The 56,598-nt window shown below is 61.4% G+C and carries 58 protein-coding genes and 1 other RNA gene (1 of these 59 only partly in view); 36 read left to right on the top strand and 23 right to left on the bottom strand.

Translation table 11 applies throughout. The annotated features are described in order from the left end of the window. Both BANT918_RS14985 and BANT918_RS14980 read left to right on the top strand, forming a co-directional pair. Positions 1–212 carry the end of a single-stranded DNA-binding protein gene (locus tag BANT918_RS14985; protein WP_009881989.1) on the top strand. The gene continues 253 nt to the left of window position 1, outside the view, so 212 of the gene's 465 nt are visible here — the last part of the coding sequence; its start codon lies off the left edge, out of view; its stop codon occupies positions 210–212. Positions 213–223: 11 nt separating this feature from the next. After that, positions 224–820 carry a hypothetical protein gene (locus BANT918_RS14980; RefSeq protein ID WP_009881988.1) on the top strand — a complete coding sequence of 199 codons (597 nt, stop codon included), beginning with the start codon at positions 224–226 and terminating at the stop codon, positions 818–820. A 65-nt stretch (positions 821–885) separates the two neighbouring features. Here the strand turns inward: BANT918_RS14980 and BANT918_RS17480 are convergent, their stop codons facing one another. Continuing rightward, positions 886–1,620 carry a DUF6349 family protein gene (locus tag BANT918_RS17480; RefSeq protein ID WP_009881987.1) on the bottom strand — a complete coding sequence of 245 codons (735 nt, stop codon included), beginning with the start codon at positions 1,618–1,620 and terminating at the stop codon, positions 886–888. Between the two features lie 231 nt (positions 1,621–1,851). On the opposite strand from BANT918_RS17480, the gene BANT918_RS14965 reads away from it, so the two are divergent. Both BANT918_RS14965 and BANT918_RS14960 read left to right on the top strand, forming a co-directional pair. Continuing rightward, on the top strand, positions 1,852–2,244 hold the full coding sequence (locus BANT918_RS14965) for a hypothetical protein (RefSeq protein ID WP_009881986.1): 393 nt from the start codon (positions 1,852–1,854) through the stop codon (positions 2,242–2,244). 10 nt (positions 2,245–2,254) lie between these two features. Beyond that, on the top strand, positions 2,255–2,605 hold the full coding sequence (locus BANT918_RS14960) for a hypothetical protein (protein ID WP_009881985.1): 351 nt from the start codon (positions 2,255–2,257) through the stop codon (positions 2,603–2,605). Positions 2,606–2,661: 56 nt separating this feature from the next. Here the strand turns inward: BANT918_RS14960 and BANT918_RS14955 are convergent, their stop codons facing one another. From BANT918_RS14955 to nrdH, 6 genes are all read right to left on the bottom strand, one after another. Further along, positions 2,662–2,868, bottom strand: a complete 207-nt coding sequence (locus BANT918_RS14955) for a helix-turn-helix domain-containing protein (RefSeq protein ID WP_009881983.1) — start codon at positions 2,866–2,868, stop codon at positions 2,662–2,664. A gap of 34 nt (positions 2,869–2,902) precedes the next feature. Further along, positions 2,903–4,219, bottom strand: coding sequence for a tyrosine-type recombinase/integrase (locus tag BANT918_RS14950; protein WP_009881981.1), 1,317 nt, complete (start codon positions 4,217–4,219; stop codon positions 2,903–2,905). Between the two features lie 365 nt (positions 4,220–4,584). Next, positions 4,585–5,565 (bottom strand): class 1b ribonucleoside-diphosphate reductase subunit beta, encoded by a 981-nt coding sequence (gene nrdF / locus BANT918_RS14945; RefSeq protein WP_101621004.1) that lies wholly within the window; start codon positions 5,563–5,565, stop codon positions 4,585–4,587. Positions 5,566–5,711: 146 nt separating this feature from the next. After that, positions 5,712–7,838 carry a class 1b ribonucleoside-diphosphate reductase subunit alpha gene (gene nrdE, locus BANT918_RS14940; protein ID WP_101621011.1) on the bottom strand — a complete coding sequence of 709 codons (2,127 nt, stop codon included), beginning with the start codon at positions 7,836–7,838 and terminating at the stop codon, positions 5,712–5,714. A 5-nt stretch (positions 7,839–7,843) separates the two neighbouring features. Continuing rightward, a complete protein-coding gene (nrdI, locus tag BANT918_RS14935; protein WP_101621003.1) occupies positions 7,844–8,257 on the bottom strand; it encodes a class Ib ribonucleoside-diphosphate reductase assembly flavoprotein NrdI in 414 nt (137 codons plus the stop codon). 1 nt (position 8,258) lies between these two features. Beyond that, positions 8,259–8,507 (bottom strand): glutaredoxin-like protein NrdH, encoded by a 249-nt coding sequence (gene nrdH, locus BANT918_RS14930; RefSeq protein ID WP_092106910.1) that lies wholly within the window; start codon positions 8,505–8,507, stop codon positions 8,259–8,261. Positions 8,508–9,075: 568 nt separating this feature from the next. On the opposite strand from nrdH, the gene BANT918_RS14925 reads away from it, so the two are divergent. From BANT918_RS14925 to BANT918_RS14895, 7 genes are read left to right on the top strand one after another with little or no spacing between them, the layout of a single operon-like run. After that, on the top strand, positions 9,076–10,071 hold the full coding sequence (locus BANT918_RS14925) for an AAA family ATPase (protein ID WP_101621002.1): 996 nt from the start codon (positions 9,076–9,078) through the stop codon (positions 10,069–10,071). Positions 10,072–10,083: 12 nt separating this feature from the next. Next, positions 10,084–10,968 carry a DUF58 domain-containing protein gene (locus BANT918_RS14920; RefSeq protein WP_101621001.1) on the top strand — a complete coding sequence of 295 codons (885 nt, stop codon included), beginning with the start codon at positions 10,084–10,086 and terminating at the stop codon, positions 10,966–10,968. After that, positions 10,955–11,407: a hypothetical protein gene (locus BANT918_RS14915; protein WP_101621000.1), complete on the top strand. Its 453-nt coding sequence runs from the start codon at positions 10,955–10,957 to the stop codon at positions 11,405–11,407. The genes BANT918_RS14920 and BANT918_RS14915 overlap by 14 nt, the downstream gene beginning before the upstream one ends. Next, complete coding sequence (locus BANT918_RS14910) at positions 11,398–12,372, top strand: vWA domain-containing protein (RefSeq protein ID WP_101620999.1); 975 nt, start codon at positions 11,398–11,400, stop codon at positions 12,370–12,372. Before BANT918_RS14915 ends, BANT918_RS14910 begins: the two co-directional genes overlap by 10 nt. Continuing rightward, complete coding sequence (locus BANT918_RS14905) at positions 12,369–13,460, top strand: vWA domain-containing protein (RefSeq protein WP_101620998.1); 1,092 nt, start codon at positions 12,369–12,371, stop codon at positions 13,458–13,460. Before BANT918_RS14910 ends, BANT918_RS14905 begins: the two co-directional genes overlap by 4 nt. Continuing rightward, a complete protein-coding gene (locus tag BANT918_RS14900; protein WP_101620997.1) occupies positions 13,457–14,236 on the top strand; it encodes a tetratricopeptide repeat protein in 780 nt (259 codons plus the stop codon). Before BANT918_RS14905 ends, BANT918_RS14900 begins: the two co-directional genes overlap by 4 nt. Before the next feature lie 23 nt (positions 14,237–14,259). After that, a complete protein-coding gene (locus BANT918_RS14895; RefSeq protein ID WP_101620996.1) occupies positions 14,260–15,369 on the top strand; it encodes a histidinol-phosphate transaminase in 1,110 nt (369 codons plus the stop codon). Between the two features lie 121 nt (positions 15,370–15,490). Here BANT918_RS14895 and BANT918_RS14890 read toward each other — a convergent pair whose 3' ends face one another. Continuing rightward, positions 15,491–16,954 (bottom strand): PucR family transcriptional regulator, encoded by a 1,464-nt coding sequence (locus BANT918_RS14890; protein ID WP_101621010.1) that lies wholly within the window; start codon positions 16,952–16,954, stop codon positions 15,491–15,493. A 135-nt stretch (positions 16,955–17,089) separates the two neighbouring features. Here BANT918_RS14890 and speB point away from each other — a divergent pair, with 135 nt between their 5' ends. The 4 genes from speB to BANT918_RS14870 all read left to right on the top strand — a co-directional run bounded on the left by speB (position 17,090) and on the right by BANT918_RS14870 (position 23,421). Continuing rightward, positions 17,090–18,100 (top strand): agmatinase, encoded by a 1,011-nt coding sequence (gene speB / locus BANT918_RS14885; protein ID WP_101620995.1) that lies wholly within the window; start codon positions 17,090–17,092, stop codon positions 18,098–18,100. Positions 18,101–18,102: 2 nt separating this feature from the next. Continuing rightward, positions 18,103–19,824: a thiamine pyrophosphate-binding protein gene (locus BANT918_RS14880; RefSeq protein ID WP_101620994.1), complete on the top strand. Its 1,722-nt coding sequence runs from the start codon at positions 18,103–18,105 to the stop codon at positions 19,822–19,824. Positions 19,825–19,873: 49 nt separating this feature from the next. Beyond that, positions 19,874–21,415: a sodium:solute symporter gene (locus tag BANT918_RS14875; RefSeq protein WP_101620993.1), complete on the top strand. Its 1,542-nt coding sequence runs from the start codon at positions 19,874–19,876 to the stop codon at positions 21,413–21,415. Positions 21,416–21,768: 353 nt separating this feature from the next. Then, a complete protein-coding gene (locus tag BANT918_RS14870) occupies positions 21,769–23,421 on the top strand; it encodes a thiamine pyrophosphate-binding protein (RefSeq protein ID WP_101620992.1) in 1,653 nt (550 codons plus the stop codon). A 112-nt stretch (positions 23,422–23,533) separates the two neighbouring features. Here BANT918_RS14870 and BANT918_RS14865 read toward each other — a convergent pair whose 3' ends face one another. The 12 genes from BANT918_RS14865 to BANT918_RS14810 all read right to left on the bottom strand — a co-directional run bounded on the left by BANT918_RS14865 (position 23,534) and on the right by BANT918_RS14810 (position 35,994). Then, on the bottom strand, positions 23,534–23,818 hold the full coding sequence (locus tag BANT918_RS14865) for a helix-turn-helix domain-containing protein (RefSeq protein WP_167389494.1): 285 nt from the start codon (positions 23,816–23,818) through the stop codon (positions 23,534–23,536). After that, the gene (locus BANT918_RS14860; RefSeq protein WP_101620990.1) at positions 23,815–24,138 is read right to left on the bottom strand and encodes a type II toxin-antitoxin system RelE/ParE family toxin; all 324 of its coding nucleotides are present in this window, start codon (positions 24,136–24,138) and stop codon (positions 23,815–23,817) included. Before BANT918_RS14860 ends, BANT918_RS14865 begins: the two co-directional genes overlap by 4 nt. Before the next feature lie 74 nt (positions 24,139–24,212). Further along, positions 24,213–24,589: a transfer-messenger RNA gene (gene ssrA / locus BANT918_RS14855) on the bottom strand. A 154-nt stretch (positions 24,590–24,743) separates the two neighbouring features. After that, a complete protein-coding gene (gene smpB, locus BANT918_RS14850) occupies positions 24,744–25,214 on the bottom strand; it encodes an SsrA-binding protein SmpB (protein ID WP_101620989.1) in 471 nt (156 codons plus the stop codon). Between the two features lie 190 nt (positions 25,215–25,404). Continuing rightward, positions 25,405–26,634, bottom strand: coding sequence for a M23 family metallopeptidase (locus tag BANT918_RS14845; protein WP_101620988.1), 1,230 nt, complete (start codon positions 26,632–26,634; stop codon positions 25,405–25,407). 1 nt (position 26,635) lies between these two features. Further along, the gene (ftsX, locus tag BANT918_RS14840) at positions 26,636–27,550 is read right to left on the bottom strand and encodes a permease-like cell division protein FtsX (protein WP_101620987.1); all 915 of its coding nucleotides are present in this window, start codon (positions 27,548–27,550) and stop codon (positions 26,636–26,638) included. After that, positions 27,547–28,236, bottom strand: coding sequence for a cell division ATP-binding protein FtsE (gene ftsE / locus BANT918_RS14835; protein ID WP_096145929.1), 690 nt, complete (start codon positions 28,234–28,236; stop codon positions 27,547–27,549). The genes ftsX and ftsE overlap by 4 nt, the downstream gene beginning before the upstream one ends. A gap of 290 nt (positions 28,237–28,526) precedes the next feature. Beyond that, positions 28,527–29,645 (bottom strand): peptide chain release factor 2, encoded by a 1,119-nt coding sequence (gene prfB / locus BANT918_RS14830; protein WP_096145930.1) that lies wholly within the window; start codon positions 29,643–29,645, stop codon positions 28,527–28,529. A 184-nt stretch (positions 29,646–29,829) separates the two neighbouring features. After that, positions 29,830–31,056, bottom strand: coding sequence for a globin domain-containing protein (locus BANT918_RS14825; protein ID WP_101620986.1), 1,227 nt, complete (start codon positions 31,054–31,056; stop codon positions 29,830–29,832). A 164-nt stretch (positions 31,057–31,220) separates the two neighbouring features. Next, a complete protein-coding gene (locus BANT918_RS14820) occupies positions 31,221–33,989 on the bottom strand; it encodes a multicopper oxidase domain-containing protein (RefSeq protein WP_101620985.1) in 2,769 nt (922 codons plus the stop codon). Then, positions 33,986–35,152, bottom strand: a complete 1,167-nt coding sequence (locus BANT918_RS14815) for a hypothetical protein (RefSeq protein WP_208618138.1) — start codon at positions 35,150–35,152, stop codon at positions 33,986–33,988. The genes BANT918_RS14820 and BANT918_RS14815 overlap by 4 nt, the downstream gene beginning before the upstream one ends. Beyond that, the gene (locus tag BANT918_RS14810; RefSeq protein ID WP_208618137.1) at positions 35,149–35,994 is read right to left on the bottom strand and encodes a helix-turn-helix transcriptional regulator; all 846 of its coding nucleotides are present in this window, start codon (positions 35,992–35,994) and stop codon (positions 35,149–35,151) included. The genes BANT918_RS14815 and BANT918_RS14810 overlap by 4 nt, the downstream gene beginning before the upstream one ends. Before the next feature lie 52 nt (positions 35,995–36,046). Here BANT918_RS14810 and BANT918_RS14805 point away from each other — a divergent pair, with 52 nt between their 5' ends. From BANT918_RS14805 to BANT918_RS14795, 3 genes are all read left to right on the top strand, one after another. Next, entirely contained in the window at positions 36,047–36,844 is a 798-nt protein-coding gene (locus tag BANT918_RS14805) for a DUF2249 domain-containing protein (RefSeq protein ID WP_167389493.1), read from the top strand. Between the two features lie 316 nt (positions 36,845–37,160). Beyond that, positions 37,161–37,469, top strand: a complete 309-nt coding sequence (locus tag BANT918_RS14800) for a hypothetical protein (RefSeq protein WP_208618136.1) — start codon at positions 37,161–37,163, stop codon at positions 37,467–37,469. A gap of 34 nt (positions 37,470–37,503) precedes the next feature. Next, complete coding sequence (locus BANT918_RS14795; protein ID WP_101620983.1) at positions 37,504–38,784, top strand: ISL3 family transposase; 1,281 nt, start codon at positions 37,504–37,506, stop codon at positions 38,782–38,784. Positions 38,785–38,846: 62 nt separating this feature from the next. On the opposite strand, the gene BANT918_RS14790 is transcribed toward BANT918_RS14795, so the two are convergent. Together BANT918_RS14790 and BANT918_RS14785 are read right to left on the bottom strand one after the other, a co-directional pair. After that, the gene (locus BANT918_RS14790; protein WP_233430530.1) at positions 38,847–39,962 is read right to left on the bottom strand and encodes a tyrosine-type recombinase/integrase; all 1,116 of its coding nucleotides are present in this window, start codon (positions 39,960–39,962) and stop codon (positions 38,847–38,849) included. Continuing rightward, complete coding sequence (locus BANT918_RS14785; RefSeq protein WP_145996997.1) at positions 39,937–40,626, bottom strand: hypothetical protein; 690 nt, start codon at positions 40,624–40,626, stop codon at positions 39,937–39,939. The genes BANT918_RS14790 and BANT918_RS14785 overlap by 26 nt, the downstream gene beginning before the upstream one ends. 104 nt (positions 40,627–40,730) lie before the next feature. Between BANT918_RS14785 and BANT918_RS14780 the strand changes: the two genes are divergently transcribed. From BANT918_RS14780 to BANT918_RS14715, 15 genes are all read left to right on the top strand, one after another. After that, positions 40,731–40,937 (top strand): helix-turn-helix transcriptional regulator, encoded by a 207-nt coding sequence (locus BANT918_RS14780; RefSeq protein WP_101620981.1) that lies wholly within the window; start codon positions 40,731–40,733, stop codon positions 40,935–40,937. Next, positions 40,930–41,160 carry a hypothetical protein gene (locus tag BANT918_RS14775; protein WP_101620980.1) on the top strand — a complete coding sequence of 77 codons (231 nt, stop codon included), beginning with the start codon at positions 40,930–40,932 and terminating at the stop codon, positions 41,158–41,160. The genes BANT918_RS14780 and BANT918_RS14775 overlap by 8 nt, the downstream gene beginning before the upstream one ends. Positions 41,161–41,181: 21 nt before the next feature. Beyond that, complete coding sequence (locus BANT918_RS14770; protein WP_101620979.1) at positions 41,182–41,973, top strand: hypothetical protein; 792 nt, start codon at positions 41,182–41,184, stop codon at positions 41,971–41,973. Further along, the gene (locus tag BANT918_RS14765; RefSeq protein WP_101620978.1) at positions 41,970–42,362 is read left to right on the top strand and encodes a hypothetical protein; all 393 of its coding nucleotides are present in this window, start codon (positions 41,970–41,972) and stop codon (positions 42,360–42,362) included. The genes BANT918_RS14770 and BANT918_RS14765 overlap by 4 nt, the downstream gene beginning before the upstream one ends. After that, positions 42,359–42,592 carry a hypothetical protein gene (locus tag BANT918_RS14760; protein WP_101620977.1) on the top strand — a complete coding sequence of 78 codons (234 nt, stop codon included), beginning with the start codon at positions 42,359–42,361 and terminating at the stop codon, positions 42,590–42,592. Before BANT918_RS14765 ends, BANT918_RS14760 begins: the two co-directional genes overlap by 4 nt. Then, positions 42,585–42,923, top strand: a complete 339-nt coding sequence (locus BANT918_RS14755; protein ID WP_101620976.1) for a hypothetical protein — start codon at positions 42,585–42,587, stop codon at positions 42,921–42,923. Before BANT918_RS14760 ends, BANT918_RS14755 begins: the two co-directional genes overlap by 8 nt. Beyond that, positions 42,916–43,266 (top strand): hypothetical protein, encoded by a 351-nt coding sequence (locus tag BANT918_RS17260; RefSeq protein WP_145996996.1) that lies wholly within the window; start codon positions 42,916–42,918, stop codon positions 43,264–43,266. The genes BANT918_RS14755 and BANT918_RS17260 overlap by 8 nt, the downstream gene beginning before the upstream one ends. Beyond that, on the top strand, positions 43,263–44,894 hold the full coding sequence (locus BANT918_RS14745; protein WP_167389492.1) for a YfjI family protein: 1,632 nt from the start codon (positions 43,263–43,265) through the stop codon (positions 44,892–44,894). Before BANT918_RS17260 ends, BANT918_RS14745 begins: the two co-directional genes overlap by 4 nt. Positions 44,895–45,217: 323 nt before the next feature. Continuing rightward, positions 45,218–45,487, top strand: coding sequence for a hypothetical protein (locus BANT918_RS14740; protein WP_009882724.1), 270 nt, complete (start codon positions 45,218–45,220; stop codon positions 45,485–45,487). A gap of 202 nt (positions 45,488–45,689) precedes the next feature. Beyond that, positions 45,690–45,839 (top strand): hypothetical protein, encoded by a 150-nt coding sequence (locus BANT918_RS17475; protein WP_167389491.1) that lies wholly within the window; start codon positions 45,690–45,692, stop codon positions 45,837–45,839. 63 nt (positions 45,840–45,902) lie between these two features. Further along, a complete protein-coding gene (locus BANT918_RS14735; RefSeq protein ID WP_101620972.1) occupies positions 45,903–46,355 on the top strand; it encodes a hypothetical protein in 453 nt (150 codons plus the stop codon). A 6-nt stretch (positions 46,356–46,361) separates the two neighbouring features. Continuing rightward, the gene (locus tag BANT918_RS14730; RefSeq protein ID WP_208618135.1) at positions 46,362–46,712 is read left to right on the top strand and encodes a hypothetical protein; all 351 of its coding nucleotides are present in this window, start codon (positions 46,362–46,364) and stop codon (positions 46,710–46,712) included. A 22-nt stretch (positions 46,713–46,734) separates the two neighbouring features. Continuing rightward, positions 46,735–46,974: a hypothetical protein gene (locus tag BANT918_RS14725; RefSeq protein ID WP_101620971.1), complete on the top strand. Its 240-nt coding sequence runs from the start codon at positions 46,735–46,737 to the stop codon at positions 46,972–46,974. 26 nt (positions 46,975–47,000) lie between these two features. Then, the gene (locus tag BANT918_RS14720) at positions 47,001–47,738 is read left to right on the top strand and encodes a hypothetical protein (RefSeq protein WP_101620970.1); all 738 of its coding nucleotides are present in this window, start codon (positions 47,001–47,003) and stop codon (positions 47,736–47,738) included. 606 nt (positions 47,739–48,344) lie between these two features. Continuing rightward, on the top strand, positions 48,345–50,639 hold the full coding sequence (locus BANT918_RS14715) for a phage tail protein (RefSeq protein ID WP_101620969.1): 2,295 nt from the start codon (positions 48,345–48,347) through the stop codon (positions 50,637–50,639). Positions 50,640–50,750: 111 nt separating this feature from the next. On the opposite strand, the gene BANT918_RS14710 is transcribed toward BANT918_RS14715, so the two are convergent. Then, entirely contained in the window at positions 50,751–51,197 is a 447-nt protein-coding gene (locus BANT918_RS14710) for a hypothetical protein (protein WP_145996995.1), read from the bottom strand. A gap of 279 nt (positions 51,198–51,476) precedes the next feature. Between BANT918_RS14710 and BANT918_RS14705 the strand changes: the two genes are divergently transcribed. The 3 genes from BANT918_RS14705 to BANT918_RS14695 all read left to right on the top strand — a co-directional run bounded on the left by BANT918_RS14705 (position 51,477) and on the right by BANT918_RS14695 (position 56,437). Continuing rightward, a complete protein-coding gene (locus BANT918_RS14705; RefSeq protein ID WP_324761576.1) occupies positions 51,477–53,591 on the top strand; it encodes an N-6 DNA methylase in 2,115 nt (704 codons plus the stop codon). Beyond that, the gene (locus tag BANT918_RS14700; protein WP_101620967.1) at positions 53,588–54,940 is read left to right on the top strand and encodes a hypothetical protein; all 1,353 of its coding nucleotides are present in this window, start codon (positions 53,588–53,590) and stop codon (positions 54,938–54,940) included. The genes BANT918_RS14705 and BANT918_RS14700 overlap by 4 nt, the downstream gene beginning before the upstream one ends. A 1,188-nt stretch (positions 54,941–56,128) precedes the next feature. Then, complete coding sequence (locus tag BANT918_RS14695; RefSeq protein ID WP_101620966.1) at positions 56,129–56,437, top strand: hypothetical protein; 309 nt, start codon at positions 56,129–56,131, stop codon at positions 56,435–56,437. Positions 56,438–56,598: the final 161 nt, after the last annotated feature.

The following is a 56,598-nucleotide window of genomic DNA, read 5'->3' as shown; positions in this document are numbered from 1 at the left end:
ATACCTACGAGCGTGAGGGACGCCAGGTCGGTGGCGAAGAATTCGTCGCCCGCAAGATCGGCCACGACGCCGCCCGCTCGACGTACACCGTCGACCGGACCCCACGGGATGAGGGCCTGACCCAGGAGCAAGTCACCGCCCAGCGGGCGCAGGCCTTCGAGGCCCCCGAGCGCCCAGCCCAGCAGCCCGAGACCGTCGCGATGGGCCAGTAGGAGGAACCCTCATGGATGACGACGACATCACCCCCGGCCCGGAAGAAGTCCCCGAGCTGGACGAGCCCGAACCCGAGGACCTGCCCACCCCGCCCAGTGACGGGCCCGCGGCCCTGGACGAGCCGCCGGGGCCGGTGAACTGGAACCTGCTGACCGCCGAGCAGGCCGAGGAGGCCTGGCTGGAGCTCAACCGGTGGGTGGACTGGCTGCGCCACGCCTTCGGGCTCCCGGCCGCGGTGATCCCGCCGCACTGGCATCGTCACCCCGAGTTGGTCTGGGAGCTGAGCGCCTTGCACATCCACTGGCTCTGCGCCTACGACCCGCAGCAAAACGGATCGGCACCGATCGGCTGGCTACGCGATTTCGCGGACTCCCGGCAGCGGCTGCGCGACTGGGTCGCCGCGTCCGGAACCCGGCTGGATCGAGACCGACCGACCCGGCAGACGATCTGGCCCGGCGAGGAACAGGCCGAGCCGATCGAGGACGCCGCGATCACCGACCGGGACGCCGACTTCGTGGCCTTCGTCGTCTCCGACGTCGCCCGCCGGGAACAGGCTGAGGAGGACTTCTACGCTCGGCTGGACCCCGAGACCGGTGAACTGACCTGACCCACCCGCCGCACAGTCTGGGGGCCGGAACCGATCTCGGTTCCGGCCCTCCTCGTATGCTCGTCTCACTGGGACAGGGCACGGCCTGCCGGGCTGGACTGCCCGGGCTGCGAGGCCGGTACGAACGGCGGCAGCTCACGTCGCGGTGCCCGTGAGGGCACCTGAGGTGCGGCGGGGCGTTCGAGTGCGGTGTGGGAGAGGTCGTAGCCGCCCCACGGCGAGTAATGGTGCACATGCCGGGTGCCGTAGGGCCCGCGCTCGGTGATGATCGGCGCGCCGGGAACCTGCATGTGCTGCGGGTAGCGCTCGGTGATCCACTTCATGGCCAGCTTCGACAGGCTCGAGCCGCCATCTCGGACACGGATCGTCGCCGGTAGAACAGGCAGGTCACGCCAACCGGGCACCGCGTGATCGTGCCACTGCTCGATGACGGAGTTCTCGTCGCCGATCACGTGCCACTCGCACGGCTCGCAGATCATCTGCTCCAGCATTCCGCCGGGGCCTTCGTGACCGTCCTCGGGGCCGAGCTCGGCTTCGAAGATCTCGCCGCGGTGCCCGCCGAACTCGGTGCCGGTCCCGTTCCAGCCTTCCCGGTGCCACATGTGGCTGCGCTTCCACGAGCCCATGGAGCCGTTGAGGAACTTCCAGTGCTCGAACGCCTCATCAAGCTGCGCGGGCGGGAAGTAGTCCCGCGTGAACCCCAGCGGTGCACCGCCCCATTCGTCCAGGCGTGCACGTGCTTCCTCGCGGGCCATCTCGTCGAAGTCGAACGCGAACTGTCCCTCGATGTGTTCTGGCATGATCCTGACCTCCCTCTCGAGGGCAGGTACGCAGCAAGGGGTCGGCGCACCGATAAGCCGGTTGGCCGCAGTCGCACTTCCCTGTGTCAGCCCGGATTGGTAGGATGTGATCTAGGCGATACAAGTTAGCTACGCTGCCGCACCAGCTGGATGCGGTGGTTGACAGTCCAGGGGAACCGGCCCCCGGCACGTCCCTCCCGAAGATGAGTCGCCTCCTGGGAGGACTAAGCCATGCTCCGCGCCATACTCGTCACCAGCATCCGTACCCGCGGCATCCTGCGGGCCTGGTTGCCCAGCAACATCGTGCTCGACCTGATCCGCACCCGTGCGGGTTTGAAGTGGGGCGTGCCGGCCATGCTCATCGCAGCTCCCTATCTCGCCATCGCGCAGTGGGCCACCACCACCATCGAGCACGGCGGCCCCGGCTTCCTGCACCTGGTCTTCCTCGTGTACGTGTGGTCGGCGTTGAAGTTCCTCATCATGGGACCGATCAGCCTGGTCACGCTGATCGTGGTGCGAGCAAAGGAACGCGCCCGTGGTCGGCGCGACGATGTAGAACGCTCAGCCCCTCGCGCTGCCGGGGATCGGAGCGGAACACTACCCGGTGAGCGGTGGGTGCCCTAGAGTCGGAGGCATGGACTTCGCAACGGCCCGAGACGAGGAAGTCGCACGTAATCTCGCCAGCAGGGCGTTCTCCCGGCACGTGGGGTTCGACAGCATCGGGGCTCTCGATACCGAAGGTGCGGATGTGCTCCGGCAGAGCATCGTCCGTGCCTGGGAACAAGCCGGTTCCCCGGTCGGCGTGCTCCACCGGGCGGCGGTCCTCTGCGCAAAGCTTCCCCGACTGGTCGACGAGAATCAGCTTCCCGCCGACCTCGAAACTGCGGGAGTCTCCCGCGAGCGTGAGATCGCCTTAGCCAAGCAGGCCTCCACCTTTCTCGCCGCGATCGCGGCCGACGTCGATACCGCATCAGACGTGGAATAACCAGATCGTGGCAGCGAAGACGGGGTGAGCATGTACGCTCACCCCGTCTCTGTGCATCATCTAACCGATGGCATCTCGATGATCAGACTTCGCCGAAGCTCTTCCGGGTCCACCCGGATCAAGCGTCCGACTCGATACCCATGGATAGTTCCATCGGAGATCCGCCGTCGTAGTGTCTTGACGGAGATCCCTAGTTGGTCCGCCGCGTTGGCGAGCGATACCAGGGTCTGCGCGGACTCATCGGGTCGTTTACGTTGGTCCATGATGGTTCCTTCCAGCGAGCAGGGTCCTTTCCCCTCACAGGTGTCCATCGCCGTCCGGAGATGACGCGGCTTCACCGTTTTCCTTCTTGCGGAGATGAGCCTCCACGCGATCGCTCATCCGGTCTGCGAGTTCACGGTCGCGGGCCATCGTGGCGTGCTGGTATCGAAGCACGACGCGCATGTCCGAATGGCCTCCCCGTCTCATCAGCTCGGCGAGCGTTGCTCCCTCCTGCGCGAAGATCGTGAGGCCGGTGTGCCGTAGGTCGTGGAATCGGAACCCTGAGTCGATGACGTCCACGGCGTCTTTCGCCTCGCTCCAGACGTTCCACCAGCGGGTGTTCGACAGCGGCACGCTGCCTTGAACGCTGGCCGCGATCACTGGAGCCTTGGCCTCCTTCGCTACGTAGTCGCGCAGGTGTTCCCAGAGGCGATCACGCATGATCCGTGGCACGCTCAGAGACCGCTTGCCCGCTTCACTCTTCGGATCGGTAAAGTCCCCGGTGTTCGCGTTGAGCTGCCTGCGTACGTGGAGGATGGCACTGCCATCGGGGCGCCATTCGATGTCGCGACGCTGCAAGCCCAGGCACTCCCCGCGTCGCAGCTGGCACCAAGCGGCCAGCAAGACCGCGATGGCCCACCGCTTGGGCATGGCATCGTAGAGAGCCTCGACCTGTGCCGGGGTCGCCACGTCTTCACCGGGGTCGTGGTCGGCATCATGGCGAACAGGCTTCTGCCGAGGCATGGGCACGTCCGGTTCCTTGGCGATGATGCCGTCTCTGGCGGCCTGCCGCAGGATCATCATGAGAACGATGAGCACCGGGCGTGTGACTCCGTTGAACTTCGATTTGGGATTGAGTGGGGAAGGGATCTTGTCCAGCTTGTCGGTCATGAGCCGGATCCGCTCTTTGTCGATGTCTCGAATGGGGGTGTCATCGAACTCGGGAATGAGGTAGCCGTTGACCTTGCCCTTGTAGGAACGGATTGTTCCTTCGGAGCGCATCTTGCCGCTGCGATTTGGCTGGGTGCGGATCATCTCGATCCAGCGGTCGGCGTACTCGGTGAAGCCGATCGTGCGAGCAGCTTCTGCCTCGGCTTCGGCACGTCGGCGTGTGGCCTGGACCTCTGGTATCTCCCACGTCCCGAGCGCGATCTTCGTGTGCACACTAGACAGCCAGGTTCGGGCGTCCGTCTTGGTCTGGAACGTCAGGGCCTTGTCGTCTTCGGTTCGCGCCGTATGGGTCTCACCGTCCGGGCCGGGGTAGCGCGCCTGCCATCGACCGGATGGGAGCTTGCGCAGGCTCCCCCAGGCCTCTCGTGGAGACGCCTTCTTCTCCTTCGTCGTCGCGCTCATCGTGTCCTCCAGTCGCCTCGAACGGACTGGAGCGGACGGTCGTGCCACTTCGTGCCACTAGATCTTCTTGCCTCCTCGAAACCGCTTCTGGCCTCGGGTTTTGCCGCCTCGCGGTGGTCGTCAGTGGCACGAAGTGGCACGACATTGTGGGTGCTCCTCCACCAAAATCGCGTGTGTGAAGGCGTCCGCTCTCGGGTGGAAGGTGTGTCCGTGCCACCCGTGTGCCATGCCGAACGGGTACTGATGTTCATCTGTGCTCTCCTCTGTCCTTCGGATGGAGGCACGAAAAAAGGCCCGGACCTGCAGAAACCTGCAGGTCCGGGCCTCCCATCAGCCCTTTCGGGCCTCGAGCAAGCTACGGGGTCTCAGAAGTCCCAGTCGTCGTCTTCAGTCTGTTCTGCCTTGCCGATGACGTAGGAGGAACCGGAGCCGGAGAAGAAGTCGTGGTTCTCGTCGCTGTTGGGTGAGAGAGCCGCGAGGATCGCCGGATTGACCTCGGTGACCTCCTTCGGGAACATCGCTTCGTACCCGAGGTTCATCAGGGCCTTGTTGGCGTTGTAATGGAGGAACATCTTGCAGTCCTCGGCCAGTCCTACTGAGTCGTAGAGGTCGTGGGTGTAGGCAACCTCGTTCTCGTAGAGCTCGAACATGAGGTTCATCGTGTAGTCCTTGAGCTCCTGCTTACGCTCTTCGGACTGTGATTCCAGGCCCTTCTGGTACTTGTATCCGATGTAGTAGCCGTGGACCGCCTCGTCGCGGATGATGAGGCGGATGAGGTCTGCAGTGTTCGTCAGCTTCGCATGTGCAGACCAGTACATGGGCAGGTAGAAGCCCGAGTAGAAGAGGAATGATTCCAGCAGTGTGGAAGCAACCTTGCGCTTGAGCGGGTCATCACCTCGGTAGTAGCTGAGGATGATGTCGGCCTTGGACTGCAGGTAGGTGTTCTCGCGCGACCAACGGAACGCCTCGTCGATCTCCTTCGTCGAGCACAGGGTCGAGAAGATCGATGAATATGACTTCGCATGCACGCTCTCCATGAACGCAATGTTCGTCATCACTGCTTCCTCGTGCGGAGTAACCGCATCCGGAATCAGGGAGATCGCACCCACGGTGCCCTGAATCGTATCGAGCAATGTCAGACCGGTGAAGACGCGCATCGTCAGCGTCTTCTCCTCCTCAGTGAGTGTCGCCCATGACGGGATGTCGTTGCTCAGCGGCACCTTCTCAGGCAGCCAGAAGTTTCCGGTCAGACGGTCCCAGACATCGTCGTCGATCGGATCGATGACACGGTTCCAGTTGATGGCATCGACGTGCGACGCCAAAGTCAGATTCTCCAACGTTTCCATCTCTCTTCCAAGTTGCAGGTACGTCGTACGTACGTGTGGTCTGCCCAGCAGACGCAGAATGTTGAGCGCCCGGAGCCTGTGGGATGTGCAGACCCCGGATCATGGGTTCAGCGGACCGGTTCACACCGGCCCGCTGAACCCATCGGTCACAGCATGCAGGAAACGCAGCCATCGACCTCGGTGCCCTGCAGCGCGAGCTGCCGCAACCGGATGTAGTAGATGGTCTTGATGCCCTTGCGCCATGCGTAGATCTGCGCCTTGTTGATGTCACGAGTCGTGGCGGTGTCCATGAAGAACAAGGTCAGCGACAGCCCCTGGTCCACGTGCTTCGTGGCCTCGGCGTAGGTGTCGATGATCTTCTCGTAGCCGATCTCGTAGGCATCCTGGTAGTACTCGAGGTTGTCGTTGTCCATGAAGGGAGCCGGGTAGTACACACGCCCGATCTTGCCCTCCTTGCGGATCTCGATCTTCGAGGCCACCGGGTGGATCGACGAGGTCGAGTTGTTGATGTAGGAGATCGAACCGGTGGGCGGAACTGCCTGCAGGTTCTGGTTGTAGATGCCGTGCTCGGCAACAGCCGCCTTGAGCTCACGCCAGTCATCCTGCGTCGGAATCTGCACGCCAGCCTCGGCGAACAGATCGGTCACACGTTGGGTGCGCGGTTCCCACACTTCATCGGTGTACTTGTCGAAGTATTCACCGGTTGCGTACTTCGACCTCTCGAAGCCGGCGAAGGTGGTCTGGCGTTCCTTCGCGATTTCCATCGATGCCCGCACACAGTGGTAGGCGACGGTGTAGAAGTACATGTTCGTGAAGTCCAGGCCCTCGTCTGAACCGTAGTAGACGTGCTCACGGGCGAGGTAGCCGTGGAGGTTCATCTGACCGAGCCCGATGGCGTGCGACATGTCGTTGCCGCGGGCGATCGAGGGAACCGACTGGATGTCGGAAGTCTCCGCGACAGCGGTCAATCCGCGGATCGCAGTCTCGATGGTCTGCCCGAAGTTCTCGGAATCCATCGTCAGTGCAATGTTGAGAGAACCGAGGTTGCAGGAGATGTCCTTGCCGATGACGTCGTATCCGAGATCGGAGTCGTACACGCTGGGCTCGGAGACCTGGAGGATCTCAGAGCACAGGTTCGACATGATGATCTTGCCGTCGATCGGATTGGCCCGGTTGACCGTGTCTTCGAACATGACATACGGATAACCGGACTCGAACTGGATCTCTGCCAAGGTCTGGAAGAACTCGCGTGCGCTGATCTTCTTCTTCTTGATGGCGGCGTTGTCGACCATCTCTTCGTACTTCTCTGAGACGTCGATGTCGGAGAAGGGCACACCGTAGACGCGTTCGACGTCGTAGGGGCTGAAGAGGTACATGTCCTCATTGCGCTTGGCCAACTCGAAGGTGATGTCCGGGATGACGACGCCCAGCGACAGGGTCTTGATCCGGATCTTCTCATCGGCGTTCTCACGCTTGGTGTCGAGGAACTTGTAGATGTCGGGATGGTGGGCGTGCAGATAGACGGCTCCGGCACCCTGACGCGCACCGAGCTGGTTGGCATAGGAGAATGAGTCTTCAAGCAGCTTCATGACTGGGATGACACCTGAGGACTGGTTTTCGATCTTCTTGATCGGGGCACCGGACTCACGGATGTTCGTCAGAGCGAAGGCCACACCGCCGCCGCGCTTGGACAGCTGCAGTGCGGAGTTGATGGAGCGGCCGATCGACTCCATGTTGTCTTCGATGCGCAGCAGGAAGCAGGAGACGAGCTCACCGCGCTGCTTCTTGCCCGCGTTGAGGAAGGTCGGCGTGGCCGGCTGGAAACGACCGGTGATGATCTCGTCGACGAGCTGGGTGGCCAGCTTCTCGTCGCCGCGAGCCAGGAACAGGGCGACCATGACGACACGGTCTTCGAACCGTTCGAGGTAGCGCTTTCCGTCGAAGGTCTTCAGCGTATAAGAGGTGTAGAACTTGAAGGCACCGAGGAAGGTCTGGAACCGGAACTTCTGCCCATAGGCGTGCTTCGAGAGCTCTTCGATGAAGCCGAAGGAGTACTGGTCGAGGACCTCGGGCTCGTAGTATTCCTTCTCGACGAGGTAGTCAAGCTTCTCCTTGAGGTCATGGAAGAAGACGGTGTTGTTGTTGACATGCTGCAGGAAGTACTGCCTGGCAGCCTGTTTGTCACGCTCGAACTGGATCCGACCGTCCTGGTCGTACAGATTCAGCATGGCGTTGAGCGCATGGTAGTCAAGATCCGTCTCTTCGCGGATGATGTCTTCTACATTGCGGTCTTCAGCGAGCTCGCGCACAGTTTGTCCAATCCTAAATTCACTGCTTCGACGTCCTCTGGGGTTCCGAGGAGTTCGACACGGTACAGCACGGGTACATTGCATTTCGCGGCCACTTTGCGTGCCGCGCGACAGTATTCTTCGCCGAAGTTCGTATTTCCGGCGCCGATGACGCCGACGAGGTGGCGGCGATTCGATTCGATATTGAGGAACTTAATCACTTGCTTGGGCACAGCACCTCTATTCGGGCCGGCCCCGTAGGTGGGAGTCACAAGGACGAACGGTTCGACGATCGTCAGCGTCTCATCCTTTGTCAGCAGGGGAAGCCGGCGAGAGGGGTGCCGCAGCTTGCTGACGAAGCGGTCGGTGTACTCAGAGCTGCTCGAGTAGTAGACCAGGAGCATGTCAGGCCACGACTGAAACCGACGTCTGCTCTCCGGCCAGGGTGGCGATCTTGTCCGGGCGGAAACCTGACCAGTGGTCGTTGTCGGTGACTACGACGGGAGCCTGCATGTAGCCCATGGCCTTGACGACGTCCAAGGCGTTCTCATCGACACTGAGATCGACCGATTTGTACTTCAGCCCTTTGGCATCGAGCGCACGGTACGTGGCGTTGCACTGGACGCAAGCTGGCTTGGTGTACACGGTGATCATCGCGACTCCTCATTTCTGCACTTCGGCTTAGATTTCACGGCATGTCCACGTCGGATTCATGACCTTGACAATGATGAATATCACGAAGATCAGGTCCGAGTGCGACCACTAGATGTTGTGTTCGGGTTCGACTCTACCCCTATATCCAGTGTTACACCACTGTTGTTTCGACCGTCCACACCCTGTGTTCAAACCGTCCACAGTCATCCACAGGTCATGAACGACACCGATGTAGTTCGATCACCTGCGAGGACACTGGGCAACGGCGCCGAAACGCCCTATCCGGGCACCTCGCCCGGCAGCGTTTTCCACACCTGTCCACAGATAAAATTTCAACCTGTGGGCACTTCTTCGGCGTGTCACATTCGACTCCGCTTCCGCATGCCCGAGATCCGTTACCACGGTCGCTTCCACCTCCTTCCGTGCTTCGATTTCGCCCTGTATTCCACAACTGTGTGTCGGTCTTCCAAGGGTATGTGTCGGTACTGACACGAAAGAGTCCAGTCCCGTGTCAGGGTCAGCCCATATGCTTGTTCTGTCAGCCAGTTGAGATTCGAGAGGCCCCACTATGACGGCAACGGCACCCGCCAACACTCAAGAGATCGCACACGCTCAGTCGATCCTCGGCGGTCTGGAATCCTATCTGGACCATTTCGTCGTCGGGCAGCAGCGCCTGCGCGAGAGTCTGCTCATCGGCCTCCTCTCCAGCGGCCATCTCCTCCTGGAGAGTGTTCCCGGGCTGGCAAAGACAACCGCGGCGGCAGCACTGGCCAATGCTGTGGACGGAAAGTTCTCCCGCATCCAGTGCACACCCGATCTGCTGCCCGCCGATATCATCGGATCACAGATCTACAACGCCCAGGAAGGCTCTTTCAACACAGTCCTGGGTCCGGTGCACGCCAACATCGTCCTCCTCGATGAGATCAATCGCTCGTCGGCGAAGACGCAGAGCGCCATGCTCGAGGCGATGCAAGAGAAGCAGACGACGATCGGTGGCCAGCGGTTCGAACTTCCCCGTCCATTCCTCGTCATGGCCACGCAGAACCCGATCGAACAGGAGGGCACCTATCAGCTTCCCGAAGCTCAACTCGACCGGTTCATGATCAAAGACCTACTCACCCATCCCAATCCCAATGAGGAGATGGAGATCCTGTCCCGTCTGGACTCGGGTGTCTTCGATCGCGACTCGGTACCGAAACCCTCCTGCACCCTCGAGGATGTGGAGACGCTGCAGAGTTATGCGCGCACCATCTACATCGACCCTTCGATCACCCGATACCTCATCGAACTCGTCCATGCGACCAGGAACACCGCAAAGTATCTGGGTCGCCTGGCCCCCTTCATCGAATATGGGGCCAGCCCTCGCGCTTCGATCGCCTTCACCAACGCGGGGCGGGCCCTGGCGATGATCCGCGGCCGCAACTACGTCATCCCCGAAGACATCAAGGATCTGGCCCACCGAATCCTCGCTCACCGCATCCAACTCAACTTCGAAGCCGCAGCGGAGAACATCACGAGTGCACAAATCGTCGATGCACTTCTCATGGCCGTCCCCACTCCCTGATCGGGTGCATCGATGACTGCTCTGCTCAATCGGATCAAGGCGCGGATGACCATCCACGCGCACCGTAGGACCCGCCGGATCCTCGACGGGGACTACTCATCTGTCTTCCACGGACACAGCCTCGACTTCGACGACCTGCGCGACTACATACCCGGCGACGAGATCCGCGACATCGATTGGAAAGCCACGGCCCGACATTCGAACCCACTGGTCAAACGCTATGTCGCCCACCGCAGGCACATTCTCGCGCTCGTCGTCGACTCGTCCCGGAACTTCGACGCCGTCACCTCGGCCGGGGTCGACAAGCGCCAACTCGCCATCCTCATGGCCGGCATGACCGGATACCTCGCCGTGCGCCATGGTGATGACGTGATGCTCATCCACGGCAGCGCGCAGCACACCACCGCGTCCCCGCGCAAAGGCAGCGAAGCCCATTTGGAGAACCTTCTGCAGCAGATCCTCGCCGAGGCGGGCACCGACGGTGACGGTTCGATCGATGAGCAGCTGCAGTGGATCGCCTCTCACATCAACCATCGGATGCTCGTGGTCGTCATCTCCGACCAGGCGCCGCTCGGGTCGAAGGAGGAAGCCACAATCAAACGTCTGCGTGCACAGCACGAGGTCCTATGGATCACGATCACCGACGCGGACCTTGCACAGCTGCCGGACGCCTCGGCGCCATTCGACGTTTCCCGACCTGATGTCGGTCTGCCCACATCCGTGATGGCCAACCCACACGTGCGCAGCGAATTCCTCGCCGCCGAAACAAGCCGCAGGCAGCACCGGATCGATCTGCTCTCGAAGCTGGGAATCGCACACACGGAAATCGCACACCCAGACCAGGCCCTGGGCACTCTTCACACTCTGCTGCTGAGGCACCGCCGTGGGCCCCGCTGAACTCGTCGGGCCCCTGCAGATCTCGGTCTGGTGGTATGCCGCCGCCGCTGTGGTTCTGCTGGCTGCCGTCCTCAACCTGTTCGCTCCGCTGCTGCGCGCGGCGGCCGGATCAGGGATGAAGTCCAGACCACGGATTCCCATCCCTGTCCGCAGCACCTACATGTCTCGAATCGCCGCGGTCGAGTCGAAACTGGGTGCGGGCGAAGCCGATGTCCGGGATTCGGCTCGGGAACTGGCGAAGATCGTGCGTGAGTTCGCTCGTGACGCATGGGGAGTCAAGGCCGAACACCTCACCTACCGGGATGCGGCTGTGGCCGGTCTCGGCGATCTCGCCGAGTCCTTGTCGGGCCTCTACGAAGCAGAGTTCGCTGAGAGCGATTCCGATGATCTGAGCCCCCAGATCGCCGGCGCCAGAAAGCTGGTGACTCGATGGTCCTGATGTCCTGGTGGCTGGCCCTCATCCTCCTTGCTATTGCCGCGGCCGCAGTCTTCTTCTTCCGCAGGCCCAAGGCCACCGCGTCCTCACTGGCTGTGGCTCACAGCGGACGCATGACGAGCCTGCCCAGTTTCCGCAAAGCCATGCGGACCCATCTGATGACAACGGTCGCCTTCCTCGCGGTCATCGCCATCACCGGTCTCTCCACCCTCGCGGGGATCTCCCGGCCCGCTTGGGTCGAGACCGTCAATCCGGAGAAGAAGCTGCGTGACGTCATGCTCTGTCTGGACGTATCCGGCTCGATGCTCGGTTATGACGCCGACCTCGTCGAGGCCTACCAGGAGCTTGTCGACCGGTTCGACGGTGAACGCATCGGCATGACCGTATTCAACTCGACCGCTGTCTCCGCGTTCCCGCTCACCGATGACTACGACATGGTCCAGAACTATCTCGAGGAAGCCGAGGAGGGGTTCCGCACATGGGGCTCTGAAGGCACCGACTACTCATGGTCGACCTCACCGCCCAACATCGGCGGCTCCTCCCTCATCGGAGACGGCCTCGTCTCCTGCGTGGACAACTTCGACCGCCAGGACGAGGAGCGGTCTCGTTCGATCATCTTCGCCACCGACAACATGCTCGCCGGCGACCCTCTGTTCGAGCTCGATGAAGCCACCGACATCGCAGTGGACTCCAAGGTCAGGGTCTACAGCCTCTCACCCCCGTCGGTGCTCACGAACCCGCAGACCAAGGAGCTGAAATCGGTCTCCGATCGCACCGGCGGCAAACAATTCGACATGGGTTCGTCATCGACGATCGATCGCATCGTCGCAGAGATCCAGAGCCAGGAGGCCGAGAACACTCCGGGCCGTTCCTACACCATCGTCCATGACATGCCCGCCGTTCCCCTCGGGATCGCGGTCGTCGGCCTCGCCGGTGTCTTCGTTCTGGCGTGGAGGACGAAATCATGATCTTCGATCCCGTCTTCACGTGGTTCGGATGGGGTTTCCTCGTCCTTGCCCTGCTGAGCGTGTGCATCATTCCGGCTGTGCGCGGGGATGGGCCCCGCTGGAAGTGGTTCGCACGCATGGGCATCGTCGTCGTGCTCGCACTCGCCCTGGCCCGCCCTGGCATTCCCATCAAATCCTCGACCGAGGAATACGAGGCAGCCGCCGACGTCTACTTCCTCGTCGATACGACGACCTCGATGGCCGCCGAGGACTATGACGGTGACAACACCCGCCTGGAAGGGGTGAAGAAGGACATGTTGGAGTTGGCAGAGCAGTTCCCGGGCACCAGGCTGAGCATCATCTCCTTCGCCTCGACCGCATCGACGGTCATGCCTTTGACGACCGACCATGCGGCCTTCGCCTCCGCCGTCGATGTCCTCAGTCCGGAGATGTCACTGAACTCGAATGGCTCCACCATCACCGAGGCGGGCGCTGAGCTGGACAAGCGAATGAAGTCCAACCAGGAGGATCGTCCAGAGAACAAGAGCCTCGTCTTCTACTTCGGCGACGGTGAGCAGACCGCCCAGTCCTCTATCGACTCGTGGTCGCCCTTCGCCTCCCGCATCGACAGCGGCGCGGTGTTCGGATACGGGACTTCTCAGGGCGGGAAGATGAAGGAGCCCCAGCCCTTCGGCTACGGGGCGGGCCCAGGCACTGGCCCCGGCCTCGGCGATCCCAACGACCCTGGTGGAGCTGGCGGAACCGGGGATGGTGACGGGTCCGGAGGAACGAACGAGGAGTACATTCTCGACGGACAGGGCAATCCTGGGATCTCAACGATCAACGAGACAAACCTCAAACAGCTCGCGACCGACCTCGGCGTGAAATACCATCACCGTGACGGCGCAGCCTCGATGTCGAGCGTATACACAGCACCGAAGTACGATCAGACGCTGGTTAAGAAAGATGGGCGAGTCACCGTCGATGAGTACTTCTGGGTCCCACTGATCCTCGTGTTCGCATGGATCGCAGTCGAAATGGTCTTCGGCGTCCGCGAGGTGCTGCGACTGCGCACCATAGCGCCCAAACGGCGAGGAGGTCGGCCATGAACCGGATCACGCGCAGTTGGTCGACGATGCGTCGCCTGTCTCGCATCAACCTCACCATCGGATCCGCTCTCCTCCTCGTATTCGGCTATGTGGCTGTGACTCTCTATTTCGGCGCGGCTTCGCAGGTTCGCTACGCGTCGAACGATTTCCCGGGGGCAAAGAAGGCCTCGACCGCGTTCCTCACACTCAGCCCGATCCAACGCCATATCGGCTACTACAATCGCGGCACCGCAGAGGCGGCCGTCGGCGACTTCGAACCGGCTCAGGCCGACCTCGAATCCGCCCTCGAGATCACCCCCGTTCGTGATGAGTGTGCCGTGCGGATCAACCTGTCATACGTGTATGAGAAGCTCGCCGACGAAGTCGCGGACCAGGACCCTGATCAGTCCGACGAGCTCTACGACCAATCTCTGCAGACCTTGGAGGACGCCCCCGAGGAGTGCCAGCCCAAGAAGAGCGAAGAGAAGAACAAGAGCGACGAAGCGAAGAAGCGCGTCGAGGACAAGAAGGCGGGAGAGAAGTCGAAGCAGGAAGGCTCCGACAGCTCCGAGGGCGACGATGCGCAGAACGGCGACTCCGGAGGCGATTCGAAGAAGAAGGACAAGGGGCAGGACTCGGGCGAAGGCGATGAGAAGTCAGATGACTCAGAAGGGAAGTCTGAGGAGGAGAAGAAGCGCGACAAGCTGAAGGAGCGGGGCGAGGACTCGGAGCGTCAGCAGCGCCAGCAGGGTCCCGGCGGCAACGGAGGCCGTTCCACCCCGGACAAGCCGTGGTGAGACAACTGTGAAATCATGAGTCCATGAACTCTCCGGACACCTCAGCTGGCAGCACTTCGACCCCGCGGCTGCGCGCCTCGCTGGAGACATTCCCGCCGTATGTTCCGGGGAAGGCGCCCAAGCGAATCGACGGCCTCGCCCCGTTCAAACTGTCCTCGAACGAGAACTACCTCGAGCCGCTGCCAGCGGTCACCGATGCCATGCTCGCTCACGCGAAGAACCCCGCCTTGTACCCCGATGATGGAGCACTGGCTCTGCGCACGGAACTGGCCGGCCGCCTCGGTGCGAGCATCGATGAACTCATCGTGACCACCGGTGCCAGCGAACTGCTCGTGGCACTGACCCAGATCACCTCTGACGCCACCACGGAAGCGATCTATCCCTGGCCGTCGTTCGAAATGTATCCCCAGACCACTGGGTTGGCCGGATCGAAACGGGTCGAGGTGCCGGTGCGCGACGACGGTCGACACGACCTGGACGGCATGGCAGCGGCGATCACCGATCGGACCAGTCTCATCATTCTCTGCTCCCCGAACAATCCGACGGGACCGGCTCTGCGCGATGATGAGGTCCGCCAGTTCCTCACACAGGTGCCGGACCATGTGCTCGTCGCCCTCGACGAGGCCTATTGGGAGTTCGCCACCGCCGATGGAGTCGTCAATGGCGTCGACCTTGTGGCCGATCATCCCAATGTCGTCCTGGTCAGGACCTTCTCCAAGGCTCACGCCCTGGCAGGCTTGCGAGTCGGATATGCACTCGCTCACACAGCTGTGATCCAGGGGCTGCTGAAGGCTGTCATCCCCTTCGGAGTCACCGATATGAGCCAAGCGGCTGCACTGGAATCGCTGCGCCACAGCAATGAGGTCGACGTCCGGGCGAAGGAGATCGCGGCCGTTCGCGACGACTTCGCCCACGCGCTGCGCGACCAAGGCTGGGATATCCCCGAGGCGCAGGGAAATTTCGTGTGGCTGCCGCTTGGCCCGCTGTCCTCAGCCTTTGAAGATGCCTGCGTCGAGCAGGCTGTTGCGGTGCGCAACCTCGGCGATGGGGTGCGTATCAGCATCGGAGCACAAGAGGGCCTCGACCGGGTTCTTGCGGTCGCCGCCGCTTTCTACTCCGAGCATTTCGGCTGAACACATTGGGCTAGCTGGACCGCCTGAGCCGCCTGAGCCGCCTGGGCCGGTTGAGCCGCCTGGGCCGCCTGGGCCGGTTGAGCTGGCTGAGCTGGCTGAGCCGACTGAGCTGGAGTGCCGCTCAGAGCTCTGCAAGCTCAAGGGCCAAAGCCACTGCTTGGACCGATTCCGCCCGTGTGAGGTCGCGACCCAACAACGTCTCGATCTTCACCATTCGTGCCCGCACTGTGTGCCGGTGAATGCCGAGCTCAGCGGCAATCGCATCCCGCACTCCCCCCGCAGCGATGAAGGATCGCAGCGTCAGCAGCAGATCCTGCTCGTCACGCGAAGCAAGGAGCGTGCCCAGAACTCGGTCGACGAATCTCTGCGCCGCTGACTCATCGATCGACGACAGCAGTGCCCGCACATCCGAGGTCGCACTCTCGTGTTGCGTTCGCCACACGGTCCAGGTGTGGTGGACCTGGGTCAGTGGGATCATCTTCGCAAACAGCCTGTCGAGTCCGGTGACTTCTGCAACCCGGTCGACCGCACTCGCATGAACTGCTGCCCCTTCGGCGGCATCGAGACGGCAGGGGTCCGCAGACTCAGTGCCGGGTTCGATGACGCCGAGCATCGAACCGGCACGGACCAGGAGCGTTTCGGCACCCAGGTCCCCCATCAGCGTCTCTGGGACCTCACCGCGCACGGTGCCGAAGACCGTGAACTTCACTCGCGAGACCGGAGCCAGGCCGGTCTGCGCCACCCACTTGGCACGGGCCTGCGCGGCTGTCAGGGGCGTGGTGAAAAGCTGTGATTCCGATCGCCTGGGCCCCACCTCTGTGATGCTCAGACTCAACAGTGCCGCTGCAGTGGAGAGCAGCAGGGCGCGGGTGCGCGGATTGCCGCTCACCTCGGCGGAGGCGAGGATCCAGCCCCGAACCTGTTCGTCTCCGACCGGAACGGCCTCGACGATTCCTGCCTCAGTGCGCAGAAGACGTGGCGCCATGGAGGGCTTGAGAGCTTCGGCAATCAGCTCATGACGCACCAGGTCCTCGGCATCAGTGCCGGTCAGTCCCCTGCCTGTAGGCGAGACGAACCGAACGTCCGTACCCAGAGTGCCGGCCAGATCATCGACCAGCGCGGCGGGGCCCTGGTGCGCGAGGTCGGTGGCGAACCGCCGGCCCGCACTGCTGGCCCGGGTGAGCTCTCGGGTCGTCTCCTCCTCACGCATTCTGGTGAAGGCATCGACGACGGCCACAAACGGAACAGGTTCTGGGACCCCGAACAGCGCAAGACCCTGAGCCTGCGCGTGCTCGATCAGCGTCGGTGGGATCGCCTGCCACGGCAGCGCGGAACCGAGGCCGATGCCAAGTGCATGGACGCCCACACGCTTGAGCCGATCAACGTAATCGCCCACATCTTCGCCACCGAGGTCCTGGCCGACACCGATCGTCAGCAGGATCTCTCCCCCGGCCAGCCACTCGTCGACCGCGGGCAGCTCCGAGGAGTGCACGATCGTGACGTCTTCGGCTCTGGCGTTCGGCGAATCGACGACGACGTCGAGAGCGAGTTCCTGACGTGCCCAGAGCTGACCCAAAGTGACCATGAAGACCATACTATCCGCACTGGATAATCGCCTCACAAAATCGTCCATGATGGATATCGGAGTGGTGTGAGCCACGTCCTAAGCTGATGACAATCACGCACCACCGAGAGCAATCACGATGTCGAAGGAGAGTCAATGCCGTCTCAACCCCTGGGGCCAGCCGATTACAGCCAAACACCACGTTTCGCGGGACCGCCGACCTTCGGTCTGCTCCCACGCATCGACGAGGTCGAAGCGCAGCGACCGGGCGAGAAGATCGATGTCAAGATCCTCGGCGTCCCATTCGACGCCGGTGTCAGCTACCGCCCGGGCGCACGTTTCGGCCCCGCCCATATTCGCCAGTCCTCCAAGCTGCTGCGTCCCTACAACCAGGCGACGAACGTTCACGCGTTCACCTGGCAGCAGGTCGCCGACTGCGGTGACCTGGGCGTCAACCCCTTCGATATCGAAGAGGCCATCACCGAAGTCGAACGGACCGCCGATGAGATGCGCGCCGATGGTGCGAAGCTGCTCACACTCGGCGGCGACCACACTCTGGCCCTGCCGAACCTGCGCTCCCTGCACAAGACGCACGGCAAGATCGCGGTCCTGCACTTCGACGCCCACCTCGACACTTGGGACACCTACTTCGGCGCTCCGTACACGCACGGCACCCCGTTCCGCCGCGCCAGCGAGGAAGGTCTGCTCGACCTCGAGTCCTGCATGCATGTCGGCATCCGGGGACCGCTCTACGGTGAAAAGGACCTGGAAGACGATGCTGTGCTCGGATTCCAGATCATCCGCAGCGACGACTACCAGTTCACGTCCGTCCAAGAGGTCGTGGCCCGTATGCGCAAACGACTCGGCGATTCACCCGTCTACCTGTCCGTCGACATCGACGTCCTCGACCCTGCTGCTGCGCCCGGCACCGGCACCCCCGAGGCCGGCGGTATGACGAGCCGCGAACTGCTCAACTCAATTCGCGGACTGCAGGGACTCAACGTCGTCGGAGCCGAGATCGTCGAAGTGGCACCCGCCTACGACCACGCCGAGATCACCGGACTCGCCGCCGCCCACGTCGGCTACGAAATGCTCTCCCTGTGGGCCGCCGAGGCCAACGGTCTCACCGGTCCTTCGGGTCCCAGCGGCGAAGCCTTGGGAGCCTGACCATGACAGACGACGACAACACCGGCGCGGGCGAAGAGTTCCGCAACGGCGGTCGGGCCGTCATCGCGACCCTGGCTGCGCACGGCGTCGACACGATCTTCGGGATCCCCGGCACTCACAACCTCGAGTTCTACCGACATCTGCGCGAGTTCGGCATCCGTGCCATCACACCGCGCCATGAGCAGGGTGCCGGCTACGGAGCCGACGGGTATTTCCTCGTCTCCGGCAAACCCGGGGTCATCATCACCACCTCGGGTCCAGGTCTGACGAATGTCATCACGGCCGCGGCGACCGCCTATGCGGAGTCACGCCCGATGCTCATCCTCTCCCCCGGTGTTCCCACCGGGCTTGAGCGTGCCGACCTCGGAATGCTGCATGAGACGAAGGACTCCTCGGGTGCCCTGGCCCACCTGCTCGTCTCCTCCCAGCGCACCCGCACAGCCGAGGGCGCTGCACAGTCCGTCGCCGAGGCGTTCGCCATGTTCTCCTCCACACGTCCCGGTCCCGTGCATATCGAGGTTCCACTCGACGTGCTCGAGGGAGAGTGGAACGGCAGTGTGCCGGCCCCGATCCCGGCCCGACGTCCGGGCCTGGATCCGCGAGTCGTCTCCCGTGCCGCCGAGTCGGTGGGCGGTGCAACTCGTCCGTTCATCGTCGCCGGTGGCGGGGCTCGAAGAGCGAGTACCGAGGTCCGGGCCTTCGCGGAGCTCCTCGATGCGCCTGTGGCCACAACCGCCAACGGCAAGGGCATCATCTCCGAGGACCATCCCCTGTCGTTGGGCTCCAACGTTCGCTTCCCCAGCGTCCAGGCCGAGTCCGCGGCGGCCGATGTGCTCATCGTCCTCGGCTCCGAACTCGCCGACTCCGACCTCTGGGGAGGGCTCATCGGAGCCCAGACTTCGGCCGGCATCCGCGACGAAGCCTCCAAACAGGTCGTCATCCGCTGCGATATCGACCCCGACCAATTGGGCAAGAACCTCGGCGGGGACGTCCTCGCCTGCGCCGATGCGGGGGAATTCCTCACCGCGCTGATGTCCGAGCTGAACCAGGACGCACCCAGGACCGTTTCGGCGGGATCGAACGATCCCACTGGCAGTGCCACCTCGGCGCGGCGACAGAATACAGAGCGAAGCGGAGCTGACAGGGTCACAGGGATCCGAAACTCCTGGGGTTCGGACTTCGACTTCGAGTCCATCGGCGCTCGTGTCACTCGCCTCGTCGAACAGGGCGCGGGGCCGTCCGTGGTGGTCGCCGGGGACTCGTCCCAGGTCACCTACGACGGGTCGGTGCATGCGCTCACGGCCAGCACACCCGATCAGCTGCTCTACATGCCCGGTTTTGCGACCTTGGGCTACGGGATTCCTGCAGCCATCGGAGCGAAACTGGCCGACAATGCTCGCCCCGTCGCCTGCATCCTCGGAGACGGGGCAGCCATGTTCTCCATCCAGGAGCTGATGACAGCGAGCGAACTGGGGTTGGGAATTCCCTTCGTGATCGTCGACAACGGCGGGTACGCCGAGATCGAAGCTCAGATGGTCGACCGGAGCATACAGCCGTTCGCGGTCAAGCTCGCTCGTCCCGACTTTGCGGCCCTGGGCCAGTCCATGGGCGGGGCCGGGGTCACGATTGCTGAGTCGGATATCGACGAACTGCTTCCGGGTGCCGTCGCCGAGGCACTCGACCTGGACGTTCCCACCACCATTCACATCACCATCGGGTGCTGAGGCACCCACTTAGCCGTTTGCTCACACAGTAATCAAGGAAAGGGTCGACGTGGACTCTCTAGTCGTCATCATCTATCTCGCCGCCATGGTGGGATTCGGAATCTGGGGCCGGTACAAGGCGAAGAATCAGGACGATTTTCTCGTCGCAGGCCGGCGCCTGGGTGGCTGGCTGTACACGGGAACGATGTCCGCTGTCGTCCTCGGCGGGGCCTCGACGATCGGTGGTGTCGGTCTGGGCTACACCTCGGGCCTGTCCGGGATGTGGCTTGTCTTCAGCATCGGTCTGGGCATCATCTTGCTCTCGCTCTTCTTCGCCCCGAGAATCCAGAAGCTGGAGATCTACACGGTTTCGCAGATGCTGGAGCTGCGGTACGGGAAGGGCTCGCGCTTTGTGTCGGGCGCGATCATGACCGCCTACGGGCTGATGATCTCGACGACGTCGACGGTCGCCTATGCGACGATCTTCCATGCCCTGTTCGACCTCAATAAGGCCTGGTCGGTGCTCATCGGCGGCGGAATCGTCATCCTCTATTCGATGCTGGGCGGAATGTGGTCGATCACGCTGACTGACTTCGTGCAGTTCTTCATCCAGACCATCGGCATCTTCCTCATCATGTTGCCGATCGTATTGTCGAAGTCCGGTGGCATCACCGAACTGTTCGCATCGCTGCCTGCCGAGCAGACCAGTCCTGTGGGCATCGGCTGGCAGGCGATACTGGGCTACATCCTCATCTACACTCTGGGTCTGCTCATCGGCCAGGACATCTGGCAGCGAGTGTTCACCGCTCGCAGCCCGAGTGTGGCCAGGTGGGGCGGACTCACCGCGGGCATCTACTGCCTGCTCTACGCCGTGGCAGGGGCGCTCATCGGCTTGGCCGCGACCAAGATCGTGCCAGGCATCGAGGTCCAAGACGATGTGTTCGTCGCAGTCGTCGATGCCGCGATGTCGCCACTGATAGGCGGACTCGTCCTCGCCGCGGCTCTGGCTGCGATGATGTCCACGGCCTCGGGCTCGCTCATGGCCGCAGCGACAGTGTGCCGTCAGGACATCGTCGAGCCCCTGCTGGCGCGCAAGGACATCCTTCCGGTGACAGAGGGCACGGTCGAGTCCGATAGCGCTGCCGTGGGTGGCACGGGCGCAACGAAGACCGGCAGTGTGCCGACCTACGGCTCCAGCGGCAGCACGAAGTCATCTCTGGTGAAGTCCCTGGTTCGGGAGACCGGCGATGAGGTTCGCGATTCACGCATCTACCTCATCGGCCTCGGCGTCGTCACCCTGATCCTCGCCATGATCATGCCCAGCGTCGTCGAGGCGCTGACAGTCGCCTACAACCTGCTCGTTGCCGGACTGTTCATTCCCATCCTCGGCGGCCTGATCTTCAAGCGCGGCACGATCGTCGGCGTCATGGCCGGCATGGTCCTGGGATCGCTCACCACGATTGTCATCATGATCACGATGGGCATCTACTCCAGCGAAGCCATCTATCTGGGTCTCATCGCGTCGCTGCTCGGCTACGTCATCGGCTCCCTGGTCTCAAAACCGACACCGCCGGAGGTCATGGCGGCCTGGAAGGAGCGCCTGAACCGGTAGCTCGGCCTCAGGCAGGTCGAGGAAGGTCGTCGAGATACGGCGGTTGTGTTGATGATCGGGCGTGACCCCCCGTTCATTGGTGCAACCGCCGTTTTTCGATGTGGTCGCTGCGAGGTTTGATGCCTGGACCACAGTGCGGGTCGAAGACCGGGGTGGTGTCGTGACCGCTGCCGCCTGAACTTGGAAGACTCACCTGATATCACCTATATTCGAACTGTCAGGCTGGTACCAACGTCGAATCCGGTTGCTGCCGAAGGGCCTGCGCTCGAAAAAGGAGTGCGAAGCCGCGGAACCCGCGTGTGAGACATATATGGATCGCTCTTTCCATATCTGTCATCCGCGAAAGGTCCCTCATGGCTCACACATCGGCGCACGTCGCACACACTCTGGCCCACCATATCGATGAAGTCTTCGGTCTCATGGGCAACGGAAACGCCTACTTCCTCGACGCCCTGCTCACCTCCACCTCGGCGACCTACACTGCGGTCCGGCACGAAGCTGGCGCTGTCGTCGCAGCCGACGCACACTTCCGCACCTCCGGCAGGATCGCCGCGGCCACCACAACCTACGGCGCCGGGTTCACGAACACACTCACCGCGCTGGCCGAAGCTGCGCAGGCCAAGGTTCCACTCGTCCTCGTCGTCGGTGACGAACCGACGTCGGGTCCGCGCCCCTGGGACGTCGACCAGATCGCGATGGCCTCCGCGCTGGGTGTGCGCACCTATACCGTGGGTCGCGTCGATGCAGCGGCGGCGACGGTCACCGCCATCGAGCACGCACTGACGTACCGAGTGCCCGTTGTCCTGGCAATCCCCTACGATGTCGCAACCCTCGACATCGGTGAGATTCCCTCAGTTCCTGGACCCGGACGCCCCACTCCCCTGGCTCCGGCATCCGACTTCTCACAGTCCTCGCTCGATCGTCTGGCGACTGCCCTCGCTGGGGCGGAACGACCGATCCTGCTGGCCGGTCGAGGCGCGTGGCTGGCAGGCGCAGAGGCCGAGCTGGGCGCCCTGGCAGAGGTTGCCGGAGCACTGACGGCAACCACTGCACTGGGCCGCAACATCTTCCCAGATGCCGATCACGACCTCGGCGTGGCAGGAGGGTTCGGCGCCCCTGAGGCCATGGAGCGAATCCGTGAGGCGGACGTCGCCGTTGTCTTCGGGGCTTCGCTCAATCAATTCACCATGCGCTTCGGTGAGCTGTTCCATCCATCGACGTCCGTCTGGCAGATCGACACCGATGATCGGGCAACGAATGCCCGGGTCGGCGGTTTCATCCGCAGTGATGTGAAGCTTGCTGCGGACGAGCTGGTTTCGCGTCTGGAAGCCTCTGGCGCGGGTGCGAGCAGTTGGCGCGAGACCGTGGATACGGCTGCCGACCGGGCCTATGAAATGGGTACGGAATTCGCCGAGGACGGTCGCCTGGACCCACGAGCTGCCGCTGCCCGACTCGGCGAACTGATGCCAGCAGACCGAGTTGTGGTCTCCGACGGCGGTCACTTCATCGCGTGGGCGAATATGTTCTGGGAGCCCAGCGCGCCCGACCGTCTGGCGATGGTCGGCACTGCGTTCCAATCGATCGGACTCGGCTGGCACAGCGTTGCAGGAGCGGCACGTGCCAATCAGGATTCGACGATCGTTCTCACTACTGGCGACGGGGGCGGTGCCATGGCACTGTCCGATCTCGACACCGCTATTCGTTCGGCAGGTGGACGGGGCATGGCCGTGGTCTTCAACGATGCCGCCTATGGTGCAGAGGTGAATCTGTACGGCCTCAAGGGACTGGATAAGTCGCCGATGCTCATCGATGAGATCGACTTCGCGGCCCTGGCCACTGCCGCCGGCGGGCACGGTGTTGCTGTTCGCTCGCTGGCTGACCTCGAGGTGGTCAATGACTGGAAGGCGACGCCGATCGATGAGCGGAAGTTCTTGCTGCTCGATCTGCGGATCTCGGGTACAGTCATTGCGCCGTACCAGGAGGAAGTCATCCGCGTGAACTCGTAGGGTTTGGCTGGAGGCGCGAAATTGCCCGGCTGCTCATAGTCTGAGTTGCCGGGCAATTCTCATCGCGATGACTGAGCCACCAAACATCATTTCTACTGTCATTTGTCACCTGTCACACCAACGCCACCCTCTTGTGCGCAACCCTGGCCAGCCTCTCCAACATGCCGGTTGAGGGGGTCACTGCTCCATTCTCAATGCGGGCGATAGCGGATTGTGAGGTGCGCATGCGACGAGCCAGCTCAGCCTGAGTCAATCCGAGGTTCTTACGCTCGTCATAGAAAATCTGCGAAATGCGAATGCCCTCGTCAATATCAACATATCCGGCCTCATACTCAGCACGCGCAGTTTCATCCATCTTGCTGAGCCGTTCAGCTCTGATCTCGTCCAAAGACTTCATTTCGTCCTCCATTTCCTCAGTTGCTGTCGTGCTCTCGAAATCTGCTTCCGCTCGCTGTTTCGCTGCTTGCGGAAGGTGGTCAAGGTAATCACCTGCCGGCCAGGATCGAAAGTGTAGGTGACACGTCGTTCGACTCGCTCGCACTGAAATCTCAATTCATAGAGTCCTTGCCCGAGGCTCTTCGAACGTGGCATACCGAGGTCGACTCCATGTTCGGCGAGATTCTGCAAATGTCGATCTGCGATTCGGAAGTCGCTGTCGTTCAAAGAACCCAACCACTTCTCCACCTCTGCTGACACCTCGATCGTCCACTTCGGCATGCACCGATTATATCATTGGTGATATAGCGAAAACCAAGAAAAAGCCCCGGATCCTCAAGGAACCCAGGGCTTTAGTGTGGAGATGGCGGGAATCGAACCCGCGTCCGTCGGCACATTGTCAGGACTTCTCCGGGCGCAGTTCGTGAAGTAGTTTCTTAGGTTCTGGCCCTCACACGAACATGTGGACCAACGAACGGAGTTGAGTAAAAGTCCCTCAGATACCCTCAACGAATATCTGAAGCAGTGGCTCCCTAAACGACGCCAGGAACTAGAGCGGAAGCAACTCTAGACTGACGGATTCGCAGCTCGGCCTAATCAGGCAGCGAGGGCGAAATCGGTGCGGTTATTAGACTTAGCACCTATTGTTTTGCAGAGGACATTAACGAGATGACTCTGCATTCTCGGCCCGCTTCTCCCGTCGCAGTGTCCGACGTCGAAACCGATCATCCCCATATTCTGTTACCAAATCTGCCCAGCCCATTCACCTGCACAAACAGGCTCATGTACCGACCAGAATAACCAGCATACTCCCACAACACCGCACGGCCCAATTGCATTCCCGAGGACGGGGGATCAGTCGGATCCATGCTGACAGAGCAACAGGCTCAGAGGAACTGCTTGGACTTGATCGCCCGCTCTGCCTCGCGCTTGTCCTGCGCTTCGCGCAGGGCCTGACGCTTGTCCCATTCGCGTTTGCCCTTGGCCAGAGCGATCTCGACCTTGACCCGCGATCCGTCGAAGTACAGCTCCAGCGGGACGAGTGTGCGTCCCGCCTCCTTGACCTTCTGCGACAGCCGGAGAATCTCCTCGCGGTGCAGCAACAGCTTCCGGCGTCGACGAGCGGTGTGGTTCGTCCATGTGCCCTGCGCGTATTCGGGAATATAGACGCCCTCGAGCCACGCTTCATTCTGGAAGATCAGCGCGAACCCGTCTGTCAGTGATGCCCTGCCCTCTCGCAGCGACTTCACTTCGGTTCCGCTCAGCACGAGACCGGCCTCCCACGTATCTATGATCTGATAGTCGTGGCGGGCCTTGCGGTTCCTCGCGATGACTTTCTTGCCAGTTTCCTTCGGCATGTCCGGCCTCCTTCCTGTGTCTCGGATCGGTGTGTCCGACTGCGATTGTCAGCCCCAAAAAGACTGCTCGATCGCGTAGACACGCAGATCAACTACTCTAGCTCAATGGTATCGCGTACGAAAGGCCACGCTGATGACCAGCGCAGGTCCACCTCGGCGCGGTGAGATCCAAAACGGAAGATGAGCACCGTCAGGAAATATAGGGCATCGGGTCGACGTATCCGCCGTTCTTCATGATCTCGAAGTGCAGGTGACAGCCGGTGGAGGCGCCAGTCGTACCCGAGATCGATATGACGTCGCCCGTCTTCACCTTCTGTCCGGCGTGGACCTTGACATTCGTATTGTGATTGTAGGTTGAGGCGATCGAGTCGCCCTTGATCTTGCCGTGGGAGATCACGACGCGGTTGCCGTAGCCGCCGGTCCAGCCAGCGCCGACGACGATGCCGTCGCCTGCGGCACGGATCGGAGTGCCGCAGGGAACACCGAAGTCGGTGCCCGAGTGCAGCTTCTTAGCCCCGGTGATCGGGTGGATGCGGTAGCCGAAGGGCGAGGTGATGGGATAGCCTTTGGCCGGGTTGGCCAGCTCTCCGTCACCAAAGACGAACTTGCCCTTCTTCTCCTGTTCCTTCTCCCATTCGCGAACCTTCTTCGCCAACCGGTCCTGCTCGTCCTGCTCTTTCTGCAGCTGCTCCTCGGTCTCGGCCTTGTTGTCGGAGATCGTACTCTCTGCATCGTCCTTCGCCGAGATGATGTCGTTGAGGCTGTCGGACTTCTTCTTCGCGTCGACCTGCGCGGCTTCCTTAGCCAGCACCGCCTCGGCGGCTTCGTCCTTCAGGTCCGAGATCTCATCGGTCACACCCGAGAGTCGCTCTTCGTTGTTCTCGTTGACTGCTCGCTGCTCGGAGAGGTTGTCGATCGTGCGCTGCTGAGACCGCACGGCGGAGTCCACCCGCCCGATTCCGCCATCGGCGCTTGTGCCCTCGGCCATCTGGAGCAGCATCGCCAAGTCGGAGGTGATGCCCGAGTTCTGATACGCCTGACGTCCGATGCGCGCGGCTGAGGTCTTGTGCTTGTCGATCTCCTCTGCGCCGTCCTCGATCGACGTCTTGAGATCCGACTGCGCATTCTCCGCCGAGGCCAGGCGAGCGGCCATGGCATCATCCTTCTCGATGGCCTCGCTCAGAGCATCGTCGGCCTTCTTCGACGCGGCTTCAGCGTCGGGCAGCTTCTCCTCCGCGGCGTCGCGTTCGGCGATGACTCGGGCCAGCTCCTCGTCGAGGCCCTCGAACTCCTGTTGGAGCTCCTTGACCCGGTCATCAACCTTGCTCTTGTCATCGCGGGGGTTGGCTCCGGCCGAGCTGACGGGAAGGATGATGGCCAGCACCGCTGCGGTCACCACTAAACCAAGTCTGCGTTTCATCTCAGACCTTCGTGTACTTGTTCAAGGTGATCAGGGACGATGCACCGGCCATGATCACACCGATGGCGATGAGAATCGGGGCCACGATGAGGACGTTGACTCCGGAGATCAGGCTGAAGCCCGTGGCCTGCCCCTGCAGCCAGCCGCTGACACCGAAGTGGACGAGGAGTCCCAGTGCACCGGCGGACAGGGTCGCACCGATCGCTGCGGCGATGACGCCCTCGAGCAGGAACGGAAGTTGGATGAAGGAGTTGGACGCACCCACCAGACGCATGATTCCCGTCTCGCGCCGCCTTGAGAACGCGGAGAGTCGGATGGTCGTGGCGATGAGCAGCATGGCACACAGCAGCATGATCCCGGCGATCGCGACCGCGACGACAGTGGCGATGTTGAGGACTCCGAACAGGCGATCGAGGAGTTGGTTCTGGTCGACGACCTCCTCGACACCCTGGGTCGAGGAGAACGATTCCTTGATGATGTCGTACTTCTCGGCGTCCTTGAGTTTGACCCTGAACGACTCGTTCATCTCTTCTTCGGGAACGGTGCCTTCGAGGCTGGTGCCCTTGAACTGGTCCTGGAAGTGTTCGAAGGCCTCACCTTTGTCTTCGAAGTAGACCTCATCGACATAGGGAGCAAGTTCTGAACTGCCCAGCTGATCTTCGATGTTCTTCTTCTGCGCATCGGTGACTTCACCCTCGACGCAGTTGGTGGCCTCGGAGTCCGGTGGGCACAGGAACACGGAGACCTGGACGCGGTCGTACCAGTAGTCCTTCATCTGCCCGACCTGCATCTGCAGCAGGATTGCGGCGCCGACGAACAGCAGGGACACGAAGGTCACGAGCACCACGGACAGGACCATGGAGACGTTCTTGCGCAGTCCTGACCAGACCTCGGAGAGGATGAATCCGGACCTCATGAGGCGACTCCGTAGGTGCCCTCTTCGACATCGCGAACGATGACGCCGTCAGAGATTTCGATGACTCTCTTGCGCATCCGATTGACGATCTCTCCGTCGTGAGTGGCCATGAGCACCGTGGTTCCGTTGCGGTTGATCTTCTCAAGGACCGACATGATGTCGGCGCTGGTGGTTGGGTCGAGGTTGCCTGTGGGCTCATCGGCGAGCAGGATCCCCGGCTTGTTGACGACGGCACGGGCAATGGCCACACGCTGCTGCTCACCACCGGAGAGTTCGTTGGGATAGCGCTTCTCCTTGCCGGCCAGTCCCACAGTCTCGAGCACATCTGGGACCAGGGTCGACATAGCCGCCCGGGATTTGCCGATGACCTGGAGGGCGAAGGCGACGTTGGCGAAAACGGTCTTGTTCGGCAACAGGCGAAAGTCCTGGAACACGGTGCCGATCCCCCGCCGCAGGTAGGGCACCTTCCAGCTGGGCATCTTCACGACCGATTTTCCGGCAATGTGGATCCGGCCGGCGCTGGGAACCTCTTCGCGCAGAATGAGGCGGATGACCGTGGACTTACCCGAGCCCGAAGAACCGACGAGGAACACGAATTCTCCGCGCTCGGCCTCGAACGAGATATCGTCGAGCGCTCTGCGGGAGCGTGCGTCGTAGGATTTCGAAACGGAGTCGAATTTGATCAAGAGGGTCTTCAATCATGTCGCGGATGGCTCGGCCGCTTCCACTGTACGGAACAGCTCCACAATGTTCCGGGAGGCTCAAGGGCGTGTGTTGCGCATTGGAGGAAGTTCACAGCCGCCGAGGCGGTGGCCGACGGCAGAGGAAGCGCAGCAATCGGGAGCAGACGAATGTGGGCTTACGTGCGTTTTCCTCGAGAGAAACGAACGCAAGTCCACATTCGAAACTGTCAGTCACGCAGTCGTCACTGAAATCCGCCTGTCGGGGCTTGAAATCCGACAGTTTCGGCTGAAGGTCAGGATGCCTCTTCGGCCATCTCCTGCTCTTTGCGCCACCGGATGCCGGCTTCGATAAGTCCATCGAGGTCGCCGTCGAAGACTGCCGAGGGGTTGTTGACTTCGTAGCCGGTCCGCAGGTCCTTGACCATCTGGTACGGGTGAGTGACGTAGGAGCGCATCTGGTCGCCCCAGCTGGCCTTGATGTCGCCGGCCAGCTCCTTCTTCTGCGCTGCTTCTTCCTTGCGCTTGAGATCGAGGAGGCGTGACTGCAGCACGCGCATCGCGGCTTCGCGGTTCTGGATCTGCGACTTCTCGTTCTGCATGCTGACGACAACGCCGGTGGGCTCGTGCGTGATTCGCACGGCCGAGTCGGTCGTGTTCACTGACTGACCGCCGGGGCCCGATGACCGGTACACGTCGATGCGCAGATCGTTCTCATCGATTTCGACATGGTCGGTGGATTCGATGAGCGGCACTACCTCAACGGCGGCGAAGGAGGTCTGGCGACGCCCCTGATTGTCGAAGGGGCTGATGCGCACGAGTCGGTGAGTACCGGCCTCCACGGACAGCGTTCCGTACGCGTAGGGGGCGTTGACCTGGATCGTTGCAGACTTGATGCCCGCGCCCTCAGCGTAGGAGGTGTCGAGCTGCGCCACGTTGTACCCACGGTTCTCGCCCCAGCGGATGTACATGCGGATGAGCATCTGCGCCCAATCGGTCGCATCGTCGCCACCGGCACCGGAGCGCACGGTCACGACGGCGGAGCGCTCATCATATTCGTGGTTGAGCAGGGTCGAGATCTCGAGCTCGGCCAGCTGGTCGTGCAGCTTCTTGATGTCGCGCTCGGCTTCGGCCTTCGAATCCTCGTCGCCCTCATCCTCGGACATTTCGATGAGGAGTTCGGAATCGTCGATGCGTTCACCGAACCGTTCGAGCTTCTCCAGTGTCCCCTGCTTGTGCGCGAGCGTGGCCGAAGTCTTCTGCGCCGAGTCCGGATCGTCCCAGAAGGAAGGCGAGGACGCTTCCTCCGTCAGTTCAGTGACCTCAGAGCGCAGATTGTCCAGATCGGACACGTCGAGGATCGCTTTGTAGGTTGCCCGGAGGTTGGCGATTTCAGCAGAATAATCAATGGCCATAATGATGCCAGCCTAGTGCATCGCGGCCCCCAGACCTGAATTATCACCCCTCACTCCGCACAGACGACCGGCGCCGAGGTGGTAGGAGATTTGCATACCACCTCGGCGCTGGATCGGGTGAATTCAGAACCCGGGAATCAGCCTAGGCTCCGGGTTGGGAATCAGCCTGGCTCCAGGTTGGGACTCAGGCTGGAACCGGCTCCGCGGCAGCTGTCCACGTGTCAGGGCCGAAGACCTCGAAATGGACATTGCCTGCGGGAACGTCGAGTCCCGCCAGACCGCGCCGCACGGCGTTCATGAACGGTGGCGGACCGCACAGATAGACCTGTGCGTTCGGGTTCACGGACACCTCACCAAGGTCGATGAAGCCTTCGTGGATGGTCTCAGTGACCGCGCGGGAGCCCAACTGCTCATACCAGTGATGCATCTGCGCCCCCGGCAGCTGCTTCACCAGTTCGGCCATTTCCCGGCGATGTGCGTGGGAAGCCATCGACTGGTCGGCGTGCAGGACCGTGACCGGCCTTGTCGCTTCGGCCTGGACCAGGTGGTTGAGTGCTCCGATGATCGGCGTGCACCCGATTCCGGCCGACACCAGGAGCAGTGGATCCTCGGACTCTTCGACGACGAGGTCGCCGTAGGGCAGTGAGCAGCGCAGCGTGTCGTTTTCGAAGATGTTGTCGTGGATGAAGTTGGATACTTCGCCGGCGGGGACACCGAAATCGGCGCGGCCTGGTTCGGCCTTGATCGTCACACTCCAAGAGGCGCGGTTCGAGGCGCGGGTCAGGGAGTACTGACGGATCTGCTGGGCGCCGTCGGGAAGTGTCACCTGAAGGGAGAGGTATTGGCCAGGCCGGGCCTCGGGCAGTGCCGCACCGTCTTCGCGGGCGAGTTCGAGACTGATGGTGGTCGGTGATTCCTGGGTGCGGGAGGTGACGACGAGTTCTCGCCACACATCACCGGGTGCCACCTCGAAGCGAGAGTAGAGGCTGTTCTCCGCTCTGATTAGGGCATCGGCCATATCCCAGTAGACCTCCGACCAGGCGTCGACGACCTCCGGGGTCGCGGCGTCGCCGAGGACCTCGGCGATGGCGGCGAAGAGATGTTCGTAGACGATGGCGTACTGGTCCTCGGTGATCCCCAGAGAGGCGTGCTTGTTCGAGATCCGGCTCATCATCGCATCGATGTTCGGTGCATCGTCGGAGACGAGCAGAGTCGCGTATGCGGCGATCGCACCGGCCAGTGCCTTCTGCTGCTCTCCCTGCGCCTGATTGCCCCGGTTGAACAGATCGCGCTCCAGGTCCGGGCGGGCCGTGAACATGCGCTGATAGAAGATCGGTGTGATCTCACCGATCGAGGCTCCCACCACCGGCAGAGTCTCACGGATGACAGAAAGTGCGGATTGGGAAATCACGTCTGCCCCCTTGTGTGATGCCTATGCATCACGTGGCTGCAACGGCCCTTCCAGGTCGTCTGGTTGATTGGCTGTCTTCGACATTACTACGCTATGTAGAATTACGTTCTACATAGCGTAGAAGTGAGAATTCTGCATCCGAAATGCGGACGCCGGAGGATGCCTCACCCGGTGATGTCGACGATCCCGTGAGCTCCCCGCTCGGCGTCGACCATCTTGTGGGAGACGAACGGGTAATGCCCCTCCTCGGCGAATTCGAGTTCGACGAACCCGCCCTGTGCCGTCTCGAGGTCGAGAACCTGACTCGCACCCTTCTCCGGATTGTCCGGGCGGATGAGATATGTACCCTCCTTGTAGACCGTGTCGAACTGTCCGCCGATGATGTGGAAGGCACTCGATCTGTTCGGGCCGACGTTGAGGATCCAGAACCTCACCCGCTCCCCGGCACGGGCGGTGAGCGGATCGTGGTCGTACTGGTTGGCGACGCCGTTGAAGACCACGGCGTCGGGCTCCTCACGCCGGACCTTCTGGGAGTCGACGACTCCGCCTTGCGGGCCCAGGTACAGCTCCGACTGGACGAGGACGAATTCCTTGTCGACTGCCGGCAGGTCGGGCGGATCGATGATCACGGCGCCGAACATTCCGTTGGCGATGTGTGATGACATCGGCATGGTCGCGCAGTGATACATCCAGATGCCGCTGTGGGTCGCCTTGAAGGTGTAGGTCAGCGACTCACCCGGAGGGATCGTGCGCATCGGCTTGTCCGGAGCCAACTCGCCGGCGTGGAAGTCGATCGAATGTCCCACCGATCCGTCGTTGACCAGCGTGATGACGAAGACATCGCCGACATCGCCGCGCAGTGTGGGTCCGGGCATAGTCTTGTTGAACAGCCACAGCTTCTGTCGGATGTCAGCGGCCACGGTCCGTTCGACCTCACTGACGGTGAAGGTCTCCTTGTGAGTCACCCCTCCGGAAGCAGGCCGCAGTTCGGAGTCCCTGGCACTGAAGTCCGCGCCGGGATCTGCCAGGAAGTCCACATCCGCAGCGGCCGAACCTGTGTCGTCTGTGCCGTTTCGAGGCGTGGAATCTCCGCCCGCGTCACCGCCGTGATCCATTCCCGGCATCGCGTCCGAGCTGTTGGATCTCGAGCTGTCGGCCCCTGCTGGGGACGAACCCCCGGTGACGTTGATGCCGAAGACCATTCCCATCTGCCTGTGACCGGCGATCGAGCACCACCCGTCGATGTCCTCACCGACGATGCCGACGTCAAGACTCGTGGATTCGCCTGGAGCGAGTCTGCCGCTGTCCTGACCAGTGGCCAACACGAGGTCATGGACATCCTCGTCATCGAGGTTCTTGAGATCGATGATCAGACGATCGCCGGTGGGCACGTCGACCGTCGCGGGTGTGAATCGCATGTCCTTGGCCTCGACGCGCACATGGGTCGTCTCGCCTGTGGCAGCAGCCCCCGCCGAGGCGGTCGTTTCGTTGATCGCAGCCGTCGAAGCTGGATCGATGGCGACACCGCCGGCAACGGCGAGAAGCACCGCCGACAGTCCCGCCGCTGCCAGCGCCAGGTTGTTTCGACTGACCTGTTTCTGCTCGGCGGCACGTTCCTCTTTCAACGCCCTGACCTGAGCCCTTCGGTCGCCAGTCACCGGCTCCGGCGGGTTCTTCTTCGCCCGGCGAGAGGCTCTGATTCCGCGGAAGACCAGCGGCAGGAACGCGGCCAGCCCCAATGCCACCAGTCCGGAACACAGCACTCTCACCCAGCTGGGGACCGGCAGCAGGCAGATCGCCAGGCCCACGTTGATGATGGTGATCCGCAGGGTCCCGAAGCGAGCGAATTCCATGGTGGCCGCGCGTACGGCATTCGGTCCCCCACCGAGGACGACCGGCAGGAGATAGGACAGTGCCCCGAACAGGATCTGGGCTGCAAATCCCGCTGCCAGGGCCGGCACCAGCCAGGTGAATCCCTGGGTGGCCTCCGTCCAGGTCTCAGAGGTGAAGAACACCCATGTGGTCGCAAACAGGCAGATGACGAGCCAGACCATGGCCGCGGCTGCCGAGAATGTCGGATATTCGCGTGGAGGTTTGGCCAGCGCGGCGAGGACGAAGGGACGACCGATGAGCGCTATCCCGCCGAGGTAGGCGATGAGCCCGATGCCCGCCGCCCAGGGTTGGCTCAACAGTGCGGCGGCGAGTGTCACTGCCAGTCCGATGGACAGGATCGGCAGAGCTCGCCTGGCGGCCACCTCGGCGCCGGGCACGATCTTTGTGCGCAGCATCGTCGGCCAAAGCGTCACAAGAGTGCCGACCACAGTGAGCCCGATCCAGCCGAGCAGGTTGATCAGGGCGTGGGCGGCGACGAGGCGGAGGTGCCAGGGGTCACCGACCCCGAACGCCAGAATGACGCCGAGGACCACTCCGATCGGGAGCATGGCCGCGGCGGCCAGGTAGTAGTGAAGGGTCGAGGCGAACCGTGAGGCCAGTGCGGTGCGTGCCTGGGCCCAGAGGCTGAGCCCGTGCCAGATCACCGCACCCGCCACCGCGGCCGCACCGACGAGGACCAACGTCCAGACGCTGGCGATCATGCCGATGATGACGATGAGGGTGCCGCCGTTGAGCAGGATCAGACGTCGGCTCTGACTTTTTCTGTCGGCTTCTGTCGACGGCGTGTGCAGGAGCGCCTCGGCGAAGTGCTTGGACCACACGAGGATGGAGTGGCTGACCGCTCCGAGGACCAGTAGGTGGATCATCAGCCATCTGGCAACGGGCAGTCCCGGGTGGGCGGCGATGACGACGAGGAGGAAGACGAGCCAGACGATGACGGGGAGATCACGGATGAGCCACCGTCCGCGGGCCGCAGGCGGCTCCAGCGGTCCTGTCCGAGGCCTGTTCTGCGGATCGGGTGACGAGATCTGAGGGCTCATGGCGTTGTGTCCGGCTGCGCCGACGAACTGAGGTCGTTGTCATGTTCAGCACTGGATTCGCGGTTCTTGCGCTCGCCACCCTGGTGGCTGCTGGTGGTGCGAGCAGCATGGGAGGCGGTGATCGCGGAGGTGGCGGCCAGGATCGCGAATCCCAGAAGGGCGACGATGTTGAGGACCCCGCCGAGCTGCCAGGCCCAGTGCAGATCGAGGCCATCGCCGAGGCCGATCCGTAGAACCAGCGACGTGTGGAGGAGGAGGACCGGAAGGTAGAAGCCGCGACTGTAGGGCAGACGGATCCGGAGCACCGCAGGCAGGATCACGGAGGCGTGGGCGATGATCATCGAGATCGCGAACCCCAGGAAGACCGAGTGGACCACCGCGTCATCGGACCGGGGCCCGTCGGTGGGCCCGGCAAGGAGCCAGACCAGACCGGCGACGACCAGCCACACATAGCCGGCGAGGAGGCAGACTCCCATGAACCGGGTCTGACCGGTGGCGGTGACCGTCTTCGAGGCGACGTCGTGGATGAGGAGCCAGGAGACCAGTCCGAGGAGAGTGACGCCCAACAGCGGGTAGCCGATGGTGGGCCACAGCAGGGAGGAGAGCACGCCGAGGGCCGTTGCTGCGATGAGTGCCAAGAACCCGCGGACGGCGGTGGAGGCGATGGTGATCCGTGCGAGTTCGAGGCGTTCGGCCGCGATCGTGATTATGACGAATCCGGCCAGCCAGGGGATCAATGTCGGCACGGTGGCACCGCCGAGCCACATGAGGGCCGCACCCGCGGCCAGTACCGCACCGAGGGCCTGGACCAGGATGGCCTCGTCGAAGTTCCGCCGGTAGAGAGGAATGTAGAGCACGGCCAGGGCAAGACTGCCCGCCAGGAGCCCGAGCTGTCCGATGACCAGCGGCAGTGGGGACAGCACTGCCAGCGAACCGAGTCCGAGCAGCGCGGGCGCAAGGAATCCGGCCGCTCGGGCGAGTGCCACGGCGCGTTCCAAAGAGATCAGAGTGGCGACGAAGCCGAAGACCATGACGATTCCATGGGTGCCCGGCAACCTCTCCCCCGCCACCGGGGCCCACAGCCCCAGCAGCATGAGTGCCGCGTCGAGTCCGGCCAGCAGCGACAGGCCGGCCGGGACGAGGAAGGCAAGACGGCGGATCACTGGGACTCCTTCCGTGGTTGCAGATGCAGTCGGCAGGCTCCGGGTTCGGCGAAGGGCTCGAGCTCGCTGTCGGAATCCCGATCCCCGAAGACGTCCAAGGCGCCGCGCACCAGACCGAGATGAACGCCGCAGACGATGTCGGGGTACTGATGGGCGGCGCTGAGCAGCGGGCAGCGGGTCAGCCTCACGCGGATGGAGTCCTCGGCATCCCCTGCACCTCCGACCGCAGCGTCGGCGTCGCCGGTGACTGTGTTTGCACCCGCACCAGCGCTCGCCTCGGGCTCAGAATTCGTTGCGAAGTCAGCGACCACCGCTGGCGCGAACCCCAGGTCCTCAAGCAGGGAAATCGTCTGGCTTCGGGCCGTACTGGTGGTGCGTTCGTGGTTGCTCGGCTCTTGGCTGCTCGGCTCGCCGCCGTCGAAATCCGCGGCCAGTTGGCGGCCCCAGTCGACACCGGCGGCGATGCCGTCGAGACGTGGCGAGTCACTGGTGCGGTGGATGTGCGCGGCCAGCGCCGACGCCAGGCCCGCGTATTCGACAGCGCCGGCCGCAGCGGCTGTGTCCGTGGCGAAGTAGAGCCATGCGGGCCTGCCCCTTCCCTGTGAGAGCGCTCGTTCCTTGGCTGCGTAGCCGGCAGCGATGAGCTCCTCCAGATGTTCGCGCACCGTATTCCCATGTAGCCCAGTCATCGCTGACAGTGCACCGATCGATACGGGTTCGGCTTGGGCGCTGAGGTGCTCGAGCACGGCCGCGATGGCAGGTGAGAGTCCTGTTGTCTGAATGGCAGGACCGGGTCCCAGCGCGGAGCTCTCAGCCCTGGCGGAGGCGCGATTTATTTTCACGGTTCTAATTGTAATAAACTATGGCCAAGTCTGCAGAGAAAGAGAGAACTCCATGAGCAATGTCATGTTCACCTCCAATGAGGCCGAGGCCGAGGTCGCCGCAGAGATCGAGCAGAACTACGCCGAACGCTGCGGCGCCATGGCGGCGAAGGTCGAAGCTCTCGTCGCTGCCGTCTCCCGCCAAGACGAGTCCTGGGTGACTGCTCGCGAGGACCTGAATTCCTGGGCGCAAGCCTCAGTGACGAGCGCACTGCGGGCGGAGGCCGCCCATATCCTCACCGCGGCTAAGCAGCTCGAGAAATCTCGCGCACTCGCCGAGGCGATCGACGCCGGATCCGATGTCCTCGCTTCCCTCTTCGCAGACCTCGCAGGCGCCGCGGATGCCGTTCGTGCCGCAGGGAGCGCCCAGGCCGCTCGGTCGGTGTTCGACCTGCACGCCGACAATGTGACCACACGCCTCGTCCTACTGCTGGCAGGTGAATCAAGTGTGTCTCTGGCCAAGCTCTGGACCCAGACATCGGCCGACACTGGTGCCGGCGGCAAGGACGCCGATGCCGACTCTGGCGCATCTGAGCAGACCGGCGACTGCGCACACAGCTGCACCTGCGGAGAATCCGCTGGTCCTGAATACCCGGAACTGGATGTGCGGACCGTTCCGCACGCCATTCGCCACGCAACCGTCTTCGGCGCCCTTGACTCGGTGTCAGCCGGCAATGGGATGGTTCTCTTCGCTCCTCATGATCCCCTGCCACTCCTGACTCAGATCGACCAGCGCTATTCGGGCGGCTTCTCAGTCGACTACCTTCAGCGCGGCCCCGAGGCTTGGCGCCTCAAGTTCGTCCGCGCCTGAAGGCGAGGGAGGAGAAGAATTTAGCGCCACCGGCGGGAGATCAAGTCATCCCGCCGGTGGCGCGGTCTATGGGGCGCGAGACCTCAGCAGAAGTTCTGCGCAGCAGTGATGAAAATCTATACCGCCCGGCGTGGAACTGCAAACAGTGCGACTCGCGCGCATGACTCCGAAACTACACGGATGGCATTCGATCTTCGTGTGCAGAGTTATCCACAGATTCGAAAATTCACTGGATTCTTCATTCGACTACAGATAGGTTAAAAACAAATCCAGCTGTGAGAAATATGATTCGTATTCTGTCCGCCAGGGGTTCAACGTGGAAGCCACCGAGGTCATCAAGAGCGAAGTGCACAAGAGGATCAGAGACCTCGATGTGGACCCTCGCGCCGATATGCAACGCTCACGCGAGGTCATTCGCACGGTCATCTCTGAGTATGACGAACGCAGCCTCGTCGCGGATCTTCCGCCCTTGGAAGACAAGGAAGCAACGTTTCGTTCCATTGACAATCAGCTCTCGGGCTTCGGTGCACTGCAGGACTATTTCGGGCTCTTCATAAATAGGGCGGTGGGGCGGATCCCGAGCCAGGGGGCGAAAAAGTACGGGACCTTGGATGCAATGATGTAGGTGTTCAAGACTCCATCACGACCCAAGGTCCCTCGTGTACAACTTTACCCCGCCCTGCCTCGACACCGCACTTGCCCTGCCCGAACTCGGCCTCACCGCGATCGGACAACACCACACGAGCAGGCATCTGACCGTGCTGTGCCTGATCACCGGCCACAACGATTCCTGCCCCGACTGCCGACAACGAGGACTGGTCCGATCGACGAGGATCCGCAAACTCATCCACTCTCCGATCGGGCTGACATCGGTGACGTTGGCCATCAGGGTCCGCACCTACATCTGCCCTAGCTGCCACCAGCGGTGGGCACAGTCACCAGCGAAGGCCTGCGTCGGTCGGTCGAAACTTTCCCGTACTGCACGTCTATGGGCTCTGAAGTCCGTGGTCATCGACAAGATGAGCATCCACGTCATCGCAAAGAACCTCGCCACGTCGTGGAACACCGTGTGCTCAGCCGTCCTCGACCTCGGCCGCAAACTCCTCATCGCTGACGCCTCGCGGCTTGATGGTGTGTCCACGATCGGCGTCGATGAGCACTGCTGGTCCCACCGCGGCATCGACCGGTGGGTGACTGTCATCGTTGATCTCACATCCCGGCCGGCACGACTGATCGACATCGTCCCCGGCCGCTCGGCTGAAGCCTTCAGCAACTGGCTATCAGACCAGCCCGATGCGTTCAGGGACGGCATCGATCACGTCGCGATGGATGCCTTCGCAGGGTACAAGAAAGCTGCCACTGACGTGCTGCCAGAGGCAACGACGGTCATGGACCCTTTCCATGTTGTTGCTCTCGTTGGCACCAAGCTTGATGAAACGCGGAGGAGACTCCAAACCGAGATCCATGGGCATCGGGGCCGGTCGGGTGACGACTTGTATGGGATTCGGAAAACGATCCGCACCCGGGTGGGGCTCCTGAGCGACAAGCAAAAACGTCGCCTGAACAGTGTCTTCGCCGCTGACAAGCATGCTGCGCTGGTGGTGTGTTGGCAGTTCTACCAAGACACGATCAGGGCCTATGCTGCCGCGCCGAAGAAGGGCAAGGCGATCATGGCCGGATTGATCACAAAGTTGGCCGCAATGATCCCGGACGAGCTGAAAGAGCTACGCAGTCTTCGGACGACGTTCCAGCGCCGGCGGGCCGACATACTGGCGTATTTCGATCATCCGGGAACGTCGAATGGGCCTACTGAGGCGTTGAATGGAAGGTTGGAGCATCTGCGCGGCATCGCGTTGGGGTTCCGCAATCGAGGGAATTACCTCATCCGATCGTTGCTCCACGCTGGTGGAATGGACCGACTCCTACAGCCCTATTTATGAAGAGCCCTATTTCGATGACCCGCGGGTCGAAGAGATCTGGGTCAACTCTTCGGATTGATGCATCAGTGCAGGTCAGTGCCTGTTTGTGACTCCGCAGTCCGCACAGGGTCCGCGAGAGTCTCAGCGAACACCGACTCGATGGCGTTTCGAGTCCGATCTTCTGCGGACGGCCAGAGGTGCGAATACGTGTCCAGGGTGACGCTGGCCGACTTGTGGCCCATCGCCCTCTGCACGGTCACGACGTCACAGCCGGCGGCGATCAGACCCGATGCGAAGAAATGCCGGAGATCGTGCGAGCTCACATCGAGGCCCGCCTTTGTCGCTGCGGCCTCGAATCGATAACCGAACTGTCGAGGCCAGATCGGCCCGCCGTCCTTACCCATCAGCAGCCATTGGTCTTCGCCATAGGTGCCGAACTCCTGCAGGTGCTTCGACACTTCGGTGAGCACGGACTGAGGCAGGAAGATGACCCGCTCGGAGTTGTATTTCGGTGCTCTGATCTCGATGGGATGAGGCGACCGGCGCTGCACCTGCCTCTGCACGTAGACCTGCCGCCCCAGGAAGTCGAAGTCAGGTAACTGCAGACCGGCAATCTCGCCCTGCCTCAGGCCCGCGAAGGCACCCATGATGATCGCCGGCCGGAAGTAGGGATCAGCAGCATTGAGAAGCGCATTCACCTCTTCTCCGGTCGGGATCCGCATCGTAAACTCTCGATGCCGCTTGCGCGGTTTCTTGACTCCGCGGGTTGGGTCAACGGCTATGAGCTGGTCACCGATCGCCGCGGTGAAGACGGAGCGGGCGAGGCCGAGCCTGTTGCCGATCGTCTGCGGCGCGAGCCCCGCATTCGTCATCGTCTTGATCCAGGTTTCGACGTGGCTGCGCTTGATCTTGAGCAGCGGGACGTTGCCGAATGTGGAACCGTACCCGATCAGGTCGAATGAGTCCCGGCTACCGTGAGTCCATACCTGCCGAGCTGACCAGGACTTGTAGAACTGGCTGAACGTGACCATGCCGGCCTTGGGGTCGACGTAGTCACCACGAACGACAGAAGCGGTTACTGTGGCGAGCCACTGTTCAGCGTCGCGCTTGAGGGTGAAGTGCCGAGCGTGCTCTTTGTCCTCGGCGTCTCGGTAGCGCGCCCTCCACTTGCCGTTAGCTCTCTTCTGGATCGAAGCCATCGCGCACCTCCGTGCTGCGGAATACATCTTCCATCATCTGCTGGTGGCGCGCATCGTTCTCGGGATCAGGTAGCTGCTTCCAGTCGTCGCGAAGGAGACGAATATCCAGGGCCAGCTCCATGTCAACTGGCGATTCTTCGCCCGTGGCTAGATCTTCGATTCTGCCGTTGTCCCAGCCGTTAGATAGGACAACGTCGACTATGTCCTTCAATGTCATGTTGGCAAAGTCGAGCACTTCCCGGCTCAAGGCATCGCGTTTGGATTCAGGTATCTGCTGGCGGTTGCTTGGGTCCTCGAGCCACTTGCCCGCGTTGAACAGCCTCTCTCGCCTAGCCGACCACTCTACGAGCGCGTCTATCAGCTGGTCGGCGCTGCGACCCCCCTCTGCAAGCTCGCGGCGAGTCCAAACATACGCATCGGAGCCGGCTTGATCTTCGAGCAAGTCCAGGACGGACACGCCGAGGATCATGGCGAGGTCTCTACCTTCCGCCAGCTTCAACGCCCTGTCACCCTTCTCGACAGCCCAGACGGTCGCCTGTGACCACTTGTGCCCGAGCTCCTTCATCGCTTTCGCGACGGCGGTCTGGGCGGTGCTCCCCCGTGCGGATTTCACGAGTTCACCGATAGCCCGGTCGTCGGGCCGCGAGCTTGAGGATTCAGCCATGCACATCAGTGTACTAGAAAATCCATTATCGGGTCATTGCATTTCTCTCGAAATGTGTGCATACTAGAAATGTCAGTAACGCACTACTAGAAACAGAGGTTAACATGAAGGCGGTCCCCACTGCTGAACGGTTGCTCTACATCGACGAAGTCGCAGAGATCCTGCGCAGAACCCCCGCGTCCCTTCGTTTCATGATCCAGAAGGGCACAGCGCCCCCGTCCGCGAAGATTTCTGGTCGGCGAATGTTCCGTGAGTCCGAAGTCAGGGATTGGGTTGAGGCCCAGTTCGAGGGCAGTGGTCCCCATGGATGAACTGATCTTGCCGTCGAAGGCATACGAGAAGCATCTCGCCGAGGTCCAGGACTTTCTGGCTTCGGTCGGAATGGTCGCAACGGCCCGCTGCCAGTACTGCGGCGCCGCGATCTCTGACCCGAAATCCCTGACCGCCCGCGCCGGCTCTGTATGCCGGACCCGCCACGCAAAGAACGACCCCGGTGCGACTCCCGCCAAGAAGTCACGCACCGAGGCCGCCTGAACACTCTGGAAGGAACCAGAAATGAACACCCTGAACGATACAACCAATACTACAGTCGACCACGGACAGACCGAATGCCACTGCCCTGATGACAGGTGCGCCGGCGTTCATCACCCGATCGGCGAGACCTGCTGGTGCACCCGCGTCCTTGACCGCGAAGTCGATGAACTCGTTGAGTCATTGACCATCATCAACGGCGGCGAGACCGACCTCGGAACACGCATTGAGTATGACGATTCGCCCGAAGAGCGTATCCACCAGAAGGCCATCCTCGACGACGACGCCAAGACCGTCACTATCCATTGGGATAGCGCCATCCAGATCCTCGACTTCACGGTGCCTGCCATCAAGGAGCCCACGCCGAGCCAGCAGGACTACATGGTTAGGTTCATCGCCAGAGCTGCCGTCTTCGGCAATCTACCGAACAATCGGACAGTATTCTTCAGCGCTGACCTGACAGGCGAGCTCGAAGAGGTGAACGAGAAGATCGAGCATCCCGAATGGTGCGTCAACGACGGCGACTGTTTCGCCATGCACACAAGTGCGCTCATCGAACATTCCGCAAAGACCGAACATCTCAAGACTGACACCATCAAGGCTGAGTCCCGACTCGAAGTCATCGTCCAGCACGCCGATTACAAGGAAGATCTCGACGCGACGATCATGCCTTGGATTGAAATCAAGGAAGGGGCGGAATTCGAGCCTGTCACCCTCCATTCGGAACCTACCGACCTACGTGCCCTCGGCCATTTCCTCATCGAGCAGGCCGATCGCATCGAGACCATGATCAACGAAATGGGGGTGTCAGCATGAGCACTCCAACCCCACTCGACGCTCTCAAGCACGTCTCCCTCGCTGGCATCGACATTCTGGACTACGTCGCCGAGGATCTGGTCATCAACTACGACGTCGACGAAGACGGGCACCTGCTCAAGATGCTCGACAACGTCCGTGAATCCATGCACCAGGCGCTGCAGTCACAGGTGTCTTACCGGCTGACCGAGCTGTCCGGCCCCGTCGTTGTGTCACAGGTTCCTCACTCGAACACCTACGAGCAGGCCCGCTTCTACTCGGACGGTACGCCGGTCTACTACGACGAGTCTTGCACCGTCCCGATCCAAGACGAGGACGGGATGACGCACCTGACCCCATCCACGCGCCGCGTGTTCAGGCCAATGCCGAACGGTGGTGAGCCAGCATGAACTGCGACCTCCACCTCGGTTTCCATCCTGGCTGCAAACAGTGCGCCAACGACAGGTTCGAGACTCTCGAATGGCTTCTCAGCCTTGGCGAAGTGTGGGCAGACATGACCGTTCGTCGCGCCGGGTTCCCGTCCCTCAGCGCAGCCCATCGCGCCGCCTACCGTGCAGGACGGGCTGACCTTGTGGCACGGCTCAAGACCAACCGCGAAGGGGTGGCGCTCGGTGTCTGACAAGATCTACTTCACCTACGACGAGGACGGCCATATCGTCGGCATCGGTGACGCCACGGAAATGGCAGAGGTGCAGAAGCAATTCTTCCTCGGCATGATCGACCTCATCGGCGACGACGTCGCACAGATCGAGGACATTATGCCCTACCTCCAAGGCATGCCAGCCGACATGATCCGTCCAGTCGTCGCGGTGACCGTCTCCCAACTGCTCACCATCATCCGTAGCTATACCGACTTCATCGAGCGCAACGGCATCGAGTCCAAGGCAGCGTTTCGACAACGGTGGCACGAGACCATCAGCGGGATGGACGAGGGTGATGCCGATGGCTGAGCACCCGCCCTTCCCCGCCGTCCCGTCATCGTGGGATGACGTCGCGTTCGCCATCGTCAGCGGCTACCGGCAGGGATTCGACGAGGGACACGAAGCGGGCCATCGTCTCGGCTGGAACTCGGCCCTGGCTCGCGCCAAGACCAACGAGGCGGCATTCATTCGCGGCATCGTCGATGACTACCGACGCCGGGAGCTCGAAGACGAACACATGGACACCAGCGACTACCGCGCATGGATCAAGCAGCTTATCGAGTCGGTCGACGCGAAGGCTCGCAGAGACGAATGGGATGCCCGAGCCCGCCGCGAACGCGTCAACAATCAGCAGAGGAATTCAGCAGCATGACAGACGTCTTCAACTACAGCCCAGAGGAACTGGCAAGCATGGGCCCCGAAGCCATCCCACGGGACTCATGGCCAGAGCCGACCCCCTTGCACCAGAAACCGGCAGTGCCGACGTTCCCGATCGACTCCCTGCCGCCGGTCATCGCTGACTACGTGACGACCCTCGCCGAGGCCACGCAGACCCCCATCGACATGCCCGCCTCTGTCGCACTGGGAAGCCTCGCCGCGTGCGTTGCTGGCCGTGCAACCGTGCAACCGTCCACCGGATGGACCGAACCCCTCTGCCTGTACGTTGTCACCGCCATGGAGCCGGGAAACCGGAAGTCTGCCGTGTTCTCTGCGATCACATCACCCATCCGGGAAGTCGAGAAGGAGCTCATTGAGACTGCCCGTCCGATGATCGCCGAAGCCGAGGCGCTGAAAGAGATCAAGGAGGGCAACCTCGGCCGGTTCAAGAAGGCGGCGATCGGCAAGCCCAGCGCTGAGAACGAAGCTGAATACCTGCAGGCGGCACGAGAGCTTGCTGAGTTCTCCGTCCCTGTGCTTCCTCGAATCCTCGCAGACGACGCCACGCCCGAAGCCATCGGCAGCATCGCGGCGTCTCAGGGTGGCCGGCTCGCCATCGCTGCCGCTGAGGGTGGCATCTTCGACATCTTCGCTGGTCGGTACTCATCCGGTATCTCGAACCTCGAAGTGCTGCTCCGCGGTCATGCCGGCGACTCGTTCACCGTCGACCGCAAAGGCCGGGAGTCTGAGCACATCGACAGCCTCACTCTCACCTTCGTGCTCACTGTGCAGCCGTCTGTGCTCCGGCAGATTGGCCAGACGTCTGTGGAGAAGTCTCGTGGCGAGCTGGAACGCTTCCTGTACGCCGTCCCTGACTCTCTCGTGGGCTATCGGACCATTGACCCCGTACCAGTGCCCGGAGACGTTGCTGGGCGCTACCAGGACCGCATGCGGACGTTGGCGCGGACGTTCGCCCCCGACGATCACACCACGTTCCTCAGGTTCGACCAGGACGCTCGTGTCCGGTTCGCAGAGGTGCAGGCGAAGAACGAGCGCCGCCTACGTCAGGATGGCGCCCTCGGTAGTCTCCGGATCAAAGGGTGGGGGTCGAAGCTCAGTGGCGCGGTGGCACGTATCGCTGGCATCCTGCATCTCGCCGACGGCCGGGAAGGTACGGACGTGGCCGTGGATCTCGTCGACGCAGCCGATCGCATCGGTGACTACTTCGCCATCCATGCACTTGCCGCGTTCGACCTCATGGATGCCAAGGGTGAAAACGCGAAGGCCGAGGAGTTGCTGACCACGATCAGGCGGTATGGGTTGCACGAGTTCTCCGAACGGGACCTGTTCACGAAGTCGTCACGCTCACGGTTCCCGAAGATGGCGGACATGGCAGAGCCCATGGACACGCTGCTCGATCACGGATGGCTCGTTCCGCGAGATCAGGAGGCCCCTCAAGGTCCCGGCCGTCGGCGGTCACCGCGATTTGTCACTCATCCGAGGGCGTTCGAGGTCTCTGCTCGGCACTCGTCTTCGAGTTCTGCGGGTTCTGCGGATTCTGCGGCGACCTCCGCGCATAGGAATTACACACAGGGACTCGATGACGAGAGGAAAGCCTCATGAGCAAACCAACCACCTCATGGGTCGATGACAACGGATGCTACTGGCCGCGCACCGGGAGGTGGTGCTTCCGGTGCAACCTCCCCCTGTGGAGGACAGACGGCGCCACCGAGTACCACCCGACATGCGAACCAATCACCCTTCACTCCTCCGAGACCAGGAAAGAGATGTGACATGACCACAGACAGCCCAGCACCGTGCCCATCGTGCAGTACGCCCACGAGACCCTACGACACCGAGCCCTGGCCCGAGATGAACGAGGTCACCTACGCCTACGAATGCCAGTGCGGAAACGTCTGGACCGAAGCAATCCGGACGGGGATGTGATGAGCATGTCCATGGCTCCGGCCTTCACCTGCAATGCCTGCCACCGCGTCATCGGGCAGGACGAGGGGCACAACGTCACCGACGACCACCGCCTCATCTGCTATCCGTGCCTGACCACCACACCACTGCACTCGCGCTGGTACCCCCAGTGCCCGAACGGGTGGCACGACATGTACGACCACATCCGCTATGTGTCAGGCAACCGAACCAGCACTGCGATGCTGCTCGGCTGCTGGCACCCGACACGCTCAACATCGGAGGCATCATGACCAGTTTCCTCAGCAAAGAGATGAGTGACCGTGGGGTGCGTGACTCGGTATCAGATCCACCGACCGGGGGAAGTCACCATATCCCCTGGTCAGACGAGCAACGCGCACAATCTCACCGAGACTCGACCCTGGATCACAGCTATTTGGAGTCACCCCGAATCGACGTAAACGTGGGGTTCCTGATCGCAGGCGGTGAGTGCTCATGATCGTCAACTGCACAGCATGTGGAGAGCTCCTCGGCAGCGTGTTCATCTTCGTCGACCGCCACACCCGCCTCTGCCTCGACTGCGGAGAGAAGCGCACCGCAGCGATCGACCGACACCCGGCCGGCAAGCAATCGCGAGAGCCATGACCACGCCGCACAATCCGCACAAACCGCAGAACCCCACCAAGCACCGAGAGGAAACCGAACCTCATGAACCGTGACCCCAATGCCGTCGACAGTCGCCGCCGAGGTGAGCGCCACGTCGACCAGCGCCTCATGAAGGCCCCCGGCATCATCTACGTCGACTACGATGTCGCCGCCATCGCCGATCAGCTGCACACCATCGCCGGCACGTGGCCCAAGATCGTCGATGTTGACGATGCCACCTTCTGGCCCATCGTCCACCGGCACAAGTTGCCACCGCTCAACGAGGCCGACGTGCAGGACAAGATCGACCGCTTCATCAACTCACCGGGCACATTCGAGGAGAAGGTTCAGTACGTCGAGAAACGCTACTCACGACGGGTTCGCTATCGGATCGTCGGCGCTCTCGGCGATCACATGTCCGAAATCATCCGCAAACGCCGTAAGGCACTCGAAGCCCGGGCGACCGAACCGCGGTCAGTCTTGGCCCGCAACCTCGGCATCACCGAAAGGAGGTGAACAACCATGAGCAAGAATGTTCGCTGGAACCCCGGCAAGGACCCCATTCCGATCATCAACGACGCCGCCCAGCGCGGTGTGGGACTCGCAGCCGAGCATGTCCTCGGTGAGGCAAGGAAGCAGGTCCCGCACGAGGAAGGCACCCTTGAGCGGTCAGGCCGCGCCGCCAACGAACTCAACGGCAACGTCGCACGCGCTGCGGTCGGATTTGATACCGAGTACGCGATCGACCAGCACGAGTCGATGCACTACCGGCACAATAAGGGCCGCAAAGCCAAGTACCTCGAGGATCCCCTTAATAGCAGTAAGGGCACGATCCGCGAGATCGTCGCCGCCGCAATCCGAAAGCAACTGTAAAACCCAAAGACAGGAAACGCCCATGCCCCCGAACCCACCACCCGACCGAACAGGCACACCACTCCGAGACGGTGCCGTAGACCCCAGGCCCGACGACTACCTCGGACCATCGAACGCCGGAGAAGCGGACCCACACGGCCCCCTCGTCGTCAATCCTGGCCTACCCGACGAATGGCCCACCTACTCAGCGTGGCGTGCCCACGTCATCGGCCTCGGCCTCCCAGACCCCGGACCGCACCGGCTCGGCGAACACACCAACTGAACCACCCCACCGAAAGAGAGAACACCATGAACACCAGCAAGCAGCAGATCAGCGCCACAGCGAAGGCGTTCGGCGACGAGCTCCACGCCGCTCGCAACTACACCAACCCCGACCTCACGGACGAAGGCCTCAGCAAGCAGCGCGAGCTCCTCGTCGATCGAGTGCGAGCCAAGTACGGCAAGGAGGTCGACGGCCACCGTTCGGCCCTGTACCTCGACCATGATCGTTCGGCGTTCGACAAGTACCGTCCCAAGCTCGATTGGAACAATGCCGGAACCGTCGCCAAGGCCAAGGCCAAGTGGGAAGCTGTGCAGACCAAGCTCAACGCGGGCCTGAGCATCGGCCAGATCATCGACAGCGCCGACGACACCACGCTCGCCGCCATCAACGAGTTCTGGACAGACCACGCCGAGGCCCAGCAGGCCGCAGGGACGAGCCGAGGCCAGCAGTACGAGGCACCGGACACCACCGCCGTGCAGAGAGCCGTCGAGGACCGCGCAGCCGATCTTGGAGGCAACACCGGCAGAGGTGCCCTGGCAAAGTCCCGTCAGGCGGCAGGTCTGCACGCCTACGCCGAGGTCACTCTCAATCACCTCGACCGGGCGGTCGCTGGTCAGGTCAATGGCGTCTCCGACCTGCACTCGGCCCTCGATGCCCAGCAGGCCGAGCAGCATGCCATGTCCGGTGGTGCTGGCCTCATCGCCAACCATGACGCCAACGCCTCGGCTGATACCGGAGAGGGTGCCGCCGCCGTGTCAGAGTGACCCGGTAGGCTAACCAGCGAAGCGCCCCCCAGGGTCGGACTACCTCCAAGTGGAACGTGTGCAGGGGGCGCTTTCGTGTGCCCAGAACAGACTGTTGCGAACTGTTCCGATGCAAAAACGCACGCACGCGAATGAAGGAGTCTCGGTGCTCGTTCGGACGGGTCGAACGCAAAACGTGCGCGCACGGAAACAGAGACTTCGCACGGTGCGAAACCAAAAACGTGCGCACGCGAATAACAGGGTGAGAGTCACGGAACCTTCGACAAAAACGTGCGCCCGCGAGTCTCGTCCGTACGTCCGCAACCCAAAAACACGCGCACGCGGATTAGAGGTGTCGGAACGGTTCCGTCGCAAAAACACGTGCGCGTGCGGACGAGTTGCGCACGGTGCGCAGCCAAAAACACGCGCACGCGATATATCTGCGTAATTGCACAGTTCGGAACGTTTAGTGTGCATTCGTGCAGGTACAATGGAAGTAGACCTATCAGCTCACACTTGGGGGAAAGGAGGCGGTGACGTATCGCTCTCTCAGTTGGCGAACTCACCGCCTTCATATCCGTCGACTCCACGAAAGCCGACAGAGGCGTCTCAGGCTTCGTGAACCGCATGGCCTCGGCCGCTGGCACCGCAACCTCGAAGTGGAGCTCAGTCGGTTCCACCTTCCAGAACATCGGCAGCAAGATCTCCAACGTCGGTGGAAGCCTCACAAAGGGCATCACTCTCCCCGCAGTCGGCGCCGCCGGTGCAGTCGGTGGCATCACTGCCGCACTCGGCTGGGGACGCCTCAAGTCCCTCGATACTGCGAAAGCGCAGATGCGTGGCCTCGGGTATTCGACCGACGACGTCAACCGCATCACCGGCCAGCTCACGAATGACCTTGAGGGCGGCATGATGACGATGGCGGAAGGCACATTCGCCGCTGCCAACGGCATGGCTGCAGGCGTCAAGGAGGGTAAGGAGCTCACCAAGTACGTCCAGCTCATGGACTCCGCCGTCGTCTCCGGCTCTGGCTCCTTCGACGAGATGAATAAGATCTTCGGCCAGACCGCAGACCTCGGGCACCTCACCGCCACCAACTTCGACATGATGACCGAGCGGCTACCCGCCTTCTCCAAGAATGCGAAGGATCACTTCGGGGTCAGCGGGGAAGCCCTCCGCGAGATGCTGAACAGCGGCGAAGTGTCGATGGATGACTTCCTCGCGATCATCGACGACGGTTATGGCGGCATGGCCGAGGAGATCGCCGGCACCTGGGAGGGCATGGCGAAGAATGTCCAGAACTGGGTCGGGATCATCGGCGAGACACTCCTCGGCGGAGTCTTCGAGCAGTCCAAGGACAGCATCGAGGAGTTCATCGGGTGGCTGACCTCTGACAAGGTGCAGGCGTGGGCATCCGAGGCGTCGACGGTCATCAGTGACGTGTTCGCGAAGGTCCTCAACGCCGTGAAGTCGGTCATCGAGTGGTTCGCTGGACTCCCCGCGCCCATCCAGAAGGCGATCGTTGTCATCGGTGGCATCGCTGTCGCAGCCGGGCCGGTGCTGCTGATTCTCGGTTCCTTAATCTCCACTGTTGGCACTATGATCACCGCATTCGGTGCCATCGCCGGCGTTATCGCGATGATCCCAGGGCCGCTCAATATCCTTGGTGGATTGTTCCGAATGATCAGCCCGTTGCTTGGCCTCATGAAGGCGGGGATCATGCTCGTCAGTGGTGCGCTCAAGGGTCTATGGCTGACCATGATGGCGAACCCCATCGTGCTCATCATCGCGGCTGTCGTGGCCGTGGTCGCTGCCCTGGTGTGGTTCTTCACCCAGACCGAGACGGGCAAAGAGATCTGGTCGAACTTCATGGACTGGCTCGGCACCGCGTGGGAGTGGATCAAAACGACCGCGGTCACCGTGTTCAACGCGATCGTCGACACCATCACCGGCGCCTGGACCTGGATCAAGGACAAGACCACGGAGATCTGGGACACCGTCGTCAACTGGATCAAGGACAACTGGTCCACCATCGTCGACTTCCTCGCACTCCTGAGCCCGGTCACTGCCGTCATTCGACACTGGGACAAGATCAAGGCCGTGACCTCGGCCGTCTGGACCTGGATCATCGAGAAGATCAAGGGCGTGTGGACCTCGATCATCACTGCGGTCACGAATGCTGTGGACAAGGTCAAGAACTGGATCTCGGACGCCTGGACCATGATTAAGTCGATGACCGCGAAACTGTGGAACGGGATCAAGATGGCTATAGCTCGCGCCATCATCTCCGCAGTCCGGACCGTGCAGGACAAGGTGCAGCAGATCAAGAACTGGATCACGAACACCTGGAACCGGGTCAAGAACACGACCTCGAATGCATGGAACGGCATCAAGAACGCGGTACGCAATGGCATCAACGGTGCTGTGAACTTCGTCCGCCGACTCCCAGGGCGGGCACTGTCCGCCCTCGGCAACATCGGGTCGAAGCTCTACAACTCCGGCAAGGCCATGATCGACGGCTTCAAGGACGGCATCGTCAATGCCTTCAACAACGCGGTCAATGCAGTGAAGAATGGCCTGAACCGGATTCGCAATTTCTTCCCGTTCTCACCGGCCAAGGAAGGCCCCTTCTCAGGCAAGGGCTGGACGTTCTACTCCGGTCAGTCGATGTCGGAGGGCCTCGCGGACGGCATGGCATCGGGAACGTCGGACGTGGTGCGACAGACCGATGCACTCATGAAGGCCGCGGCGTTCGATGCACCGAGCATCCCCGGGATGACTCGACCGAGCAGCAGCGCCTCGGGCCTGGACGAGGACACCGGGCCGACGAGCAACATCAACTTCCACATCACCAACCCGGTTGCCGAGCCCACGTCGGAGACCGCACGTAAGGCGAGCGCCTACATCGGTGTGAACATCTGACCATCTTGCTGACGTCAGCAAGATGGTCGCAGTCAGCGTTTCAAACGCGAGATCCATCTCGGATTTGAAATCCGACCTCCGCATTTCAAATGCGAAAGTGCATCCCGCATTTCAAATGCGACTTAGCAGCTCTCTCGCCTTGCGCTTACGTTCAGCCAGCTTCCCCTGAGTCGCACCCGGCCCGCGCCGCTCAGGGGGACATGCGCGCTCCCACCGCTCGATGAGGTCAATCTCGGCCTGGTAGTCCTTCCTCCGTCGAAGGATCACAGCGGCCCGGTGAGTGTATCCAGGGGCGGGCTCTCGGCCTGAGAAGCGTACACCACGTTCGGTAGCCGCGATGATCTCCATCAGCAGTGCCAGGGCCTCATCGTCCTGCTTCTCGGCGCGCAGCTGATCGAGCACTGGCACCCACTCAGTGAAGTGGTAGCCGGCCACCTGCTCGGCCTGGCTTCGGAGGGCATCGTGCCGCTGCAGGTCCTCGAAGCCGGCGCCCGCGGTTATATCTGGCCGAGGGTAGACAGGCGGCATATCTGGCTTCGGCGGCAGGTCACTACACATGCTGAAATCATAGATGCTCGAGGCTCGGTCTGCCTTGAGTCCGCAGAGAGTCCGCAGAAAGGTCATCACAACACACCAACCGACCATCAAGGACCACATGTTTATGCAGGTCAGACATAGTGAACTATAACGGACAATCAAAACCAATCAGATTACGGGAGATCTGGGTCAACTCACCGTAACAAACTTATTAATCAATCCTCGGCCAGGCGAACTCGTCCAGGATCAACTGAAGATCCGACTTGCAGGCCCGGTCACAGCTCGCCCAAGATCCGGGAAGTGCGGAAACTAGAAAGTCTTCACGATAGACTTGCCTGGAACTGCGACTCCGTGCGCGGATCGCTCGAAGGGCCCTCCTGCCGTTCAAATGTCGTCTTTAGAAGGAATTTCCGAGTGTCTATTGCGCCTCCCGTGGTCTCCCCTTCCGTCGTCCCTGTCGGGTCCGTTCCAGACGGCAAAGTGTCAGACTTCCTCACCGGCAAATTTGTGAATGACACGCCAGAGGAGTACGTTCGGCAAAATATCGAAAAGGCGCTCGTCCGACAATATAGATACGCACCATCGGATTGTGCCTCTGAGTTTTCTATCCGAGTCGGATCTTCACGGAGACGTGTCGATATCATGGTTTTCGACAAAGGCACCGATCATACTCAGGCCAACGCCTATATTCTCGTTGAAACGAAGAAAGCTGATATAAAGCCAACCCACAAAAGTGAAGGCATCGGACAATTACAGTCCTACATGGCGTCGTGCCTCAACGCCCAGTACGGCATGTGGACCAATGGCACCGACCGATTCTGTTTCGCGAAACGCGACGACGGCAAAGGTGGGTGGTTCTTCGAAGACATCATCGATATCCCAGCTTTTGGTCAAGCCGAAGCAGATGCCCAGCGCCCCAAGCGTAAGGACCTCAAAGTCGCGACGGCGGACAACCTGTTGTTTGCTTTCCGAAGATGCCACAACTACATCGCAGCTCACGAGGGCAAACAAAAAACCGAGGCGTTCTGGGAACTACTCAAGCTCATCTTCACCAAAATTGAGGATGAGCGGTCCCCGAAATTGAACTTCTTCGCGACACCGTCCGAGCGCGGTAGTGCGACTGTGGCCTCTGCCGCAAAGAAGCGCATCCAGGGTCTTTTTCAGCAGCGCGTAGTCAAAAAATACCCGACCATCTTCGACGCAAAGGATGCCGACATTGATCTCAAGTCCGAGGTCGTCGCGTACGTGGTCACGGAGCTGCAAGGATTCTCTTTGCTCCGTTCTCCAGTCGATGTAAAAGGCGTCGCCTACGAGGAGATCGTCGGGTCGAACCTGCGCGGTGACCGTGGGGAATTCTTCACACCTCGCAATGCTTGCCGTATGGCTGTTTCAATGCTTGACCCACAACCGAATGAACGAATTCTCGACCCTTCTTGTGGGACAGGCGGCTTCCTCATTACTGGAATGAACCATGCACTTGAGTACATCGAGAAGACAGAGCGTGAGCAGTGGGTAGACCCAACGCATGGTAGTGATTTCGAGCGCGACGAACTCTATCGACGCAGAGACGAATATTTTCGTCAATGTGTCTTCGGCATCGACCTAAATCCTGCTTTAGTGCGGGCCGCGAAAATGAACATGGTCATGAATAACGATGGCTCCGGCGGCTTATTCCAAGCCAACACTTTGGATAATCCTCATAAATGGTCTAATAAACTGCACGATGCGATCACGCTAGGTTCTATCGACGTAATAGTCTCAAATCCTCCGTTCGGTGCAAAAATTCCAATTGACGACGAAGGCACGCTTTCTCAGTACGACCTAGCGGCAGTGTGGGACATCGACATGGACGGCAAGTGGTCGATTCGGCTCGACAAGAACGGTAACCGCGTCCTACAGAAGTCTCAGCCTCCCGAAATTCTTTTCATCGAGAGAGCCCTCCAACTGCTCGTTCCCGGGACAGGAAGGATGGCAATGGTTATCCCAAACGGCATACTCAATAACCCCAGCACGGCCTACGTACGGAATTGGATCTTGCGAAAGGCTCAAATTTTAGCTGTGGTGGACATGCATCGCGACCTGTTCCAACCAGGAAACGATACGCAGACTTCAATGGTCCTCATGCGCCGTCTCTCGTCCAATGAGGAGGAGACCGCGGAGAACGACGGACTGGACTACCCGCTATTCATGGCAGTTGCTGAGAAGATCGGACACGACAAGCGGGGCAGCGTGATTTGGCGACGAACTGCGGACGGATCGGACGCACTTATCAAAAGAGTTGAAACTATCGCCGAAATCGACCAAGAGTCCGGTAGTGAGGTTCTCCGCGAGATCGAAGTGACCGAACGCCAAGTAGACGATGAACTGCCAGAGGTGGCTGAGGCCTACCGGAACTGGCTAGGTGAACAGAGATGAGACTCGCCCCCGTCCGCTCAGCTGCGCTCTACGAAGGCAATCGCATCGACGCACGCTACTTCACGTCGACCGCAGTCCGCATCAAGGTTGTGTTGAAAAATGCAGCCGAGGTGGACCTGCGAGCAGTTGGCGACTACGCGAATGTGCGTGCTCCGGCACGATTCAAACGGGCCTACGCTGCCCCAAGCGAGGAATACATATCCTACTTGCGTCCTTATGACGTGTTCGAATTTCTTCCGCCAGAAGCCGACCGCCTGTCGATCAAACGCACGGAAGACCTGGAAGAATATCGGATCCAACCAGGTGACCTGCTACAGACATGTTCCGGCCGGAACTTGGGGCCGCTCACTATTGCTGATGACTATCTGGCTCGGTTCGCTCTGTCACACGACATGATCAGGGTGACCATTGCCGACGAAATGGACCGCTACTATACACTGGCTGTCCTACAGTCCCCGACTGGCCAGGCCCTGCTTCGGGGAGACCTAAACGGTTCTGTTATCGACCACATCACGATTGGGCAGGTCTCAAACGTCGAAATTCCGTTTATTAGTTCGGTTCAGAACGAAGTAGCCAAATTGATGCGGGAAGCCGTCGAAACCCGTGGAAATGCACGCACCAAATTGCGTTCCGTCGTAGAACGTGTCAACGAAAAATACCCAAGTGAGCCGGTCGAGCCATACCGTGCCGGCTGGACCGTTAAAGCCAGCGAAATTGGTACTCGGCTCGACGCGGCTTTCCACTCGCAGCACATAGCTGATGTGCGTAAGCAACTCATGGATAATGGCGGGGGCCTACTCGGGGATGCTGCCAACGTCATTAAGCCAGGCGGTAGGCCAAAGTTATACTACGTCGGACCCGAGGAAGGGGTGCCATTCCTTTCAGGGCGACAAATCCTTCAGCTTGACGTCGTCGGCGCGAAGAACATAGCCACGCGCTCAGTCGACAAGAACTCGGGGTACGGGTTAGAGAAGGGTTGGATCACTTTCCAGGCTGACGGCCGCGCAGAGGAATCCCTGGGCTACCCGTCCGTGGTGTTGGAAGATAGAGCTGACTGGTTCGCCTCGGGCCACGTTGGTCGGGCTGCTCCGAAGAACGAAAACCATACTGGTTGGATCTGGGCTTCTATGGCGTCTGACATCGTCCAGCATCAGATCGCAGCACTAGCGTGTGGTTCAGTCGTAGACGCGCTCTATGAGTCCGACCTCGAGAAGGTAGTGATTCCACCGTTCGACGAGGTCGACGCACAGATGGCCCAGGAGGCATGGAACGAATTATCCGAGTCGGTACAGAAGAGCACAGAAGCGATCAAAAAGGTGGAATCAGCGCTGCAGCGTTTCGGAGTTTAAGAACGGCATGATGGCACCTCGGCTCCACGGCCACATCTATGCGTAGTGTAGGCCGACCGACTCGACGTGCTCGGCGCGCTCTTCCTGCAATCGAGTTACCTCTTCGCCGTCCGTCCAGGCTTCGGCGGGCCGAAGTGTTGCTGCAGCATAGCTTGCAGCCAATTTTTGGAACGCCAGGTTCACTCTCGCGCCATTCTCGTGCGAGCTGAACAAATAGGCACCGTCCCAACTTCTGAGCGGCGGTGCTGTCCATGGCTCTGCGAAACCACGCCATCCGCATGTACATGTCGGGACAAGGGCCCCTCTAGCTCCTCGAGAATTTTGTCGAAGCCTTGTCTGACCACGACATCGTCGATTTGAGAGCGGGCACCGGATATCTGTTCGATCTCCTGCCTGTCGGTGTGGGAGAGCGGCCCCTCGGGCCTGACTTGCACAGGTACGTGAGGTTTTCGTGGTTTCTCGACCTATTCGTGCTGGTCAGAGGACCGCTTAGCTCATGTTTGGGTAACTAATTTGAGCAGTATCGTGGGCATTCGTGCGCAAGGTGCCGACCGCGTCTGCCGCCACGGCTGTTCAGATCGCGGACTAGACGGGCGGGAAGTACCGAAACATCGAGTACCTCGGCTCGGCCCACTTGCCCGACGGCCTCGCGACTCTGGTCGAGGCCGGCAAAGCAAAACTGGCTGATCCCGGACAGGCCACACTTGACTTCGACACCGCGGACAAACCCCGCGTGACAGATGTAGTGGAGCGGTTTGCGATAGCACATGTGTAACGAAGTGCTGTACAACCTTGGTACATCATCGACACTAAATCTCGCATCTTCGGCGACAGCCAGTCGCAGCGTGACACTCGAATTGTCACCTCTCCTTGCATCAGTCCCTTTCGCATCCGCTACCGGAAACCGCTTCTCCATACACGGTGGTGGGTAACTAAACCTGCGGAACTCAGGTATATACTGTAACCATAGTTGTATCCTGTCACGTAGAAGGTCATGATGAAATGAAGAAGTCGGTCCCCGCGCTCCTTGTTGCCGGTGTGCTTACTCTTGTCGGTTGTAGCGGGGGAGATCCTCAAGCGAGTACGGATGCAACAGGGTCCGCTAAGCCATGTTTTCCTAACTCTGAAGTTGCTCAGCTTGCCTTTGAATGGCGGTTGACAGTAGCTGGTGACCGGGACAATCCGGACATGAGTGAAAAGGCTCAATACGCGGAGGAATACGCCCAAAGGGTCAAGGATATGTCGTGGGGAATCTCTGAGGGGTCCGATTGCATCGGCCACAGGGAGTCGCTGGTACTCACAAAAGAAGCTCTCATCCTTGCCAAGGCACTAGACGAAGGTGGAGCTTCAGATAAGGAGTACGAGAACACAGCGGAGGCCGGAGAAGGCTTCATGGAGGCGATGAGGTTGGGGGAACAAGGATACTCTGAAGATCAGATTGCATTCCCGACAGATCCGGAAGAGGCGCGCAACCTTATTCCCGGTCAAGGTAGCTAGAAAACGGGGAAGAAACGTTGGCTCAGCTGCAGGCCGGAATTTTTCAAGTCAAGCGGTACCAGGGTGAGTGAGGCAGTGGTTAGGCTGCCTCTGTTTCGGTGCCCTCCTTTGGTTGGTTGATCCATGCCGGTCCGGGTAGGGCCAGGATCTTGGGATCGGTG

It is taken from the genome of Brevibacterium antiquum CNRZ 918 (assembly GCF_900169145.1).
Classification (GTDB): Bacteria; Actinomycetota; Actinomycetes; order Actinomycetales; family Brevibacteriaceae; genus Brevibacterium; species Brevibacterium koreense.
Note: the sequence above shows the minus strand (reverse complement) of the source record. Positions and strands in the feature narration are given on the sequence as shown.

Bases quoted from the DNA above. Each gene is read 5' to 3' on its own strand.
- BANT918_RS14740 (WP_009882724.1), top strand. From the start codon at position 45,218: ATGAGCATGTCCATGGCTCCGGCCTTCACCTGCAATGCCTGCCACCGC.
- BANT918_RS14920 (WP_101621001.1), top strand. From the start codon at position 10,084: ATGACTGCTCTGCTCAATCGGATCAAGGCGCGGATGACCATCCACGCG.
- BANT918_RS14965 (WP_009881986.1), top strand. From the start codon at position 1,852: ATGCTCCGCGCCATACTCGTCACCAGCATCCGTACCCGCGGCATCCTG.
- prfB (WP_096145930.1), bottom strand. From the start codon at position 29,645: ATGGCCATTGATTATTCTGCTGAAATCGCCAACCTCCGGGCAACCTAC.
- BANT918_RS14735 (WP_101620972.1), top strand. From the start codon at position 45,903: ATGAACCGTGACCCCAATGCCGTCGACAGTCGCCGCCGAGGTGAGCGC.
- BANT918_RS14890 (WP_101621010.1), bottom strand. From the start codon at position 16,954: ATGGTCACTTTGGGTCAGCTCTGGGCACGTCAGGAACTCGCTCTCGAC.
- BANT918_RS14720 (WP_101620970.1), top strand. From the start codon at position 47,001: ATGAACACCAGCAAGCAGCAGATCAGCGCCACAGCGAAGGCGTTCGGC.
- nrdI (WP_101621003.1), bottom strand. From the start codon at position 8,257: ATGCTCCTGGTCTACTACTCGAGCAGCTCTGAGTACACCGACCGCTTC.
- BANT918_RS17480 (WP_009881987.1), bottom strand. From the start codon at position 1,620: ATGCCAGAACACATCGAGGGACAGTTCGCGTTCGACTTCGACGAGATG.
- BANT918_RS14785 (WP_145996997.1), bottom strand. From the start codon at position 40,626: ATGGCTGAATCCTCAAGCTCGCGGCCCGACGACCGGGCTATCGGTGAA.
- BANT918_RS14865 (WP_167389494.1), bottom strand. From the start codon at position 23,818: ATGAAGTCTTTGGACGAGATCAGAGCTGAACGGCTCAGCAAGATGGAT.
- smpB (WP_101620989.1), bottom strand. From the start codon at position 25,214: ATGCCGAAGGAAACTGGCAAGAAAGTCATCGCGAGGAACCGCAAGGCC.
- BANT918_RS14780 (WP_101620981.1), top strand. From the start codon at position 40,731: ATGAAGGCGGTCCCCACTGCTGAACGGTTGCTCTACATCGACGAAGTC.
- BANT918_RS14770 (WP_101620979.1), top strand. From the start codon at position 41,182: ATGAACACCCTGAACGATACAACCAATACTACAGTCGACCACGGACAG.
- BANT918_RS14925 (WP_101621002.1), top strand. From the start codon at position 9,076: ATGACGGCAACGGCACCCGCCAACACTCAAGAGATCGCACACGCTCAG.
- BANT918_RS14805 (WP_167389493.1), top strand. From the start codon at position 36,047: ATGAGCAATGTCATGTTCACCTCCAATGAGGCCGAGGCCGAGGTCGCC.
- BANT918_RS17260 (WP_145996996.1), top strand. From the start codon at position 42,916: ATGGCTGAGCACCCGCCCTTCCCCGCCGTCCCGTCATCGTGGGATGAC.
- BANT918_RS14725 (WP_101620971.1), top strand. From the start codon at position 46,735: ATGCCCCCGAACCCACCACCCGACCGAACAGGCACACCACTCCGAGAC.
- speB (WP_101620995.1), top strand. From the start codon at position 17,090: ATGCCGTCTCAACCCCTGGGGCCAGCCGATTACAGCCAAACACCACGT.
- BANT918_RS14955 (WP_009881983.1), bottom strand. From the start codon at position 2,868: ATGGACCAACGTAAACGACCCGATGAGTCCGCGCAGACCCTGGTATCG.
- BANT918_RS14895 (WP_101620996.1), top strand. From the start codon at position 14,260: ATGAACTCTCCGGACACCTCAGCTGGCAGCACTTCGACCCCGCGGCTG.
- BANT918_RS14715 (WP_101620969.1), top strand. From the start codon at position 48,345: ATGGCCTCGGCCGCTGGCACCGCAACCTCGAAGTGGAGCTCAGTCGGT.
- BANT918_RS14760 (WP_101620977.1), top strand. From the start codon at position 42,359: ATGAACTGCGACCTCCACCTCGGTTTCCATCCTGGCTGCAAACAGTGC.
- BANT918_RS14730 (WP_208618135.1), top strand. From the start codon at position 46,362: ATGAGCAAGAATGTTCGCTGGAACCCCGGCAAGGACCCCATTCCGATC.
- ftsX (WP_101620987.1), bottom strand. From the start codon at position 27,550: ATGAGGTCCGGATTCATCCTCTCCGAGGTCTGGTCAGGACTGCGCAAG.
- BANT918_RS14700 (WP_101620967.1), top strand. From the start codon at position 53,588: ATGAGACTCGCCCCCGTCCGCTCAGCTGCGCTCTACGAAGGCAATCGC.
- BANT918_RS14745 (WP_167389492.1), top strand. From the start codon at position 43,263: ATGACAGACGTCTTCAACTACAGCCCAGAGGAACTGGCAAGCATGGGC.
- nrdH (WP_092106910.1), bottom strand. From the start codon at position 8,507: ATGATCACCGTGTACACCAAGCCAGCTTGCGTCCAGTGCAACGCCACG.
- BANT918_RS14820 (WP_101620985.1), bottom strand. From the start codon at position 33,989: ATGAGCCCTCAGATCTCGTCACCCGATCCGCAGAACAGGCCTCGGACA.
- BANT918_RS14765 (WP_101620978.1), top strand. From the start codon at position 41,970: ATGAGCACTCCAACCCCACTCGACGCTCTCAAGCACGTCTCCCTCGCT.
- BANT918_RS14870 (WP_101620992.1), top strand. From the start codon at position 21,769: ATGGCTCACACATCGGCGCACGTCGCACACACTCTGGCCCACCATATC.
- BANT918_RS17475 (WP_167389491.1), top strand. From the start codon at position 45,690: ATGATCGTCAACTGCACAGCATGTGGAGAGCTCCTCGGCAGCGTGTTC.
- BANT918_RS14960 (WP_009881985.1), top strand. From the start codon at position 2,255: ATGGACTTCGCAACGGCCCGAGACGAGGAAGTCGCACGTAATCTCGCC.
- BANT918_RS14790 (WP_233430530.1), bottom strand. From the start codon at position 39,962: ATGGCTTCGATCCAGAAGAGAGCTAACGGCAAGTGGAGGGCGCGCTAC.
- nrdF (WP_101621004.1), bottom strand. From the start codon at position 5,565: ATGGAAACGTTGGAGAATCTGACTTTGGCGTCGCACGTCGATGCCATC.
- BANT918_RS14900 (WP_101620997.1), top strand. From the start codon at position 13,457: ATGAACCGGATCACGCGCAGTTGGTCGACGATGCGTCGCCTGTCTCGC.
- BANT918_RS14710 (WP_145996995.1), bottom strand. From the start codon at position 51,197: ATGTGTAGTGACCTGCCGCCGAAGCCAGATATGCCGCCTGTCTACCCT.
- BANT918_RS14845 (WP_101620988.1), bottom strand. From the start codon at position 26,634: ATGAAACGCAGACTTGGTTTAGTGGTGACCGCAGCGGTGCTGGCCATC.
- BANT918_RS14880 (WP_101620994.1), top strand. From the start codon at position 18,103: ATGACAGACGACGACAACACCGGCGCGGGCGAAGAGTTCCGCAACGGC.
- BANT918_RS14860 (WP_101620990.1), bottom strand. From the start codon at position 24,138: ATGCCGAAGTGGACGATCGAGGTGTCAGCAGAGGTGGAGAAGTGGTTG.
- BANT918_RS14910 (WP_101620999.1), top strand. From the start codon at position 11,398: ATGGTCCTGATGTCCTGGTGGCTGGCCCTCATCCTCCTTGCTATTGCC.
- BANT918_RS14950 (WP_009881981.1), bottom strand. From the start codon at position 4,219: ATGAGCGCGACGACGAAGGAGAAGAAGGCGTCTCCACGAGAGGCCTGG.
- BANT918_RS14695 (WP_101620966.1), top strand. From the start codon at position 56,129: ATGAGTGAAAAGGCTCAATACGCGGAGGAATACGCCCAAAGGGTCAAG.
- BANT918_RS14905 (WP_101620998.1), top strand. From the start codon at position 12,369: ATGATCTTCGATCCCGTCTTCACGTGGTTCGGATGGGGTTTCCTCGTC.
- BANT918_RS14775 (WP_101620980.1), top strand. From the start codon at position 40,930: ATGGATGAACTGATCTTGCCGTCGAAGGCATACGAGAAGCATCTCGCC.
- BANT918_RS14980 (WP_009881988.1), top strand. From the start codon at position 224: ATGGATGACGACGACATCACCCCCGGCCCGGAAGAAGTCCCCGAGCTG.